Origin of the sequence: Vreelandella jeotgali Hwa, from assembly GCF_000334215.1 — a bacterium.
Lineage (GTDB): Bacteria > Pseudomonadota > Gammaproteobacteria > Pseudomonadales > Halomonadaceae > Vreelandella > Vreelandella jeotgali.
In genome coordinates, this window is sequence record NZ_AMQY01000008.1 from 1 (window position 1) to 54,853 (window position 54,853).

Here is a 54,853-nt window from a genome sequence, read left to right on the forward strand (position 1 = left end):
AAGGCACGGTTGCTTGTTGCCAAAGCGCACGAGCGGGTGGTTAATGCCCGCAAGGATTTCCAGCACAAACTGTCTCGGCAGATCGTTGACGACAACCAAGCGGTGATCGTCGAGACACTGAAAGTCCAAAACATGATGAAAAATGCCAGGCTCGCCAGGCACATTGGCGATGCGTCCTGGCATGCCTTGATCGAAAAGTTGGCATACAAGGCAGAGGAAAAGGGAAAGCACCTGGTCAAAATTGACCAATGGTTTGCCAGTTCCAAAACCTGTCACGCATGCCAGCACAAAATGGATATGATGCCGCTACATCTCCGGTCGTGGGCGTGCCCCACCTGTCATACACGCCATGATCGGGATATTAACGCCGCGCTGAACATCAAGCATCAAGGTATCCAGCAGTTAAAGACGGCAGGGCTGTCCGTCTCTGCCCACTGAGGCTCGCGTAAAGCCGGCACATGGTCGGTAGCAGCCGTTGAAGTGGGAAGCCCCGTCCGTGGCGCGTTAGCGCTTGGGGCGGGGAGCAGTCACCGGCTATTCACAGTTGAGCCATAGGTTGTCCCCGATGTTATCCACAGCTGTTTTTCGCCAGGCGACGCTTCTACTAGCGGTTTGATGGGGTTGTGTCAATGAGGCAGCATGCCGCGCTTTTTCGCCCCTGGGGCGTGAGAGCCCCGTGTGACCCGCGTTTCCGCCGAGGGTCGGCAAGCGCACCGCACAGCGGAGAAGCCGAAGGCCAGCGGAGGCGGCACGCGTCTCGCAGCGGGGTGATGGGCGTGCGCAAGAGGTTATCAACAAAAAGTCACGGCGATAACAAGTTGTGGATAAGTTGGTTTTCAGCGGCTGTCATTCAGCAAGGGGTCATCCCTGATCCTTGAGCCGCTCTTGATCAATGAGCCGTTAACCATCACAAGTCGCCAACCATCAATAGCTTGCAAGGAGACGCCATGTTCAGCCCTGTAACGCTGGCCGGTGTGGTAGCCGGTGGTGCCCTGGGCGGGGCACTACGCGCTTATGCCACCCGCGCCGGTGCGCGCCACCTGGGCGCGCAGCTGCCCTGGGGGACGCTGGCGGCCAACTACCTGGCCGCGCTGGCGCTGGGCGCGTTGACCGCTGCTGCTGCCTTGAACCATACGTCCGGGCTGCTGCTGGCCTTTGTAGCGACCGGAGCGCTGGGCGGGTTGTCCACGGTGTCGTCGCTGGCCCAGCAGACTCTGGGGCTTTGGCAGGAGGCGCGGCAGGCTGCCGCCGCGGTGTATCTCGGCCTCAGCGTGAGCGGCGGCGCGGCGCTTGCGGCACTAGGCTATTGGCTGGCCGGCGGGGTGGCGGGATGAGCAAGCTGCGTTTTTATCTGGCCGTGGCCGCCGGCAGCGGCCTGGGTGCCGGGGCGCGCTACCTGGTGGCGCTGGCAGCGGCCGGCGTGGTTGGCTCGGCCTTTTGGCTGCCCACGCTGGCTATCAACTTCGCCGGTGCGGCGCTGATAACCGGCTACTCGACCCGTGCGGCGCAAGACCCCGACGGCCGGCTGGCACGCTGGCACGGCTTCTGGACCACCGGGTTTTGCGGCGGCTTTACCACGTTCTCGCTGTTCAGCGTTGAGGCGGTCATGCTGTGGCAGCGTGGGCAGCCGGTGCTGGCGGTCGGCTATATAGCGCTGAGTGTGATCGGCTGGATGGTGGCCGCGCGCTTCGGGCAGCGGCTTGCGACCCTGATGCCTGGCGCCTCCGAAAAAAAACCATAACACAAGGATTCTGCATGTCGGACTCGTTGAAAGTGCTGGTGCTGCACGGCCCCAACCTGAACCTGCTGGGGACCCGCCAGCCCGATATCTATGGCCGTGAGACCCTGGCGGACATCAACGCCGCGTTGACGCGCCGCGCCGACGCGGCGGGCGTGACGCTTGACCACCAGCAAAGCAACCACGAGGGTGAGCTGATCGACGCCATTCAGGCGGCGCGCACCGACGGCACGGCCGCCATCATCATCAACCCCGCCGCCTATACGCATACTTCGGTGGCGATTCTTGACGCGCTCAATGCCTTCGACGGCACGGTGATCGAGGTGCATCTATCCAATGTCCACAAGCGCGAGGCGTTCCGCCAGCATTCCTATGTGTCATTGCGCGCCGACGGAGTGATCGCGGGGCTGGGCAGTCAGGGCTACCACGCGGCGCTGGACGCCGTGGTGGCCGCCCGGGCAGGTTAACCACCGCGCAGCGCGGCGGTATCGTTCAACGCGTGGCGCAGCTGGCCGGCCAGGCTGTCCAGCGAGGGGATGTCCTCGCCGGGCGGCAGGTTGGCCAGTGCCTGGGTGATGCCGTCGGGGTCGCGATGGAGCCGGCGCAGTGCTCCCAGCAGCTGCCGGGCGGCGCGCTGCTCCACATCGTTAAGCCTGGCGTCCTGCAATAACGTGCGCAGATGAATCACGCTGTCGGCCAGGTTCAATATCCCCAGCGTACCGGCGTGGCTGGCGCCGCCGGCTGCCTGCGCCCGGCCCACGTGGAGCATCAGGCGCAGCAGGCGGCGATACATGCGGCCGTGCCAGCGTGCATCGGGCGGCTGGCCGTCCGACCGGCCGCACAGGCGTTCGATATCGCGCAGCATCAATCGCGCCAGGTGGGCGGCGCGGCGCGTCGGGTCCCGGGGCAGCAGCCGATAGGCAAGCGCCACCAGGGCGATGCTGGCAATCAGCGAGCCGGCGTCCAGCAATACGCTGCCGGGTAGCGTCGGGGCGTCGATGAACGGCTGGCTGGCGAGCATGAAGCACATGTTGCCATCCAGTGCGGGGATGCCGGTTTTGCTGCTGGCCCGGGCCAGACCACCGAACAGCATGAAGGGCGCCAGCAGCAGCACGATATCGCCGAGCCCCTCGGCGTGCGGCATCAATCCGATGCGGAACGCCGCGGCCAGGCTGACCCCGACGATGATGCCCTGCAACATGCGCGGTGCCAGTAACTGCGGCATGTCCATGCTCGACAGCACCATGGTGAAGGTGCAAAGCCCCATCGCCGGCAGCCAGGCGTTGCTCCAGCCCGAATAGCCCACCAGCAGCCCGGCGAGCAGAGTGACCACGCCACCCGCAGCGCCGGCAATCAGCGCCGAGGGGATGTCCCGGCGCGTGGGCAGGGTGATCGGGTCCGGCAGGTGGCGCCGGGCGCTGCGCTGTTCTCGCCAGGCGTGTCCTGCGGTTTCCGCCTGTGCCAGCTGGCCGAGCAGCCGCGCCAGCCGGGGAGAGAAGATCTCGGCCTGTTGGGCGGCGTCGTGCAGTGCGTCGCTGGCGCTACCTTGCCGGGCGGGCTGGTCGAGCTGCCGGGCAGCGCGGTTCAGGGCGTCGCCGAGCGCCTTCGGCATGGGTTGCCGAGCATCCAGGCGGGCCATGGCCAGCAGGCTCAAGGTGGCGGCGACAAAGCCGCCGCTGACCAGCGCTCCCGACGAGCGCCGCAGCGGTCCGGCATGATCGGGGTCGAGCTGCTGCTCCAGCCGGGTCAGCGTCAGCAGCAGCTCGTTGTCGGCCGGTGGCGCATCGCCTTGGGGGGAGTCCTGGAAATCGTTTCGCGCCAGCTGTCGGAGGGCGTCGCCGCTGAGACCGCGCACGCGATCGAGCAGTTCGCGCCGGGGCGGGGCCGGCAGCAGAACCATGCCCATGGCCATGACGCAGATAACGCCGATCAGCGTGCAGATGACGCGCGCCAGGGCGATGGCAGCGCCGCCGGTGCCGGCGGCCAGGCTGGGCAGCAGCACCACGCTGGCGGTAAGCCCGGCCATGAGCGCGGCATAGCCGAATGCGGCTCGAGTCAGGTGGGTCAACGCTGCACAGCCGCCGGCCCAGGCGGCCAGCAGCATCAGCGCCAGCGGCAGGGGCAGAGGTGCTGCCAGCAGGGCAAAGCCCACGGCGGCACCCGCCAGCGTGCCGACCAGGCGGTAAACGCCGCGCTCCAGCAGCAGCCCGCGCGAGGGCTGAGCCACGATCCAGACCGCCATCGGCGCCCAGAAAGCGTTGGGCAGATGGAACAGCGAGGCAATGGCAAAGGAAGTCAACGCCATGGCGGCGGTACTGGCGCCAAACACGGCGGTTTTGCGGCTCAGGCCCAGCGCCCGGGCAGCACGCGGCATGACAGATAGGGTCATATCAATGAAAGCAGGACGGGTGACGTAAAAAAGGGCGCCGTTAGGCGCCCTGATGATGACGATAGTAGCCATGTTATCACGGCACGGCCGCTATCAGGCGCTCTTCCTGTGTTTGCCCCGGTTCTTGCCTTTGGCGGCGTCGTCCGCCTGGTCGCTGTCAGGCTGGGGCAGCGACGGCAGCGACTTGGCCAGCATTTCCACGCTGTGTCGGTAGTAGAGCTGGCTCTTGTTGTGCTCGCCCAGGCTGGCATAGAGCCGCGCCAGCTCGGCGCAGACCACGCCGTTGGGGCGCTGACGCTGACTGGCCTCGAAGTATTCCTGCGCTTTGGTCCAGGCGCCGGTGCGCAGCGACAGCCGCCCGCAGGCCAGCAGCAGCTCGGGGTCGTTGGGCCGCTCCTTGAGCCAGCCTTCGGCCTTGGCCAGCTGGCGGCGGGTGTCCACGTTGAGCATGCCGTAGCGCTTCACCAGCCGCGCATCCCAGTGGTAATCCAGCGAATGGCTGAGCAGGCGTTCGGCGATGGTATTTTCATCGGCCTGGATCAGCGCTTCGGCGTAGAGCACGATCAGCTCGGTGTTGGCCCGGAGGTAGTCGGGCATGTCGGCCCAGAGGCTGCGCACGCGTTCGATATCGCCGGGGTTTTTAGCCTCGAAGATAATCAGCTCGCGGTAGGCGCGGGTTTCCAGCTGTTCGCGCTCGGCAGCGGAGATCAGCTTCTGCGCGGCCAGACGCGGAATCAGGCGGCGCAGGCCGTCCCAGTCGTTGACGCTCAGGTGCACCTGCTTGAGCAGCTTGAGCACCTGGGGATGATTGGCGAGCTTCTTGTCCAGGCGGTTGAGGATGGCCAGCGCCTCTTCGGGCTGCTGGCGGTCGATCATCAGCTGTGCCTGCATCAGGCCGATGGCGGCATCGGCGCCGTCGGTGGACAGCTGCGCCTGGTTCAGATGCCGTTGCGACTGGTCATAGCGCCCCTGGTAGTGCGCCGCGAGCGCCGCCGAGAGGTGGTTGACCAGCGGCGTGCTGGAGTCGTCGGCCGAGTGGGCGAGGGTTTTCTCGGCTTTTTTCCAGCGACCTTCGGTGAGCGAGACCAGCCCGCGCACGGTACGCTTCATGGCCCGGCGGTTGCGCGCCCGGCCGTTCCAGCGGCGAAAGCGGCCTACCGGGCGCAGCAGGCCGGTCAGCAGGCGCAGGACGAAGTGCAGCACGACAAAGGCGACAAACAGCAGCACCAGGCCAAACCAGAACGAGGTTTGCACCGAGGTATCGCCCACGCGCACCAGCCAGTAGCCGGGCACCGACATCATCAGATGCCCGAACAGCGCGCCGAGCGCGAGCCCGGCAACGATCAGTAATACGAGCTTTCTCATGCCCCACCTCCGCTTTCGCGGCGCGCTTCAAACCGCTTGTCGATAAACTCGGCCAGCGCCTGCTGAGAGCCGCTGATATCAGGCAGCTCGGGCTTGATGGAGGTCTGCTTGAGCTCTTCCAGACGGCTGATCACGCCCTGGGTATCGGGGCGGTCGGTATCGTAATAGCCGTTGATGAGTTCCAGCGCGTCGTCGATGCTGCCCTCGAAAAGGGTCTGTTCCTGCTTGAGCAGCGCCAGCTGGGCCTGTTCCATCATCAGCCGCAGGCTTTGCCCCAGGTAGGCTTCCTGCTCGGGCGTGACCAGCGTTTCCAGGCCTTCATCATGCTGACGGACAACCACCAGGTCCTTGAGCTCCTCGCCGAAGCGGGCGAGCTGACGCGGGAAGGGCCCCTCGGGCGCTTCGTCCATGTCCGATTCGGCTTTTTGCGCTTCGACATCCTGGTCGAGGTGCAGGCTGCGGATGCGTTCCTGCTGGGCATCCAGCGCCAGGTAAAGCCCGGTGCGGTCCACGTTGGGCACGGCGTCCAGGCGGGAAATTTCGTCGGCAATCCGACGGCGTACCGGGGTCAGCGCCGGGTTGTCGGCGTCTTCCAGACGCTGGTCGGCCGAATTCAGCAGCGCCGCGGCGCCCTGAACGTCGCCTTCAAACTGCAGGCGCTGGTTGGCCAGCCGCAGCAGGTAAGCGGCCTCGGCGTGGAGCCAGTCGCGCTCGTCGGTGTCCTGTTCCTGCGAGAGCTGGGTGAGCACCTTATCGAGGGTCTTGTCCATGCTCTGGCGGTAGTCGGAAAACTCGCTACGCAGCGATCCCAGGGTGTTGTCGAGCTTCTGGCTGCGCTTCTTCTCGCCGCTTTCCAGGCGCGAGGCCAGGTCGTCAACGCGCTGCTTCGAGGCGCTGCCCACGGCTTCTTCCGCTACCGAATCGAGGCGCTGCTGCTGGCTTTGCAGCCGCTGCCAGCCCTGCCAGGCAAGAAACGCCAGCGCGGCCGCGACGATCAACACCAGCAGGATAGCCAGCAGTCCGGCCTTGCTGCCGCCCGCCGCTTTGGCGTTTTGCGGCGGCTGACCGCCACCGCCGCCGCCGGTGTTGCGACTATCGTTGCGGTTATTGTCGCCGGGCTTTTTATCCTCGGGCTTTGGGTCGCCGGAATCCTTGTTGCTGGAGTTTTTGTTGCCAGTGTTTTTATGGCCGGAGTCTTTGTTGCCAGAGCTTTTATCGCCGGGCCTGGGGTCATTGCCCGCTTTCTGACGGTCCGCCTTGTCGTCGGCCTTTTTGTCTTGGTCTTTTTGCGTCTGGACCTTTTGGGCATTGTGCCTGTTGTTGCCCTTGCCTTTGCCACCCTTGTGGCGGGCCTTGTTCGATGGCGCGTCGGACGCGGCCGCGGTGTCATCGGGCGTGGTGCCTTGCGTGACGTCGTTGCGCTTGGCGTCGTCCGCCTTGGGCGCCTCGTCCTGATCATGGGAGTGTTGGTTCATGTGTCACTAGCCTTTGTTAAATTCCTTGATCGACATCGGCGCCCGGTGGAGAGCCAACGCGCGCGAGCGCGGCGGTCAGGGCGGGCGGTGTAGCCCCTGACGCCACGATGGTGGCCGTAAAGCCCAGCGTGCCAGCCAGTGTAGCCAATCGTTGGCTGGAAACGATTAGCGGTTGGTGCAAGGCGGCCAGGTCGCACCATTTTGCCAGATGTTGCAGCATTTCGCCGCTGGTGACGATCAACGCCCGGTAACGGCCGTGGTGAAGCCGCTCGCGCGATGCCCGGGGCGGCGGCTGGTATTCGCGGCGGTAGATTTCGCTGCGGGTGACCCGGGCGCCGCGTTCCTGCAGGGTTTGGGTCATCAGCAGACGGCCGCCTTCGCCGGCGACCAGCAGGATCCTTTCCGGCATGCCGTGGCCGCTGCCGCCCGGGTGACGCAGCGAGGGTAGCGTCAGCAATGCCTCGGTGGTGTCCTCGGCGGCGTCTTCCGGTGGCGTGCGTACGCGCACGCCAAGCCGCTGGTGCAGCACCTCGGCGGTGGCCATGCCGACGCTGTAATAGGCGATCCCCACGGGCAGCTGCGGCCAGTAGCGGTCCAGGGCATCGGCCAGGCAGTGGGCGGCAAAGGGGCTGACCACGATGATTTTGGCGTACTGGTCGATATCCATCCAGCAGCTGCGCTGTTCGGGCGTCTCGGTGAGCGGTATGAGCTGCATGACCGGCAGCTTCTCGACCGCGTGGCCGCTGTGGCGCAGGGCATCGGCGAGCGCATCACCGCGCTCGCCGGGACGGGTGACCAGTACCGGCTGCATGCCTACTGGCGGCCGTAAACGTCGGCGAGAATGTCGCCGGCGCCCTGGTCGAGCAGCTCGTCAGCGATGCGAATGCCCAGCGCCTCGGGCTCGTGCATGGAGCCCCTGCCTTCGGCGCGCAGCACTTCGGTGCCTTCCGGGTTGCCCACCAGGCCGCGCAGCCAGAGGGTTTCGTTATCCCGGTCGAGGATTGCATGGCCGCCGATGGGGACCTGGCAGCCGCCTTCCAGGCGGGTGTTCATGGCGCGTTCGGCGCGGACCCGGGTGGCGGTGTCGGCATCGTCGAGCGGTGTGAGCAGGCCAATCATTTCCGGATCGTGCAGGCGGCATTCGATGCCCAGCGCTCCCTGGCCGCAGGCGGGCAGAGAAACTTCCGGCGGCAGCGCCCTGGTGATGCGGTCCTCAAGCCCCAGGCGCTTGAGGCCCGAGGTGGCGAGAATGATGGCGTCAAATTCGCCGTCGTCGAGCTTGCCCAGGCGCGTCTGGACGTTGCCGCGCAGGTTGAGAATCTCCAGATCCGGCCGCGCTTCGCGCAGCTGCAGCCCCCGGCGCAGGCTGGCGGTGCCCACTTTGGCGCCTTCGGGCAGGTCGTCCACGTCCCGGTAGTGGTTGGAAACGAAGGCGTCGGTGGGGTCGGAGCCGTCGAGAATCACCGACAGCCCCAGCCCCTCGGGGAAGCTCATGGGCACGTCCTTCATCGAGTGCACGGCAATGTCGGCGCGGCCGTCGAGCATGGCTTCTTCCAGCTCCTTGACGAACAGCCCCTTGCCGCCAATCTTGGCCAGCGGCGTATCGATGATCTTGTCGCCCTTGGTGGAAATGGCCACCAGCTCGACGTCCAGCTCGGGGTGGGTGGTCATCAAGCGCTCACGCACATGCTCGGCCTGCCACATGGCCAGTTGGCTTTTGCGCGTGGCGATACGCAACTTGTTAAAGGATGGCACGTTATTCTCCCCAGGGTCGCTAAACGACCGTATAAAAGACAATGGAACCCATCATAAAGCACCTGAGCAGCCAGGAAAAATCGCGCCCCGGGGCGTGCCGCAGGCCCCGGCGACTCTGGTACACTTTTGCCCATCGGTACATTCTGCTTTTTATCTTCGCATAACATCCTTGACCTTGTGCCATGCGCCCGGCGTTTTGTCGCATGGCGGCGTTACCCGCGTCCGGGCCTGCGATGCCAACTGCATACCTGAGGGACTTTTGCCATGAGCCAAGCCACCAACCAGTCCTGGGGCGGCCGCTTCAGCGAGCCAACCGATGCCTTTGTCGAGCGCTTTACCGCGTCCGTTGACTTTGATCAGCGCCTGGCGCAGCAGGACATCCAGGGCTCCATTGCCCATGCGACCATGCTGGCGCGGATTGGCGTTCTGAGTCGCGATGAGTGCGATACCATCGTCAACGGGCTTAACGACATTCGCGGCGAGATCGAGCGCGGCGAGTTTGACTGGTCGGTGCCGCTGGAAGACGTGCACATGAACATCGAGGCGCGCCTGACGGAAAAGATCGGGGTGACCGGCAAAAAGCTGCACACCGGGCGCTCGCGCAACGACCAGGTGGCCACCGATATCCGCCTCTTCCTGCGCGACGCCGTGGACGCCGTGGAAGCCGAGCTGATCCGCCTGCGCGAGGGCATGGTAGCGCTGGCAGCGCGAGAGGCGGATACCATCATGCCGGGCTTTACCCACCTGCAAACCGCCCAGCCGGTGACGTTTGGCCATCATCTGCTGGCGTGGCAGGAAATGCTCGCCCGGGATCACGACCGCCTGCTGGATTGCCGCCGGCGGATGAACGTGCTGCCGCTGGGCGCGGCGGCGCTGGCGGGCACCACCTATCCCATTGACCGCCATGTCACGTCCGATCTGCTGGGCTTTGACCGCCCGGCGGAGAACTCGCTGGACGCGGTAAGCGATCGCGATTTCGCCATCGAATTCACCGGCTTCGCCAGCCTCCTGCTGATGCACATGTCGCGGATGAGCGAGGAGCTGGTGCTGTGGAGTAGCGCGCAGTTTGACTTCATCGACCTGCCCGACCGCTTCTGCACCGGGTCGTCGATCATGCCACAGAAGAAAAACCCCGATGTGCCCGAGCTGGTGCGCGGCAAGACCGGGCGGGTCTACGGCCACCTGATGAGTCTGCTGACGCTGATGAAGTCCCAGCCGCTGGCCTACAACAAGGATAACCAGGAAGACAAGGAGCCGCTGTTCGATACCGTGACCACGGTGCTCGACAGCCTCAAGGCCTTTGCCGACATGGTGCCGGCCATCGAGCCCAAAAAGGCCCACATGTTCGAGGCCGCGCGCCAGGGCTTCTCCACGGCGACGGACCTGGCCGACTACCTGGTGCGCAAGGGGCTGGCCTTCCGCGACGCCCACGATGTGGTCGGCCAGTCGGTGGCCTACGGCCTGCAGCAGGAAAAGGACCTCTCCGAGATGACGCTCGACGAGCTCCAGCGCTTTTCCGGCGCGATCGAGCCGGATGTCTTTGATGTGCTGACGCTGGAAGGTTCTGTCGCCGCGCGCAATCATATCGGTGGCACCGCGCCCGACCAGGTGCGCGCGGCGGCCGGCCGGGCGCAGGCGACGCTGGCCGATATCCGGGCCAATACATGAGGCAGCGCCGGCGAAACCTGATCGCAATGCTGCTGGCCGGGCTGTTGCTCGCCGGTCTGCTGGCCGGCTGCGGTCAGAAAGGGCCGCTTTATCACCCGGATGCCGACCGCACAGCCGAGCAGACCGACACCGGCGGCTGAATGCGGCCGCCGGGCGCCGTTACACAACACGCCGGCCGCCAGCGGCCGGTGCCAATGAGGAACGCATGGATTTTTTCAACCACCGCGACGGCGAGCTGTTTGCCGAGGAGGTGCCGCTGACGCGTATTGCCGCGGATGTCGGTACGCCCTGCTACGTCTATTCCCGGGCCACGTTCGAGCGTCACTTCCGCGCCTATAGCGAGGCGCTGGGCGAGCATCCGCACCTGATCTGCTATGCCGTCAAGGCCAACGCCAACCTGGCCGTGCTGGGGCTGCTGGCGCGCCTTGGCGCGGGCTTCGATATTGTTTCCGTGGGCGAGCTGGAGCGCGTGCTCGCTGCCGGCGGCGACCCGGCGCGGGTGGTGTTTTCCGGGGTGGCCAAGCAGGCCGGCGAGCTCCGGCGGGCGCTGGAAGTGGGTATCAAGTGCTTCAACGTCGAATCCCGCGCGGAGCTCGAACGGCTCGACGCCGTCGCGGGGGAGCTGGGCGTCGTGGCGCCGGTATCCCTGCGGGTCAATCCCGACGTCGACGCGGGCACCCACCCGTATATTTCCACCGGGCTCAAGGACAACAAGTTCGGCATTGCCATCGACGATGCGCTGGATGTCTACGCCCTGGCGGCCGAGCTGCCAAACCTCGGCGTGGTCGGGCTGGACTGTCACATCGGCTCGCAGCTGACCGAAACCGCGCCGTTTCTCGACGCTTTGGAGCGCCTGCTCGCGCTAATGGACAAGCTGCGCGAACGCGGCGTGACCATCCAGCATCTGGATCTGGGCGGCGGCCTGGGCGTGCCCTACCGCGACGAAACGCCGCCGCACCCGTTTGATTATGCCCGACAGCTGCTGGCGCGCCTGTCGCGCTGGGAAGGCGCGGAAGATCTGACGCTGCTGTTTGAACCCGGGCGCTCGATTGCCGCCAACGCCGGCGTGCTGCTGACCCGGGTCGAGTTCCTGAAACCCGGTGAGAGCAAGAACTTTGCCATCGTCGACGCGGCGATGAACGACTTGATTCGCCCCGCGCTGTATCAGGCGTGGCAGGCCATCTTGCCGGTGGATACCCGGCAGGCGCGTGAGGCGGCGGTGTACGATGTGGTCGGCCCGGTGTGCGAGACCGGCGACTTTCTGGGTGAGGGGCGCGAACTGGCGATTGCCGCCGGCGATCTGCTGGCCGTGCGTTCCGCCGGCGCCTACGGCTTTGTCATGGCCTCGAATTACAACAGCCGCCCGCGTCCGCCGGAAGTTATGGTCGATGGCGACAGCTGCCACCTGGTGCGCCGGCGCGAAACCGTCGCCGACCTCTGGGCCGGCGAAGCGCTGCTGCCCGATGACCGGGCCCGTTCGGGAGCGCAGCGCTGATGCTTTTGCACTTCACCAAGATGCACGGTCTGGGCAACGACTTCATGATGATCGACCGGGTCAGCCAGCGGGTGCACGTGCACGCCGACCAGGTGCGCGCCCTGGCCGATCGCCGTCTGGGGGTCGGCTTTGACCAGCTGCTGGTGGTCGAGCCGCCCCGGGACCCGGACATGGATTTTCGCTACCGCATCTACAACGCCGACGGCGGCGAGGTGGAAAACTGCGGCAACGGCGCGCGCTGTTTTGCCCGTTTTGTCCGCGACCAGCGGTTGACCCACAAGCGCAACATCCGCGTGGAAACCGCCGGCGGGCCGCTGACGCTGACGGTTCAGCACGACGGCCAGGTGCGCGTGGACATGGGGCGGCCGCGCTTTACGCCCTCGGCGCTGCCGTTTGACGCCGAAGGCGACCGCCCGCTGCACGAGCTGGACCTGGGCGACGAGACCCTGGCCATCGGCGTGGTCTCAATGGGCAACCCCCACGCGGTGCTGCAGGTAGAAGAGGTGCAACAGGCGCCGGTGGAGCGGCTGGGGCCGCTGATCGAAGCGCACCCGCGTTTTGCCCACCAGGTCAATGCCGGCTTTATGGAAGTGGTTTCGCCCGGCCATATTCGCCTGCGGGTCTTCGAGCGCGGCAGCGGCGAGACCCTGGCCTGCGGCACCGGCGCCTGTGCCGCCGTGGCCACGGGTATCCGCCAGGGGTTGTTGAAAAACCCGGTCAGGGTTTCACTGCCCGGCGGCGAGCTGACCATCGAATGGCCCGGCCCCGAAGCGCCGCTGGTGATGGTCGGCCCGGCCGAGCGCGTGTTTGACGGCCGTGTGGCGCTCGGGCGCTGAGTCGGCACCGAACCCAACGCTCAAGGAGAATGGCGATGACCGAGGCCCCCGAACCCCGCAAGACTCTCGATCCCGATCAGGTGGCGTTCTGGCTGGCGCGCCATCCCGACTTTTTTGTCGGCCGCGAAGGGCTGCTGCAACAGCTGAAAGTGCCGCATCCGCATACCGAGGGGGCGGTATCGCTGCTGGAACGGCTGGTGCTGGATCTGCGCAGCCGCGCCGAAATGGCCGAAAGCCATCTGGATCACCTGCTGGGCACCGCCCGCCACAGCGAAGCCCAGTACCGCAAGCTGCGCGATACGCTGCTGGCGCTGCTGGAAGCGCCCGATCGTGACGCCCTGGCGCAGGCGCTGGCCACGCAGATGAGCGAGCGGTTTGCGACACCCGCGGTTGCGCTGTGGTGCGCGCCGGAGCTCAGCAATGACGAGGCCGCGCCGCCCCAGCCGCCGCGCCAGGTACTCGGCCACCACGCCGGCGCACGCCTGGCCGCGCTGCTGGACGGGCGCACCAGCCGCTGCGCCAAACTGGGCCTGAGCGACTGGAAGACCCTGCTGCCCCATGTGCCGGTGCCGACCAGGCCCGGTTCCTGCGCGGTGACGCGGCTGGTCGCGGGAGAGTCGCCGGGCTACCTGCTGCTGGCCAGCACCGATCCCGATCAGTACCGCGCCAGCATGGATACCCAGTTCACCGAGTATCTGGGCGACGTCGTAGCCCGGCTATTGCTGCGGCTGGCGCCCCATGCGTAAGAGTCGCGCCGGCCTGGCTGAACAGGTGGCGGCGTTTCTGGCCGCGCTGGGGCAGCACGCCAGCTCCGCCACCGTGGCCGCCTATCGTCGCGACCTGGCGGCCTTCGAGGCTTTTGCCGCCCGCCGGGACGTTGACGACGTCGGCGATATCGACACCCTGCTGGCTCGGGGGTTTTTATCCGCCGAGCGCAGCCGCGGGCTGGCCCCGCGCAGCCTGGCCCGCCGCCGCGCGGCGCTGTCGCGGTTCTGCGACGAAGCCGTGGCCGCCGGTCGGCTGGCCGACAACCCGGTGGCGCCGCTGCGCACTCCCAAACAGCCCGATCACCTGCCGCGCCCGGTGGATATCGATGTGCTGTCGCGCTTTCTGGATACGCCCCATGACGATACCCCGCTGGCGCGGCGCGACCAGGCCATGCTGGAAATGTTCTATACCGCCGGCCTGCGCCTGGCCGAACTCGCCTCGCTGGATGTGAATGACGTCCGGGCCGGCCGGGTGCGGGTCATCGGCAAGGGCGGCAAGCCACGCCAGCTGCCGGTGGGCCGTCGTGCAATCGATGCCCTGGCGGCCTGGCACAAGGTACGCGGCGGGCTGGCCGACCGGCACACCACGGCGCTGTTTGTCGGCCGGCGCGGCGCCCGCCTGGGGCATCGGGCGATTCAAAAACGCCTGGCGAAGCTGGCGCTGGAACGCGGGCTGCCCGAGCACCTGCACCCGCACCGGCTGCGCCATTCCTTTGCCAGCCATCTGCTCGAATCCAGCCAGGATTTGCGCGCGGTGCAGGAGCTGCTGGGCCACGCCAACCTGTCGACCACCCAGGTCTATACCCGGCTGGACTGGCAGCATCTGGCCGACAGCTACGATGCCGCCCACCCCCGCGCTCGGCGCCGCGAAACGGAGTAAGCGTCATGCACCGGCTGCACGCCATCACCTTCGACCTGGACGACACGCTGTGGGACAACGACGGCGTCATGGAGCTCACCGAACACGGCCACTACCGCTGGCTACACGCGGCGCTGGCGGCCCACTATGCGCCGGAGCAAACGTCGCGGCTGCTGGAACTGGGCCATGCCGACGGCCTGGCCGACTACGTCGAGCGCCGCCTGCGTCTGGCCCGGGAAGTGCCCGAGCGCCGGGGGGATTTTACCTGGCTGCGCCTGCGCGCCCTGGAAGAACAGCTGCAGGCTGTCGGCTTTAACCGCGCGGAGGCCGTGGTCTGGGCCGAGGCGGCGATGGAAGAGTTTCACCGCCTGCGCCTGAACGTAACGCCCCACCCGGAGGCCGACTCGCTACTCGCAACGCTGGGGCAGCGCTACCGTCTGGCGGCGATTACCAACGGCAATATCCAGCTGGCGCGCCAGCCGCTGGCGCACCACTTCCCCGTGGCCATCGCCGCCGGCGAGCTTTTTACCCCCAAGCCCGATCCCCGCGCGTTTCTCACGACGCTTGAGCGCCTTGACGCCGCTCCGCAGCGCGCCATGCACGTCGGCGATTCCTGGGCGGAAGATATCCTCCCCGCTAACTGGCTGGGCATGCACGCCGCCTGGGTGTCGAGCGAGCACGACCGGCCGCTGCCCGCCGGCGTTCAGCGCATCGCCCACGTCAGAGAGCTGCCCGAGCTGCTTGAGTGGCTGGAGCGCCGGCGTTAGCACGTTGCGTTAACGCGGCGATCTCACAGTTGATGATGTTCCCGGCTCACATGCGCAAACGAATGCCTTGAGGTGTCACGGCGGGTTGTCAGCGCCCGCTGAATCGCCCGGCAGCGCCTCGCGGAAGTAGTCGCGAATGCGGTCGTGGGTGCGCGCGTACCAGGTTTCGTCCTTGGTAATGGCGTGTTTGGCATTCAGCGGGTGGGTGGGAATGTGCAGGCGCATGTCCACGCCGCTGTCGGGGTGGTTGCTGACCTGGCGGGTCGCCGAGCGGCGCGACGGGCCGTAGGGAATGATCTGGGCGAAGGCGGTCTGGCGCTCGGTGGCGGTGGCAAAGCCAATGAACCGGCGGGCGCTTTCGGCCTGCTCGGCGCCCCTGGGTATCACCCAGGTTTCGTGTTCCTGTACCTGGCCGTCCCAGAGAATCTCGATGGGCAGGTCGCGGTCGACCATGGCGTCAAAGAAGCGCCCGTTATACCCCGAGGCCATGACTACCTTGTTTTCCGCCAGCAGACGGACCGGAGCGTCGCCGCCTTCCCACCATTGCAGGTCTTCGAGGTTTTTGAGGCGTTTCAGCGCCAGCGACAGCCCGCGGCGCGTGCTCAGCAGGCGGTAGATTTCCTGTTCGGGGACGCCGTAGGAAAGCAGCGCCCACTCCAGGTTGACCGCCGGGTCGCGCTGCAGCGCGCGGGGGCCGGGAAAGCGCTGCTGATCGAACAGGTCGGCGATCTCGGTCGGCCGCTGCCCGGGAAAAGCGTCGCGGCGGTAGGCGACGACGGTGGCGAACACCGAGTGGGTGATGGCGCAGCGGCTCAGGGCGCCGTCGATAAAGTCGCGTTTGGCCGGCGTGCCCTGCGGCGAGGGCGTGAGGATCTCCGCCGACAGCGGCTGCAGTAGGCCGTCGGCGCAGCCGGTTCGGGCGCGGCTGCGGCGCATGTCGATGACGTCCCAGGGCACATCGCCGCGGTTCACGGCCTGGCGCAGCTGCGCCAGCGAGCCGTTATAGCGATGCACCCTGACGGGAATGCCGGTGGCCTGGGTAAAGGGCTCGAACAGCGCGCGGCGCTGGGCCTCGACGTAGGTGCCGCCCCAGCTGAGAACATCCAGCGGCGCGGCGGTATCGTCGCTCGCCTGAGTCAGCGCCGGCGGGGCGGCGAGCAGTACGGTCGCCAGCCCCAGAGTCAGGAGGCGCCGTGCGCATGTTGTCGGTCGCTTAGCCTGTGCCATGCTCCTCCCGCTGCAGTGCTTCGCTGTGCTGGATGTAGGCGCGCGTGATGCTCGCCTCGTACACCACGCCGAGAAAGGTATCGCTGGCCTCGTCGACCACCACAATGGCCTCGCCGGATACGTCCTGGGGGTGCTGCATGGCGTCCCACACCGAGGCGTCGGGGCCGAGCACCGGCCGTGGCGTGTCGCGGCATTCGTTGACGCGGAAGTGGCCCTGGCCCTTGCCGCGCATGACCTCCAGGTCGGCCAGGGTCACGCTGCCGCGATAGCGGCGCCGGCTGTCGATCCGGTAGGCTTCGCCGTGGCCCCCGGCGCTCAGCGCCGCGATGGCCTGATCAACGCTGTCGTGCGGGCTCAGCGTCACGCCGTCTTCGCTCAGCAGGTGCTCGAGGCGGGCGCTTTGCAGCAGCGCGCGGCTGCGCCCGGCAGACAGGTCGAGCCCGCGCCGGGCGAGCTGGGTATCGAACAGCGAGCGGCCGAACAGCTGTGCGGCGATGGGGCTGGCGAGAATAACGCTGGCCAGCGCGGCGGTGGTCAGCGCATAGCTGCCGGTGAGCTCAAAAACAATCAGCAGCGTGGTCAACGGCGCGCCGATCACCGGCGCGGTCACCGCGACCATGCCGCATACCGCGTAGAAGACAAAGGTATCGCCGGCCAGACCGGCCTGAGTGGCCAGGGTGCCGCACAGCGCGCCGAACAGCGTGCCAATTACCAGCGCCGGGCTGAAGACGCCGCCGCCAAAGCCCATGCCGATGCACATCGCCGTGGCGGCGAGTTTGAGCACCAGCACGATAACCAGGTCCAGGCTGCTGAACGCGCCCTGGATGGTGGCAAAGCGCAGCGTTTCCTGGCCCATGCCGAGGATATCCGGCACCCACAGTGCTACCAGCCCCAGTGCTGCCCCCGCTGCCGCCGGGCGCAGCGAAGGGCGTAGCGGCAGCTTGGCGGCGCGGCGGCCGACGGCGAGAATCGCGTGCATATAGGCGCCGGCGACCAGCGCCCCCAGGCCGCCGATAACGATAAACCCGACGAACTCCCAGGGGGTCGGCACGGCGGTGTCGGTAACGTGAAAAAGCGCGCCGCGCGACAGCGCCTGGGTGGCAATGATGTGGCTGGCGATAGCCGCGGCGGCCACCGGGGCAAAGGCGCGCAGGGCGTAGTGGCGCAGCACGACCTCGTGGGCGAAGACGATGCCGGCCAGCGGCGCGTGAAAGGCGGCGGCAATGGCCGCGGCCACGCCGCAGGCGATGGCGACGTTATCGTCGGAGCGCCCCAGGCGCAGCAGCCTGGCGCCCAGCGAGCCCAGGCTGGCGCCCATGTGCACCAGCGGGCCGTACTGGCCCACCGACGCGCCGCTACCCAGCGAGATCAGGCCGGAAAGCGCCGAAAGCACGCCGGCGCGCGCCGGCAGTCGGCCCCGCCGCGTTTGCACGGCGGCGATCAGCTCGGCGGGGGTGTGCGGGCGGCGCTCGCGGATGGCGCGGTGCAGCTGGCCCACCGCCAGGCCGCCCAGGGTGGGCACCAATACCGTGGCGATGGCCAGCGCCTCCGGGTGAGCGAACATCATGCGCCCACGCGGCGAGACCAGCAGCAGGTCGTTAAGCCAGACCACCGCGCTGACAAACCCCACCGCGGCCAGCGCCGCCAGGCTGCCGGTCAGCGCGCCCAGCAGCACCAGCGCGAGAAAGCGCAGCATGCCGCGCGCTCCCCGGGGTGGCTGTTCGTCCTGTCTGCCCAGTTGCCGGGCAGACGCTGTATCCGGCTGCTCCGCGCTGGCCACCACGCTACCTCGGCCCGATGAATTGGCCCCGGTACCGGGGCGCCGCCCTTCTATCTGTAGGGCGAAAGCGCCCGAAGAACAAGCCCCGGGCGACGACGCGGTGGCTATTCGTCTTCCGCGTCCGGGGCGTCAAGCCACTGGTTAAGTCGCTGCGAGAGCGTCTCCAGGCCGTCCTTTTTCAGTGCCGAGAACAGCTGCACGGTAACCAGGTCTTCCCATTCAACCAGCTGGTGGCGGACTTTCTGCAGCGAGGCCTTGCCCGGGCCCTTTTTCAGCTTGTCGGCCTTGGTCAGCAGGATGTGTACCGGCAGGTCGCGTTCGTCGGCAAAGCCCAGCAGCAGCTGATCGAACTCGGTGAGCGGGTGGCGTACGTCCATCATCAGCACCAGCCCGCGCAGACTTTGGCGCTGATACAGGTAGTCGGATAAATGCGCCTGCCACTTGCGCTTGACCGACTCGGGCACCTTGGCATAGCCGTAGCCGGGCAGGTCGACCAGCCGCAGGGCGTCGTCGCCCATCAGGTTGAAGCTGTTGATCAGCTGGGTGCGCCCCGGGGTACGCGAGGTGCGCGCCAGCGCTTTTTGCCGAGTCAGCGCGTTGATCGCGCTGGACTTGCCGGCATTGGAACGCCCGGCAAAGGCGACTTCCGCGCCGGTGTCGTCCGGGCATTGCGCCAGCCCCGGGGCGCTTTTCATGAAGCGTGCGGTGGCGTAGTTCAGCGTCCTGGGGGCTTGCGTTGCGGGCATGGCATTTATCCTGACAAAAGGCGAGCGGCGGGCGACGGAGTCTCGCGTCGATGGGTCTCGACATGACGGCCGACAATCTTGCGGCGAATTAGCCCAAAAGCAGTGGGCTCGTGCATTCCCGCAGCCTGGGGGATTCGTTATACTCAGACGGGTTTATACCTGCGACCCGGGGCGCGCGTCCAGCATTATGCTGTCACCCACGCGACAGCCGTATAACAACCCGACGACTCTGGCGTAGCGGCCAGGCAGGGCAGTGCCCGGGTGTGCAACCGTCGCCAATCAACGGGACCCGACAAGGGGATAGTGGAATCGCAATGAGACAGTTACTGGCAAGTCTGGCAATCATCATCGGGGCCGTGGGCACGGCCCAGGCACAGTCCAACGATCCGGCCGCCAACGCCGATGCGGCGGCAGGCGCGGAAATGGCCAAGCCGTGCGCGGCCTGCCACGGGGACACCGGGATCAGCCAAATGGGCATGTTTCCCAACCTCGCCGGCCAGCAGGAATCGTATCTGGCCAAGCAGATCATGAACATTCGCGACGGGGATCGCGTCGTCGCGCAGATGGCCGGCCAGGTCGATAACTTTTCCGATCAGGATGCCTGGGACGTGGCGGCTCACTTCGCCGAGCAAACGCCCAACAAGGGGCAGGCCGACGACGCCGACGAGGAAATGCTGGAGCGCGGCAAGACGCTGTATACCGCCGGTGATCTGAGTGAAGGCATCCCGGCCTGCGCCGCCTGCCACACGCCCACCGGCGAAGGCATCGGCAGCGCGGTGTATCCGGCGCTGTCCGGCCAGCACCCGGAGTACGTGGCGTCCACGCTGAGCGATTTTTCCGCCGGCGAGCGCTCCAACGACCCCGGCGCGGTCATGCGCGACATCGCCGACAAGCTGCGCGAAAGCGACATGAAAGCCGTTGCCAACTACGTGCATGGCCTGCATTAAGCGCCGGGTCATGTGACATGATTCAGGCGTCGCCCGGCGCGTGGGAGACGACGCGCCGGGCGACGCCTGACCGCCTTTCTGGAGCAATCCATGTTGAAATCCGTCATTGTAGCGCTGGCCGGGCTGGGCCTGTCGGCTGCGGTTAGCGCGCAGACCCTGACCGAAGGTGAAGATTACAAGCGCCTCGAGACCCCGGTACAAACGCAGGTGGACGACGGCCGGATCGAGGTCACCGAGGTGTTCTGGTTCGGTTGCCCGCATTGCTATCGCCTGCAGCCGCTGGTCAGCGACTGGTACGAAACGCTGCCCGACGACGTTGCGGTCGTGCACATGCCGGCCACCATGGGCGGCGCCTGGAACATCCACGCCGGCGCGTTTTACGCTGCGCAGGAGCTGGGTATCGAAGAGGAGCTGCACGACGATTTCTTTGATGCCATCCACAAGCAGGATCGCTCGCTGACCGATACCGACAAGCTGGCGACCTTCTTCGCCAATTACGGCGTCAGCGAAGAAGCGGCCCGCGAAGCGCTGGACTCCTTCGGGGTGAAGTCCCGGGTGAATCAGGCGCATGCGCGCCTGCGCAATATGCGTCTGAAAGGCGTGCCGGCGCTGGTCGTCGACGGTCGCTATGTGGTGACGCCGCAAAGTGCCGGCAGCCTGGCCAACATGCCCGAGATTGCCGATACCCTCGTCGAGCGCGTGCGGTCCGCCGATTCTGCAGACGATTCTTCAGGCAATGCCTCCTCGGACAATGACGCGGAATAAGCCGGTTTGGCCGCAGCGGCAGCGCCGCCGGAGTGCGCGGCCATGAGTTCTTTCATGAGTTCTTTCATGAGTTCTTTGGAAGCCGGCACTGCGGAGGTCGGTCCCCGGGATATCGGCGCTTTGGATGCTAAAACGCCGGATGACGAACCCTCGGAGGCCGAGGCGTCCGCGTCGCTGCTGAGCAGCGGCCACCTGCGGCTGCTGACGTTTAATCTACAGGTCGGCATTCAGACGTCGGCGTACCACCATTACCTCACACGCGGCTGGCAGCATCTGCTGCCGCATCCGCACCGCATCCGCCGGCTGGCGCTGATCAGCCGGGTGCTCAGCCGCTACGACGTGGTGGGGCTTCAGGAAGCCGACGGTGGCAGCTTTCGCTCCGGGCGTATCAACCAGGTGGAATATCTGGCCTCCCGGGCGGGGTTTGCCCATTACTACCAGCAGCTCAACCGCAACCTCGGGCGCGTGGCGCAGCACAGCAACGGCCTGCTGTCGCGTCTGGCGCCCGATGCCGTGGAGGAACACCGGCTGCCCGGGATGCTGCCTGGGCGCGGCGCGATTCACGCGCGTTTGGGTGACGGGCCGGACGCGCTGCATATCTTCGTGGCGCACATGGCGCTGAGCGAGCGCGGACGCCATCGCCAGTTCGACTACCTGAGCGAGATCATCAAGCCGCTGCGCCATGTAGTGGTCATGGGCGACCTGAACACCACCCCCGACCGGATTCACGCCCACGAGCGGTTTCGTACGTCGCTCGACCTGCATCCGGTTGCGCCGCTGTTGAGCTACCCGGCCTGGCAGCCGCGCCGGGCGCTGGACCATATTCTGGTATCGCGCAGCCTGGAAGCCGCCAACGTGCAGGTATTGAAGCGCCTGTTTTCCGACCACCTGCCCGTGGCGGTGGACCTGCCGCTGCCGTTGGCGTGTCTGGATGCCATACGCAATACCCGGCTGTAGGCGGCGCGCCGCTGCGGCCGGCTGCGTCACAATACAACAAGACAACGAGGCACCATCATGCCCACCCCCCTGTCTCCCCCTTCGCTGCCGCCCTGGCTTGGCGTGCTGGATCGGGCCTCGCAGCGCCTGGGCCACGCGCTGTCCTGGCTGATGCTGGCCATGCTGCTGATCGAGTTTGCCGTGGTGGTGCTGCGTTACGCGCTGGGTATCAACAGCACCTTCATGCAGGAATTGGTGATGTACATGCACGCTACGCTGTTCATGCTGGCGGCGGGCTATACCCTGCGCGAAAACGGCCATGTGCGGGTGGATATTATCTACCGCAAGCTCTCGGCGCGGCGTCAGGCGCTGATCAACATGCTGGGCATCGTCTTTTTGCTGGCGCCGGTCATGGTGTTCATCATCGCCACCAGCGCGGGCTATGTGGCGGCGTCGTGGAAGATTCTCGAAGGCTCGTCCAATTACGGCGGCATTCCCGGCGTGTTCGTGTTGAAAACGCTGATGCCGGTGTTTGCCGGGTTGATGCTGGTACAGGGCGGGGTCGAATTCGTCCGCAGCGGGTATATTCTCGCCGGACGCGTCGATGCCGACGATGGCGATGATTCCCATCCCGAGGAGGGCCTGTGATGCTGGAGCTGATGCCGCTGGTACTGTTCCTCGCCGTCTGTGCCGTTCTCATGCTGGGCTTTCCCGTGGCGCTGTCGCTCTCGGGGACTGCGCTGGCGTTTGCCGGGTTGGGACTGGGGCTCCAGACGCTGGGGATTGATGCCAACTTCAACCCCGGGTATCTGGCGGCGTATCCCAATCGCCTCTACGGCATCATGACCAACACGACCCTGCTGGCCGTGCCGCTGTTCGTGTTGATGGGCGTGCTGCTGGAGAAGTCCCGCGTGGCCGAAACCCTGCTTGACGCCATGGCGCTGGTGTTCGGCTCGCGCAGCGGCGGGCTGGGCATTGCGGTGACGCTGGTGGGCATGCTGATGGCGGCGTCCACCGGGATCGTCGGCGCCACCGTGGTGACCATGGGGCTGATGTCGCTGCCGACCATGCTCAAGCGCGGGTATTCGCCTGCGCTTGCCACCGGCACGATTTGTGCGACCGGTACCCTGGGCCAGATTATTCCGCCCTCCATCGCGCTGGTACTGCTGGGCGATGTGCTGTCGTCGGCCTACCAGCAGGCGCAGCTGTCCATGGGCGTGTTCAGCCCCCAAACCGTGTCCGTCGGCGACCTGTTCATGGGGGCGCTGGTGCCGGGCGTGACGCTGGTGGCGCTGTACATGCTCTACGTGGCGTTTACTGCCTGGCGCAACCCCGACGCCGCGCCGCCGGTGCCCCGGGAGGTGCTGACCGAGGAGCTGGGCCATAACGGCGGGCTGACATCGTTGCTGCTCAAGGGTCTGGTGCCGCCGATTCTGCTGATTGTGGTGGTGCTGGGCTCGATTCTCGCGGGCATCGCCACGCCCACCGAGGCTTCCGCCGTGGGCGCCTTCGGGGCGCTGGTGCTGGCGCTGGTCTATCGCCGGCTGAACCTGGCGACGCTGCGGGAGGTGCTGCGCTCCACCACGCGTGTGACCAGCATGGTGTTTCTGATCCTGATCGGCGCGGCGCTGTTTTCGCTGGTCTTTCGCGCCTACGGCGGGGAGGAAATGGTCACCGACCTGTTCGAGCACATGCCCGGCGGCGTGGTTGGCGCGACGCTGATTGTCATGCTGGTGATCTTTCTGCTGGGCTTTATTCTCGACTTTATCGAGATCACCTTCGTGGTGGTGCCGATTGTGGGGCCGATCCTGCTGACCATGGGGCTGGACCCGATCTGGCTGGGCATCATGATTGCGATCAACCTCCAGACTTCATTTCTGACCCCGCCGTTCGGTTTCGCGCTGTTTTACCTGCGCGGGGTAGCGCCGGCCTCGGTCACCACGGCGTCGATCTATCGCGGGGTGGCGCCCTTTATCGCCATTCAGCTGATCATGCTGGGGCTGCTGGCCGTGTTTCCGCAGCTGGCGACCTGGCTGCCGGCGCAGTTTGATTGATCGCTGGCCGGCCCGCATGACCGCCTTGCGTGCAAATGACAAATTACAATCTACATAGCGTACAAGGAAAAGAGGGAGAACCATGTCCAACGCTGCCTCCATTCGTCGCGTGCTGACCATCGCCGGTTCGGATCCGTCCGGCGGTGCCGGGATGCAGGCCGACCTGAAAACCTTCTCCGCGTTGGGCTGCTACGGCACCAGCGTGATCACCGCGCTTACCGCGCAAAACACCCAGGGCGTGCGCGGCGTCGAGCCGGTATCACCCGGTTTTATCGCCGAGCAGCTGGATGCGGTGCTGGATGACATCGCGCTTGACGCGGTGAAGATCGGCATGGTGGCCAGCCGCGAGGTGGCCGAAGTGATTGCCGCGGCGTTTCGCCAGCGCCGGCCGCGCTGGATTATCCTCGACCCGGTGATGGTGGCCAAGAGCGGCGATGTGCTGGTGGACGACGCCGGTATTGCCGCGGTGCGCGACGTGCTGTTACCGCTGGCCGATATGATCACCCCCAACATGCCCGAGGCCGCGGTGCTGCTGGACGCCGACACGCCGGCCACCGCGGCTGACATGGAGGCGCTGATGCCGCCGTTGACCCGGCTGGGCGCGCCCCGGGTGCTGCTCAAGGGCGGGCACATGAGAGGCGACGAGTGCCCCGACCTGCTTGCGACCCCGGAGCGTCAGGAATGGCTCACCGCTCCGCGGGTGGTGACGCAGAATCTTCACGGCACCGGCTGTTCGCTGTCGTCGGCCATCGCCGCAACGCTGTCCAGGCTGCCCGGGGGCTTCTCGGATGCCGACGTGGTAGCGGCCATCAGAGAGGCCAGAGAGTGGCTACAGGTCGCGCTTGAAGCCGGCAAACGGCTGGACGTGGGCGAGGAATGCGGCCCGGTACACCATTTTCACGCCTGGTGGTAAGCCCGGGCAGTCAGTGGGGTAGGTAGTTAATGGGATAGGTAGTTAATACAGTCGGTAGTTAATGAAGCAGGTAGTTAATAGAGTCGGTGGTTAATAGAGTATGGCGATATGAAAGCATTGATTCAGCGCGTGCAGAGCGCCAGCGTCGAGATTGACGACGCCGCCGGCAGTTGCACTGCGGGCGCCATCGACGGCGGTCTGCTGGCGCTGATCGGCGTGGAAAAGGGCGACGACGAGAAAAGCGCCGACAAGCTGTTGCACAAGCTGCTGCATTATCGGGTATTCGCCGATCCCGAGGGCAAAATGAACCATAACGTCCAGCAGGCCGGCGGCGGGCTCCTGCTGGTGTCTCAGTTCACCCTGGCGGCGGACACGCGCAAGGGGCTGCGCCCGAGCTTTTCCAGCGCCGCCCCGCCCGCCGACGGCGAGCGGCTGTTCAACTACCTGGTGGAACAGGCGCGCCGCCATCCGCTACCCGTGGCCACCGGCGAGTTCGGCGCGGACATGCAGGTCGCGCTGGTCAACGACGGCCCGGTGACCTTTCTCCTCGAAAGCTGATCTCTTCTCAATCTGACCTCTTCGCAAGCTGGCGCGGCGCCGAGTCAGGCGTCGCTGGCTTCCAGCGCTTCTGCGGCTTCCAGCCATTCCTGCTCGGCGTCGTTGAGCCGGGTTTGGGCGTCGGCCTGCTGCGCCAGCGTTCGGTCGAGCTCGGCCTTGCGCGCGGCGTCGGTGTACAGCTCGGGGTCGGCCAGGGTGTCTTCCAGCGCCTTGAGCGCCTTCTGCTGTTTTTCCATGGTCTTTTCCGCGCGGTCGCGCTGCTTTTTCAGCGGGCGCAGCTTTTCGCGCGCCTCGGCAGCGGCTTTGCGCGCGGTCTTGCGCTCTTCGGCGGTGGCGGGCTGGCTTTCGGCCGGCGCAGCGGGCTCGGCGGCTACCGGTTCGGAAGGCGCGCCCCGGCTTTTGCGCTTGTTTTCCCGGCGCTGGGTATCCAGGCGGTTCTTGAGCCAGACGTGATAATCGTCAAGGTCGCCGTCGAAGGGCTCGACCCGGTGATCGGCGACCACCCAGAAGTCATCCACGCTGGCGCGCAGCAGGTGGCGGTCGTGAGACACGATGATCACCGTGCCGTCAAAGCCGGCAATCGCCTGGGTCAGTGCCTCGCGCATCTCCAGGTCCAGGTGGTTGGTGGGCTCGTCGAGCAGCAGCAGGTTGGGCTTTTGCCAGGCAATCAGCGCCAGCGCCAGCCGCGCCTTTTCGCCGCCGGAAAAGTTGGCCACCGTGGCAAAGGCGTCGTCGCCCTTGAAACCGAAGCCGCCGATAAAGTTGCGGATGGCCTGATCGCTGGCGGTGGGAGAAAGCCGCTGTACGTGGACAAAGGGCGAGGAGGTGGTATCCAGCCCTTCCAGCTGATGCTGGGCGAAGTAGCCGATGGACAGGTGCTCGCCGGGTATACGTTCGCCGCCCAACAGCTCCAGCTCGCCGGTGAGCGATTTGATCAGCGTGGACTTGCCCGCGCCGTTGGGGCCCAGCAGGCCGATACGACTGCCGGGCAGCAGCGTCAGGTTGACGTTGTCCAGCTGGACGTTTTCGCCAGCGTCCGAGGGATAGCCCATCCGCGCCTGATCGATCACCAGCAGCGGGTGCGAAGTCTTGTCCGCGGCGGGCAGGGTGAAATGGAAGGGGGAATCGACGTGGGCCACGGCGATGTCTTCCATGCGTTCGAGCATTTTCACCCGGCTCTGCGCCTGGCGGGCCTTGGTGGCCTTGGCCTTGAAGCGGGTGATAAAGCGTTCGATCTCTTCCCGCCGTGCCTGCTGCTTGGCGGCTTCGGCCTGCTGCAGCGCGAGCTTTTCGGCGCGGGTATGCTCAAAACGCGAATAGTTGCCGCGATACAGCTCGACGGTCTGGTGGTGCATGTGGACGATGTGGTCGCACACGGCGTCGAGAAAGTCGCGGTCGTGGGAGATCAGCAGGAGCATCCCGGGGTAGCGCTTGAGCCACTGTTCCAGCCACAGCAGGGCGTCCAGGTCCAGGTGGTTGGTGGGCTCGTCGAGCAGCAGCAGGTCGGAGGGCATGAACAGCGTGCGCGCCAGGTTGACGCGCATTCGCCAGCCGCCGGAGAAATCCGCCAGTGGCCGGTCCAGGTCGGTCTGCATGAATCCCAGCCCCACCAGCAGCTGGGCGGCGCGGGGCTCGGCGGTGTAGCCGTCCAGGGTGTCGATCAGCCCGTGCAGCTCGGCTTCGCGGTGAGCGTCGTCGGCTTCCCGGGCGGCGGCCAGGTCGGCCTCGGCCTGGCGCAGGGCGTGGTCGCCGTCGAGCACGTAATCCAGAATCGAGCGGTCCAGCGCCTGAATTTCCTGATCCATGTGGGCAATACGCTGCCCGCCGCTGATGGTGACTTCCCCCTGATCCGCGCCGATCTCGCCCAGCAGCATCTTGAACAGGCTCGACTTGCCCGTGCCGTTGGTGCCGATAATGCCGGCCTTGATGCCGTCGTGCAGCATCAGGTCGGCGTTATCCAAAAGCGTTTGCGTACCGCGTTGCAGGGCAACCTGGCGCAGTGCAATCATGCATTCTCCCTGGAAGTTGAACTGAGTGTCGAACCGTCGCTATAGACGGTTTTATAGACTGCTTTTGTAGACAGGCGCTATGGAAAGGCTCCCGGAGACCACCGTTGATGAAGGAAACGGGCCGATGCGCGATTCTACCCGATTGTCAGCCCTTGAGCAGAATCCCCTGTGGGATTTTGCCGTGGATTTTTACGCTCGTTCCGGCGTGTCGTCGCGCCTTTTGCGCCTGCAGGACGACGCCGGGCTGGATGTCTGTGTATTGCTGTGGCGCCTGTGGCTGAAGCGCCACGGCCTGGCGCCGACCGAGTTGGCCGAGCATCAGCTGGATGATGTGCTGGCATGGCAGCGCGACTATACCGTTCCGTTGCGCTGCCGGCGCCGCCGGCTCAAGCCAGCTGCTCCGCAGGATGCGGCCCTGGCTCAGCTGCGCCGAACGCTGAAGGAGGCCGAACTGCAGGCCGAAAAAATTGCCCTGCAGCGTCTGGAGGCGCTGTCGTGGCAGGCAGGTGGCGTCACCCGGATCGACGCCGACGAGCCTGCCCACTCGGTGCTTGCCGGCGGTCGGGCCAACGGTCTGCCCGCCTGGCAGCAGCGTAGCCTGGCCGAGCTGGTTGCCCGGTCGGAGTCAATGCTGCGTTGAAGCACCTGTCAGGGTACGCTACCGTTAAAGTCGTAGGGCAGCCAACAATACCCAAACGGCGCCAGGCCAGACGTGGCTTCTGCCATCCACCGATCCTGGCGTAACGCCGCCGCGTTTTGGCAGCAAGCCATAAGGTAACTCTGATATGACTGACAAGCCTTCAACCGGACAGCCGCCGAAAAGCGGTCTGCTGCGGGCGCTCAGCGCGCTTGACATGGCGCTTGGTGCGATCGAGAAATGGATTATTACCGCCAGTATCCTGGGCATGGCGCTGCTCATGAGCACCCATGTGGTCAGCAACCTGGTGTTCCAGACGGGGATTCCCGGTACTTACGAAGTCACCGAAATGATGATCGTGGTGATCACCTTTGTGGGGGTGAGCTATGCGGCGCGTCACGCGCGTCACATCAGCATGTCGGCCATTTACGAGCAGCTCGGGGGCCGGTTGCGCAAGGGATTGCTGATTCTGATCTGCATCGGCAGCGCGGCGCTGATGTTCTATTTTGCCTATAAATCGGTGGGCTATGTGGTCACGATCTTCGATCGCGGGCGCACCAGCTCATCGCTGCATATTCCCCTGTGGATCGTTTACACCGCGCTTCCCGTCGGGTTTACCCTGGCCGGCGTGCAGTACGTGCTGACCGCCGTGCGCAACATCGTCAGCCGGGATATCTATCGCAACTTCAGGGAAAAGGAGTCGTTTTCCGATGTACCCGCAGACGAATAGGGGTGTCCCTCGACGCAGCGGGCAACGGCCCGGGCGTTATTTCGACACCGATTCGATAACAACAACTCGATAACAACGACTCCATAACAACACTGAGGACAAGCGCATGTTAGCCGGACTCGGGATAATAATGCTGGTGTTGCTGCTGCTGGGCTTCCCCATGATGGTGCCGCTCGCCGCAGGAACGCTGTACATGATGTTCACCGACATGACCTTTTTCGGCCCGGATCAGGCGGTGAGCTGGATGATCAACGGGGTGGGCAGCTGGGTATTGGCGGCGGTGCCCATGTTTATCTTTGCCGCCGATATTCTGACCAAGGGGCATACGGCCAACCGTCTGCTCGACGTGGTCGATGCCTTTACCCGCCACATTCGCGGCGGCCTGCCGATTACCACGGCGGCGTCCTGCGCGCTGTTCGGCGCGGTCTCGGGGTCCACCCAGGCGACCGTGGTGGCCATGGGCGGCCCCATGCGCCCGCGCCTGTTGGCCAAGGGCTATACCGACAGCTTCACCCTGGCGCTGATTATCAACGCCAGCGATATCGCGCTGCTGATTCCGCCGAGCATCGGCTTCATCATCTACGGCGTGGTGATGAAGGAATCCATCGGCGATCTCTTCCTGGCCGGTATTCTGCCCGGCGTGATGATCCTCATGCTGTTTGCTGCCTATTGCTATATCGATGCGCGACTCAAGGGCATCGAGCCGGAAACGCGCACTACCTGGCGCGAGCGTTTTCAGGCCATCCGCAAGGTGATCCTGCCGATGGGCTTTCCGGTGCTGGTGGTCGGCGGTATCTACGGCGGCTTTTTCAGCGCGGTGGAAGCCTCGGCCGTGGCCGTGGCCTATGCGCTGATGCTGGAGGTCATCATTTACCGTCAGGTCTCGGTGCGTGACCTGGCCGGGCTGGCGCTGTCCACCGGCATGATCACGGCCGTGGTCTTCATCCTGGTGGCCATCGGCGCGGCGTTCTCCCAGGCGTTGGGCACCGCCGGAGTACCCGAGCAGGTGTTGGGGCCGCTGATCGAAGGCATCGGCGACAATCAGCTGCTGGCGCTGATGCTGATCGCTGCCGCCTTCTTTGTGGGCTGCATGTTCGTCGACCCCATCGTGGTGATCCTGATTCTGGTGCCGATCTTCAAGCCGCTGATCATGGCCACGGGGCTGGACCCGATCCATGTCGGCGTGATTGTCACCCTCCAGGCTGCCATCGGCTCGGCCACGCCGCCGTTCGGCTGCGATATCTTTACCGCGATTGCGGTATTCCGCCGGCCCTATATGGACGTGATTCGCGGCACGCCGCCGTTTATTGCGATCATGCTGCTGGCCACGATACTGCTGATTCTCTTCCCGCAGATTTCGCTGCTGCTGCCTTCGTTGGGGAGTAACTGACCCGTCAGCCGTTAAGCCTCGGGGGTTCTCCGGGAATCAGCTTCCATCAGGATCAGGCGTCGGAAAAACCGGCGCCTGATTTTTTTCGTCGGCGCCAGGGCGTCCACACTCGGTTGCCAACCGCCAACCGCCAACCGCCAACCGCCAACCGCCAACCGCCAACCGCCAACCGCCAACCGCCAACCGCCAACCGCCAACCGCCAACCGCCAACCGCCTATCATTACCCGGCAATCCTCAACCGCCGGCCATGAAAAAAGCCGAGCGGGGATTCCGCTCGGCTTTCCGTTGTTGGCTGCCCGACGCTTGAGAGCGCGGCGTGCCGTGACGGTTTAGTCTTCTTCGGCCTTGTCGAAGGCGGAGAGCAGCGCTTCGAGGGCATCGCCGCCGCGCTCGCCAACGTCATCCACGAAGCTTTCGCGGACCGGCTTGGCCAGCTCGCGGAATTCGGCACGCTGCTTGTCGTTCAGCTCGATGATGTTGATGTCGCTCTTGGACTTGATGGTATCCAGACGCTCGGAGTTGAACTGATCCTGGATGTCGTAGCCCGTTTCCACCAGCTCGTCGGTGACTTCGTCGAGCATGTCCTGCTGACTGTCGCTGAGGCTGTCGTACCAGCTCTCGTTGGCCATGAGCGTGGCCACGAACTGAGCCTGCTTGGCGAAAATCATGTAATCCTGGACTTCGTAGAAGCCCATTTCCTCGTGGGCAAAGACCGGCTGGATGTTGCCTTCGGCCTGACCCTGCTGCAGCGCGCTGTAAAGCTCGCCGTAGGCGATGGAGATGGGCGAGGCGCCGTAGGCCTTGTAGCCTTCGCGCAGCAGGCTGTTGTCCATCACACGGATCTGCAGGTTTTCCATGTCTTCCGGGTCGCGGACTTCCTGGTTGGAGGTCCAGACCTGATAGCCTTCGGCCAGCTCGGCAACCGGCACCAGGTCACGCTCGCGGAACGCCTTCTGCCAGGCGTCGCTCTTGAGGAATTCGTCGGAGTTCAGCACCTGCGCCGTTTCCAGCTGGTCCGGCGGCATAACGAAGTTCAGGCTGAGCAGCTGGCTTTCCGGTACGGTACCGCCCAGCGCGCCCGAGCCAAAACCGAGCGGAATGGAGCCGCTCTGTACGGCGTCATACAGTGCTGAATACGTGGAACCCCAGGTGCCGTAAGGCAGCAGCTCGACGCTGATGTCGCCGTCGGACTTCTCTTCCACCAGCTTCTTGAATTCCTCGGCGTAGCCGTGCTGCACGCTGCCTTCGATTTCTTCCAGACCGAAGCGCCAGGTTTCCGCGTTGGCCGTTGCGGCTGCGGTCATCAGGCCACAGGCGGTAATACCCACTACCAGTTTGTTCAGTTTCATTATGCTCTCCTTCCTTTTTTATAGTGACATACTTAGAGAAGAGGAATCCCGGCGTCATGTCAAGGTTGAAACCCCGGCTATTATCCCGTAGGCCGGCTGCCCGGATGCGTGCCGGCGCCTGCCCTGTTAAGGTGTCGAAATGCCCGCAAAACGGGGCAGCAGCGGTTGCCCGACGGCCCTGCCGGATGACAGGGTGCTGCGTTGGCGCGGGGCGCGACCCTGGCCGCCTGTTGATTTGCTGTTTGACTCCACAACGCTGTTTGATTCCATAACAAGGTCCATCCATGAAAACACTGCTGACTACCGTTTCGCTCGCTGCCCTGGTGGCGGCCCCGCTGGCGCTGGCAGCGCCGGAAACCGACGAAGAGCGTCTGGCCTACAGCCTTGGCGTTACCCTGGGCGAAAGCATGCACGACGATATCGATGACCTGGATATCGACACTTTCACCAGCGGCATGCGCGATGTATTCAACGACAACGACCTGGCCCTGAGCGAGGATGAAGTCGCCAGTGCGCTGGCCGCCTTCCAGAAGGACGCCATGGAAACGCGGCAGAAAGAAGCCGCCGAAGTCGCCACGGAAAACAAAAAGCAGGGCGAGACCTTTCTGGCCGACAACGCCGAGCGCGACGCGGTCACCGTGACCGATTCCGGGCTGCAATACGAAGTGCTCGAATCCGGCGACGGCCAGACACCGGGGCCGGAAGATACCGTCAAGGTGGACTACGAAGGCAAGCTGCTGGACGGCACCGTGTTTGACAGCTCCATCGAGCGCGGCGAACCGGTCAGCTTCCAGGTCAACCAGGTGATCAAGGGCTGGCAGGAAGCGCTGGAGCTGATGAGCGTGGGCGACAAGTGGAAGCTGTATATTCCCGCGGATCTGGCCTACGGCGAGCGCGGCCAGGGCCCCATCGGCCCCAACGAGGTGCTGACGTTCAGCGTTGAACTGCTGGATGTCGAGTAACGCCGCGCGGCGTGCCGGCTGGCAACGCGCCGGGTATGTCGTCGCGCTGAGCCTGACGCTGCCGTCGGCGGTCATGGCGGCAGACCCCGAGCCTCCCGCGCCGGCATTGCCGGCACTGGGCACGGCCGAGGCCAGCGCCGTGGGCCTCGGCGGTGGCGGCTACATGGCCACCCAGCTGGCGGTGGCCTGGCCCGAGCGCTTTCACGGCCTGGGCGTGCTCGGCGCCGGCCCCTGGGCCTGCGCCCAGGGCAAGCTGTCGCTGGCGCTCAACCAGTGCATGATGGTGCGCCGCGGTGAGCCCTCGCTTGATGAGCTGGACGATCGCCGCGCCGACTATCAGTCTCGCAATCAGGTCGGCGCCGATGCCGACCTTGAGCAGCTGCGCGCCTACGTCTGGCACGGCCAGCAGGACGACGTCATGGCCCCGGTGCTGGGCGACCTGCTGGCCGAACAGCTCGACCGCTGGCTGGCCGACGGCGAGCAGCAGCTCAAGGTAGCGCGTGATGCCGAGGCCGGCCACGGCTGGCCGCAGGACGGCGAGCGCGTGGCCGGCAGCATGATGGACTGGCTGTATCCTGCCCGCGATGCAGATGACGCGCCGTCGGCCGGCGGCGAGCTGCGCGAGTTTGACCAGAGCGACTTCGAGGCCCGGGGGCTGGCCGATACCGGCTACGTCTACGTGCCCGAGGCCTGCACCGCCGGCGGCTGCGGCGCTACCCTGGCGCTTCACGGCTGTCGGGTGAACGAGGCGTCGTCGGATGATCAAGCGTCGCCGGGCGAGGGGTTCATGCGTGACAACGGCCTGAATGCCTGGGCCGATACCCACGCTGAAGTGGTGCTGTACCCGCAGGTGGAAAGCTCCATGGCCAATCCCAAAGGCTGTTGGGACTGGTGGGGTTTTGCCGAAAGCTCCTGGCAGCTGTATCCGCTGCACGATACCCGCAACGGCACCCAGGCCAGCGCCCTGATGGACATGCTCGACCGCCTGCAGACGGCGCCCGCCGAGCGTTAGCCCTCGGCGTCAGCTTCTGGCCACGTCAAAATCAAACCAGCTGCCGATGCGCCCGTCGGGCGTATTCAGGATAACCCGGGCACGCCAGGGCATGACCTCACGGGTGCAGGCGTTGACGTGCCCCTGGCCGGAAAAATGGCCGCTGGTGCCCGCCTCCAGCGTGAAACGGTGACGCCCCATGTCCATGTCGCGGCCGATAAAGTCCACCGTGGCTTCCCGGGCATCCAGATCCTTGACGTCGACCTCCAGCGGCAGCGGTTCACGCGCCTCGATGCGTCCTCCGGTATCCACCTTCAGCGCTACTCTGCCGCGGTCGCCAAGCCGCGCGGAGCAGCTCTGGCGGTGTAGATTGCACGCCTGGTCAGGCGGGTACCAGGTCACGTCGTCGCGACTGCTGAGCCAGTGTGAGACGGCATAGCCGCCAAACAACACTAGGGCGATGCCGGTCATCAGGATCAGCCCCTTGAGCGCGGGGCGCGGTGTGCTGGCGGTGGAGTGCGGCGTTTTGTTCATGGCTGCTTCAACGTGGCGGACCCCCGGGCGGTATGCGGGTTTGATGGAAAAATCAGGGATGGACAGAACCGCCGGAACGGCGGCGTCAATAACCTCATGGTAGCAGTTGTGGCACCCGCTCCCCTGTGCCGGGATGTCGCAGGGACAGGGCATGCCCGGCACCATGCACCCGGACGATACGGGCGGAGAAACCGATGACAAGCATTATCGATGCGCTGGGGCCGCTGTTTGCCCTGATTGGGCTGGGCGCGGTTCTGGGCGCTGTGCGTTTCATGCCGGCGGGGTTCTGGCCGCAGCTGGAGCGGCTGGTGTATTTCGTGCTGTTTCCCGCGATGCTGGTGTCCACGCTGGCCACGGCGGATATCAGCCAGGTCCCCGTGGGGCGCCTGGCGGTGGTGTTGCTGGGCAGCATGGCCGGTTTTGCGCTGCTGCTGTGGCGGCTGCGCCACTGGCTGGGGCTCGAGGCCGCGGCGTTTACCTCGGTGTTTCAGGGCGCGCTGCGTTTCAATACCTACGTGGGGGTGGCCGGCGCCGCCGCGCTGCACGCCGGTCAGGGCACGACCGTGGCAGCGGTGGCCGTGGCGCTGATGGTACCCACGGTGAACGTGATCTGCGTAACCGGGTTTGTCGCCGCGGGCACCCTGGGGCGCGCCGGGGTGCGGCAGAGCGTGCTGGCGTTGATCCGTAACCCGCTGATACTTGCCTGCCTGCTGGGCGCGGGGCTGAACCTCTCGGGCCTGGGCTTGCCGGGGTGGAGCGAAGGCACCGTCACCCTGGTCGGGCGCGCCGCGCTGCCTCTGGGGCTGTTGGCCGTGGGCGTGGCGTTGCGGCTGTCGGCGCTGTTGCGCCTGAGCCGGGGCGTGGTGACGGCGGCGGGGGTCAAGCTGGTGCTGATGCCCGGCCTGGCGCTGGCGCTGGCCTGGGCGCTGCAGCTGGACCCGGTGAGCCGCGATGTGGTGCTGCTGTTTGCCGCCCTGCCCACGGCCACTTCGGCGTATATTCTGGCGCGACAGCTGGGCGGCGATGCCGAGATGATGGCCGCGATTATTACCGGGCAGACGCTGCTCGCCATGCTGACTCTGCCGCTGTGGCTACAGCTGGCGGCCTGACGCCGGCAGGATAAAAAAGATTCGCATTCATGTTGACGCATTGAATGAGAATGATTATATTAAATGTGCGGCGTTTGATGAGACGCCGCGCCACGGCAGCAACCGCCAGTTAACTGCCATGGTTTCTCCCTCTCATTGCCAGGCGAGACGCTAGCCTGGATTGCTAGTCACGGTTTGATTGCCGCTTCCACCTGGGAGCGGCTTTTTTTTGGTTGATCCCCTGGCGTTATCGCGCCCCGGGCTGGTGACGCTCGGGCGACAGACGCCCGGCCGTCAATCGGTGCGGCGGTAGATCAGGTCGCTGACACCGTGGCCGAGCTGTTCGCCGCGCTGCTCGAATTTGGTCAGCGGGCGAAACGCCGGGCGCGGGACATAAGGCGCGGTGTCGGCGTTGGCAGTGTTGGCAAAGCCGGGGGCGGCGTCCATGATGTCGGCCATCCATTCGGCGTAGCTTTCCCAGTCGGTCGCCAGGTGAAAGCATCCGCCGGGCGCCAGGCGCGTGCGTACCAGCTCGACAAACGCCGGCTGCACGATGCGGCGCTTGTGGTGCTTTTTCTTGGTCCAGGGGTCGGGGAAGAACAGCTGCAGGGTCGTCAGGCTGTTTGCCGGCAGGCACTGTTCCAGCACCGCCAGAGCGTCTTCGCGGTAAACCCGCAGGTTGGTCAGGCCGCGCTTGTCGGCCTCGTCGAGCAGCTTGCCCACGCCCGGCGCGTGCACTTCGATGCCGATAAAATCGGTCTCCGGGTGGGTTTCGGCCTGCTCGACCAGCGAATGGCCCATGCCGAAGCCGATTTCGACGACGCGCGGCGCACGGCGGCCGAACAGCGCGTCCAGATCCTGGCGGCCGTCGGCGATGGTCAGCCCCAGCCGGGGCCAGACGTTGTCCAGGCCTCGAGTCTGCGCCTGGGTCATGCGTCCGGCGCGAATCACGTAGCTTTTGATGCCCGGGCGGTGCAGCGGTGCGTCGGCGCTTTCCATGCCGGTGGGTGCTGCGTCGGTGGAAGGTTCTGTGTCGAAAGAGCTTTCTGTGTCGGGAGAGCGTGTGTCAGTCATGGGGCGGCAAGCATCCGTTAGCCGTTGATACGGCCGGCAAGGGGTGAAGACGGCGACGCGCTCTGACGGCGCGGCATGCGCCCGGCGATAAACGCATTGCGACCGGCGCGCACCGCCTGCTGCATGGCCCTGGCCATGCGCACTGGATCATCGGCGTGGGCGATGGCGGAGTTGAGCAGTACGCCGTCGCAGCCCAGCTCCATGGCCATGGCGGCGTCGGAGGCGGTGCCGATACCCGCGTCGACGAGCACCGGGACGCGGCTCTGTTCCACGATCAGGCGCACGTTGTACGGGTTCTGGATTCCCTGGCCCGAGCCGATCAGCGAGCCCAGCGGCATGATCGCCGCGCAGCCCATGGCCTCGAGCTCCCGGGCAACGATGGGGTCGTCGCTGGTATAGACCATGACGTCGAAGCCGTCGTCGAGCAGCGTCTGCGCCGCCTTGAGCGTTTCGGTGACGTTGGGGTACAGCGTGTTCTCGTCGCCCAGCACTTCGAGCTTGACCAGACTGTGGCCGTCCAGCAGTTCGCGGGCCAGCCGGCAGGTGCGCACGGCGTCTTTGGCGCTGTAGCAGCCGGCAGTGTTGGGCAGCAGGGTATAGTGCTCGGGTGATACGGTGTCGAGCAGGCCAGGTTCCCCCGCCGCCTCGCCCAGATGGGTGCGGCGCACGGCAAAGGTGACGATGTTGGCCTCGCTCTCGCGGATCGCGGCGCCGGCCTGGGCAAAATCGCGGTATTTACCCGTGCCGATCAGCAGGCGAGAATCAAACTCGCGACCGGCAACGGTCAGCGGTGTATCCGGGTGTGATGTCATGGCGTTTCCTTGTGGTTGTGCGCCGGCCGTGGGATGCCCCGGAGGTTGAGCAGGTTACCCACCGCCGATGGCGTGGACGATTTCGACTTGATCGCCGTCGGCCAGCGGCGTTTCCGCCAGCCGGCTGCGGGGCACGATTTCCTCGTTGATCTCAACGGCAATTCGCTGCCCGCCGAGGCCCAGCTGCTCGACTAGGTCGGCAGCGCTGGTATCGGGCGCCAGGGCACGGGATTCTCCGTTGAGCTGAATGGCCGCCTCTGTCGTGGCCGTCATTGCGGTCATGTCCTACCTCTTCAGTCAGTGTGGCAAGCGCGCGGCGGACAAGCGGGTGCCCGCCGCGTTCAACCAAGGTAGCACGATTATAACGATTTTCGTGTGCGCCGGCAGCCGCTCTCCATGCAGCTCCGGCCAGCGGCGAGCAATAGTGCTAGCCACAAGACGTGTTATACGACGAGTCACTAGAAGGAGCGTTATATGGCGTCAGGCAAGGTTGTAACATCCGCCAGGGTCGCCTGGGGTGGCGTCGCGCTTTCCGGCGCGATGACCGTGATGCTGGGCGCCTACGCCGCCCACGGCATGGCCGAACCGGCGGCCGGGCTGGTCAACACCGGCGTGCGCTACCAGATGTGGCACACCCTGGCGCTTTTGGCGCTGCTGATGCGCCCGTCAGCGCTGCCCATGCGCACGCGGCCGGTGATGGTGCTCTGGACGCTGGGTATGACGGCATTCAGCGGCTCGCTCTATGCCATGGCGTTTACCGGCCTGGCGGCGGGCCTGATTACCCCGCTGGGCGGCCTGCTGCTGATGGCGGGCTGGTTGGCGCTGGGGGTAACGGCGTGGCGCGCCGGCGCTCGCCGCCAGGCGTAACAACCCGGAAAAAAGCCCCCTCAGGGCATACCGTAAGGGGGCTGGCCGGCGGCCGGGGCGGCGTTACTGCGCCCTGGCCTTTTCCACCCGGCGCCACTCGTGGAGCAGCGGTTCGGTGTAGCCCGACGGCTGTTCCAGCCCCTTGAAGATCAGGTCGGACGCTGCCCGGAATGCGGTGGACTCGTCAAAATGCGAGCTCATCGGCGTGTAGTCGGGGTCGCCGGCGTTCTGCTCGTCGACCATGCGCGCCATGCGCTTGAGCGTGTCCTGCACCTGGGCGGCATTGACGATGCCGTGGTGCAGCCAGTTGGCAATGTGCTGGCTGGAAATGCGCAGCGTGGCGCGGTCTTCCATCAGGCCCACGTTATGGATGTCCGGCACCTTGGACACGCCCACGCCGTGCTCGACCCAGCGCACCACGTAGCCGAGGATGCCCTGGCAGTTGTTGTCCAGCTCCTGCTGGACCTCTTCCGCGCTCCAGTCGGCGTTCTCCGCCACGGGGACGGTGAGCAGGTCGTCGAGCATGTCGGGTTCGCCGTGGTCTTCCAGCTCGCGCTGCACATCGGCCACCCTGACCTGATGATAGTGCAGGGCGTGCAGCGTCGCGGCGGTGGGCGACGGCACCCAGGCGGTGTTGGCACCGGCTTTGGGATGGCCGATTTTCTGTTCCAGCATGTCGTGCATCAGCTCGGGCATGGCCCACATGCCCTTGCCGATCTGGGCGCGGCCGCGCAGCCCGCAGGCCAGGCCGATCTGGACGTTGCTCTTCTCGTAGGCGTTGATCCAGGCCGTGCTCTTCATGTCGCCCTTGCGCACCACCGGGCCGGCTTCCATCGCGGTGTGCATTTCATCGCCGGTCCGGTCGAGGAAGCCGGTGTTGATGAATACCACCCGCGAGCGGGCCGCGTTGATGCACGCCTTGAGGTTGGCACTGGTGCGGCGCTCTTCGTCCATGACGCCCATTTTCAGGGTATCGCGCGCCAGGCCGAGGATGTCCTCGACGCGGCCGAAAAGCTCGCTGGCAAAGGCGACTTCGTCGGGGCCGTGCATCTTGGGCTTGACGATGTACACCGAGCCGGTGCGCGAGTTGCGCGGCTGATCGGCGGACTTTTTCAAGTCGTGGATGGCAATCAGCGAAGTGACCGCGGCGTCGAGAATGCCTTCGGGCACCTCGTTGCCGTTGTCGTCGAGCACCGCCGGCGTGGTCATCAGGTGGCCGACGTTGCGGATAAACATCAGCGAGCGGCCCTGCAGGGTCAGGGTATTACCCTCGGTGGTCTGCCAGGTGCGGTCGTCGCGCAGCGTCCGGGTGAACGACTTGTCCCCCTTGGCGACGGTTTCCTGGAGATCGCCCTTCATCAGGCCGAGCCAGTTCCGGTAAACGCCGACCTTGTCTTCGGCATCCACGGCGGCGATGGAGTCTTCGCAGTCCATGATGGTCGAGATAGCGGCTTCGACCACCACGTCGCTGACGCGCGCCGGGTCGGTTTTGCCGATGAAATGCTCGCCGTCGATCCGGATCTCGATGTGCAGGCCGTTGTTGGCCAGCAGGATCGAGTCCGGGTCAGCGGTGCTGCCGTCAAAGCCCACCAGCCTGGCGGCATCCTGCAGGCCGGTTTCGCGGCCGCCCGCCAGGCTGACCACCAGATGGCCGTCGCGGATGGCGTAGTTGACCGCGTCGCGATGGGAGCCGGTGGCCAGCGGGGCGGCGCGGTCGAGCACGCCGCGCGCGTAGGCAATCACCTTGTTGGCGCGGGTGAAGTTGAACTCGCGGGTGATGCCGGCGCCGTCCTCCTCGGAGATGGCGTCGGTGCCGTAAAGCGCGTCGTAAAGGCTGCCCCAGCGGGCGTTGGCGGCGTTCAGCGCGTAGCGGCCGTTGTTGACCGGCACTACCAGCTGCGGCCCCGCCTGAGTGGACAGCTCCTTGTCGACGTCGGCGGTTGTGGTCGTCACCGTGTCGGGAACGTCGGTCAGGTAGCCGATGTCGTTGAGAAAGCGGCGATAGGCCGGCATGTCCTTGACGGGGCCGGGATTGTCGCGGTGCCAGGCCTCCAGCTGTTGCTGCAGCGAGTCGCGCCGGGCAAGCAGCTCACGGTTGCGCGGCGCCAGATCGTTGAACAGCGCATCAACGCCGGCCCAGAAGGCGTCCTGGTCAACGCCGGTACCCGGCAGCGCCTGCTCGTTGATGAAGCGATCAAGGTCGGCCGACACCTGTAAACGGTGGCGCGTGATACGCTCGCTCATGGAAACTCTCCCTTGGAATGCCCGTGGCGCATCCGGCTGTCGGATGCCGACCACGACCATAGTGAATACAGCTGCTGAAAGCACGCCGATAGGCGTGCGGAGGGCAGCGCTGACGCTGATGGCGACAGTATAATTTGCGGAAAATAGTTCCACAAATGTGCACTTATGTAAATAGGGCGACCCTGACGCCGCCGTCATGGCCGACTAAATGATGATAATTTACGCCGCCGGCTGCGAACGGATCAATTGTTTCCGTCTATCCCACCAGGCGGTCGCAAAGGGCTCTTTCACGGAACGGTCGCCTTAACAGGAGATGCTGAATGGATGAATTCGCGCCGCTGCGGGAGGCGTTCAGCGGCACGGCGGAGGTTTCCCCGTTGCCGCTGCGGACGGCGCGCGACGAGACGCGCGCGCTGATGCCCTATCTCGACCGTTACGCGCTGACGCCGCTATGGCAGGGGCGGGACGTCGACCAGGTGTATGCCGGCTTTATCGCCAGCGGCGCGTTTTCGCTCTGGTGCCAGGTGTGGGCGCCGCCGGCCCCGGTGGGCACGGTCTTTGTGGTTCACGGCTATTTTGACCACCTGGGGCTTTATCGCCACTTGCTGGCCATGCTGCTGGCGCGGGGCTGGCAGGTGGTGCTGTGGGACCTGCCCGGCCACGGGCTGTCCAGCGGCGAGCGCGCGGCGATCGACGACTTTGCCACTTACGGCGACTGCCTGCACGACATTCAGGCCGCGCTGAGTGCCCGGCGGCTGACCCCCGCGCCCTGGGTGGGTATCGGCCAGAGCACCGGGGCGTCGATACTCGCCACGGATGCGCTCTGCCGGCCGGCCGCTGCGCCCTGGGTCGGATTGGCGCTGCTGGCGCCGCTGGTGCGTCCCTGCCGCTGGCGCCAGACCGGCCCGCTGCAGCGGCTGGCGGCTCCCTTTGTCAAAACCTTTCCCCGGCCGGGTCGGCACAACTCAACCGACCGCGCCTTTGTCGACTTTCTTCACCACCGTGACCCCTTGCAGCCGCGCCGCCTCAACCTGGGGTGGGTAAGCGCCATGCGCCGCTGGATGCCGCAGCTGCTGGCCGCGGCCCCGAGTACGCTGCCGGTGCTGCTGATGCAGGGCGAGCAGGACCGCACCGTGGACTGGCGCTACAACCTCGCGGTGTTGACGGACAAGTTTCCCCGGGCGCATGTCTACCGTCAGCCGGATGCGCGCCACCATCTGGTCAACGAGGCGCCGCCGATCCGCGAGGCGCTGCTGGCCGAATTGGGGAGGTTCCTCGACGGTCTGGCGGTTCAGGCAGCCTCTCGGGCGTGAACCTGCCGGCCGCCGGCCCAGGTGGCGTAGACGCTGCGGTCGTCGCCCAGCATCATCAGCGCAAACAGCGTCTCGGCGAGGGTGTTGCAGCGGGCGGTACGCCGCGCCAGCAGCGGCGTGGCCGCCGGGTCGAGTACCACGATATCGGCCTCGCCGCCTTTCCTGATTTGGCCGATGTGCTCGTCCAGATGCAGCGACCGGGCGTTGCCCAGGGTCAGCCGGTAAAAGCCCTGCCAGGCGGTAAGCGGCTGGCCCAGCAGCTGGCCGACCTGATAGGCCCCCTTCAGCGTGGCCAGTCCCGACAGGTCGGTGCCGCCGCCCACATCGCTGGCGAGGCTGGTGGCCATGCCTACGTCCTTGCAGGCCTCGCGGTCGAACAGGCCGCTGCCCAGAAACAGATTCGAGGTGGGGCAAAAGGCGATGCTCGCCCCGGCGTCGGCCAGGCGGTGGCGCATGCCCTGATCCAGATGAATGCCGTGGGCAAAGGTGCTGCGCGGCCCCACCAGCCCGTAGCGCTCGTAAACGTTCAGGTAGTCGCGGCTGTCGGGGAACAGATCGGATACCCAGGCAACTTCGCCTTCGTTTTCCGACAGATGCGTCTGTAGATGTACGTCCGGGGCGTTGCGTAGCAGCGCACCGGTGGCCTCCAGCTGTTCCGGGGTGGAGGTAGGGGCAAAGCGCGGGGTCAGGCTGTAGCCCAGCCGGCCCTTGCCGTGCCAGTCGGCGATCAGCCGCTCGCTGTCGGCCAGCCCGCCCAGGGTGTCGTCGGTAAGATCATCCGGGCCGTTGCGGTCCATCAGTACCTTGCCCGCGAGCATGCGCAGCCCGCGGCGGTTGGCAGCAGTAAAGAAGGCGTCCACCGAGCCCGGGTGCGAGGTGCAGAACACCTGGGCGGTGGTGGTGCCCACCCGCAGCGTTTCATCCAGAAACGCCTCGGCCACGGCGTCGGCGTGGGCGCGGTCGCCGAAGCGGCACTCCTCGGGGAAGGTGTAGTCGTTGAGCCAGTCGAGCAGCTGGCGTCCGTAGGAGGCCATGATGTCGAGCTGCGAATAGTGCACGTGGCTGTCGATAAAGCCCGGCATCATCAGCTTGCCGGAATAATCGACGACCTCGATGCCGGCGGGCAGGTGCGGGGCCAGCTCGGCGTAGTCGCCCACGGCGTGGATATGGCCGTCGATGATCCACACCGCGCCGTCTTCCAGATGGTGCACGCTGCCCGGCGCGGGAGCGTTGCCGTCTCCCGGGTCGTCGGCAAAGCTTAAAAGCGGGCCGCGCAGCACGCGGGTGTCGGTCGTCAGGTCAGTCATTGTGGGGTCTCCATTGGTGCCAGGGACTGGCGTACGCGTCTTAAGCGCGCTTTTGTTGAGGGCTCGATTTTTGCGAGCTCTGTTTTTGGGGGCTGGGGGCCACCGGATAAAACGCGGCGCGCAGGATTTCCGGGGCGACGCCGCGATGGTCACGGTGCTCGGCGGCAGGTTTCAGCGTCAGCAGCTCGGCGCTCACCGCCAGGGCGATTTCATAGGGCAGCTTGCCTTTGGCGCCGGCAACGCCGATGGGGCAGCGGACCACGGCCAGCGCTTCGTCGCTGTGGCCGGCATCCTTCAGCCGTCGGCGGAAGCTCGCCCACTTGGAGCGCGAGCCGATTAACCCGATAGAGGCGCAGTCGCCGCGCTTGAGCAGCGCATCGACAATGGCGCGGTCTTCACCGTGGTCCTGGGTCATCACCAGCGCGTGGCAGCCCGCCGGAAGCTCGCTTATGGCCGTGGCCACGTCGGGCTCGCCGTCGGCTCCGGGCATGATGCGCAGGCGGCGCTGGCGCTCGTTGCTCGGAGTGTTGGATGAAGCTTCGGGGAAGGCGTCTTCGCGGCTGTCCAGCCAGTGCAGGCGCCAGGGCAGCGGGGCGATGAGGGCGGCCAGCTCGCGGCTGACGTTGCCGGCGCCAAACAGCGCCACCTGCATCTCGGCGCCGGCGTACAGCTCCAGCATCACGTGCACGTAGCCGCCGCAGCACTGGCCGCTGCGCCCGCCCAGCGGGAAGGCTTCCAGCCGCGTGCCGCTTTCGCCCGTGGCCAGCGCTTCCCGCGCGGTATCCATCACCTGCCACTCGAAGTTGCCGCCGCCCAGGGTGTCGTAAATGGTGTCTGCGGTGATCACCATTTTGCAGCCCGGCTCCCGGGGCGTGGAGCCGGCGGCCCCCACCACGCTTGCCAGCGCGTGGGGGCGGGCTTCGCGCTGCAGGCGGTCAAGCGCGGAATGCCAGCGCTCGGAAGCGGTCATGACGTGCCTCCTGTGCCTTTTTGGCGCAGCGCCTCGGCGGCCAGCAGCACGCGCTCGGGCGTGGCGGGGGTGTCCAGCACCGGGCAGTAGCGGTAGTCCACCAGGCTTGCCAGGGCGTCGCGCAGCGCCGACCACACCGAAATCCCCAGCATAAACGGCGGCTCGCCCACGGCCTTGGAGCGGTAGATGCTGGCCTGGGAGTTGGGGTGGCCTTCCATCAGCTTGACGTTGAACGTCTCCGGCGCATCGCCAAAGGCGGGGATTTTATAGGTCGAAGGCCCAAGCGTGGTCAGCTGGCCGTTGTCGTTCCACTTGAGCTCTTCGCTGGTCATCCAGCCCATACCCTGAATAAAGCCGCCTTCGACCTGGCCGATATCGATTGCCGGATTCAGCGAGTCGCCCACGTCGTGGAGGATATCCACGCGGCTGACACGGTACTCGCCGGAGAGCGTATCCACTTCTACCTCGGATACCGCCGCGCCGTGGGCGTAGTAGTAGAAGGGCCGGCCGCGGCCGGTGGCGCGGTCGTAGTGGATCAGCGGCGTGGCGTAAAAGCCCTTTTCGGACAGCGACACGCGGCCGAAGTAAGCCGCCTGAACCAGCTCGCCCCAGGCGATGCGGTGCTCGTCCTCGTTGATGCCGGCGACCAGCTCGCCGTTTTCCAGCCGCATGGTTTCGCGGTCCAGCCCGCCGGCGTCGGCGTCAAAGTGGTCGGTAGCAAAATCAAACAGGCGCTCGCGCAGCTTGGCAGCGGCGTCCCTGGCGGCCATGCCGTTCAAGTCTGCGCCGCTGGAGGCGGCGGTGGGCGAGGTGTTGGGCACTTTATCGGTGCGGGTGGCGGTAATGCGCACCTTCTCCAGATCCAGCCCCAGCTCGCGCGCCACCACCTGGCAAATCTTGGTGTGCAGGCCCTGGCCCATCTCGGTGCCGCCGTGGTTGATCATCACGCTGCCGTCGGTGTAGACGTGCAACAGCGCGCCGGCCTGGTTCAAATGCTGGGCGGTGAACGAGATGCCGAACTTCACCGGCGTCAGCGCAAGCCCGCGCTTGATGATGGGGCTTTCGGCGTTGAAGCGGGTGATGGCCTGGCGGCGGTTCCAGTAGTCGCTGCTTTCTTCCAGCTGGCTGATGACGTCGTGCAGCAGCGGAATCTGCTCAACGCGCTGGCCGTAGTGGGTGACGTTGCGCGGGGTGCCGTCGGGATCGGCGTCGCGGTAGAGGTTGCGCTTGCGCACGATGAGCGGGTCTGCGCCCACGTAGCGGGCGATGTCGTCCATGGCGCGTTCGATGATCATCACGCCCTGGGGGCCGCCAAAGCCGCGAAATGCGGTGTTCGACGCGGTGTGGGTCCTGGCGCGCTTGCCGGTGACTCGGGCGCGGCCCAGCGAGTAGGCGTTGTCGGCGTGGAACATGGCGCGGTCGACCACCGCTTCGGACAGGTCCGGCGAATAGCCGCAGTCGCCGATGATATCGATATCGCCGCCGGTGAGCACGCCGCGCTCATCAAAGCCCAGCTTGTAGGCGTTGTGGAAGGGGTGGCGCTTGCCGGTGCCGCGAGTGTCGTCGGCCCGGGGCAGGCGTACCTTGGCCGCACGCCCGGTGCGCCGGGCGATAATCGCGGCAATGCACGCCCAGGGCGAGGCCTGGGTTTCCTTGCCGCCAAAGCCGCCGCCCATGCGCCGGTTGGAGACCGTCACCGCGTGAAACGGGATGCCCAGCACTTCGGCCACCAGCTTCTGGGTTTCGCTGGGGTGCTGGTTGGAGGTGTGCACCAGCACGCCCTCGTCTTCGGTGGGCTCTACCAGACAGGCCTGGCCTTCCAGGTAAAAGTGCTCCTGACCGCCGATAAACTGGGTGGCCTCGAGCACGTGGGGCGAGCCTTTCAGGGCCTCCCGCCAGTCGCCGCGCTCGTGAACGTGGGTGGGGCGGACCAGCTCCTCGCGCTCGGCAGCGGCCACCGGGTCGAGGCTTGCCGGCTGCTCGTCGATTTCCACGATCGCCGCCTTCACCGCCTGACGGGCAATTTTGTAGCTTTCGGCGGCCACGGCAAACAGGGTCTGGCCGGCGTAGCTGATCTCGTCAAAGGCAAAGATCGGGTCGCCGCCGAACACCGGGCCGATATCGGTATGGCCGGGCACATCGTTCAGGCTGATAACGTCGACCACGCCGGGCAGCGCGCGGGCTTTTTCCAGATCCAGGCGGGTTACGCGCCCGTGGGCGACCGGCGACTGGCCGACCATCACGTCCAGGGTGCGCCTGGGCGTGGGCAAATCGTCGATGTAGGCCGCGCGTCCGGTGACGTGTTTCACGGCACTTTCGTGGGGACGAGCGCTGCCCGCACCGCCCTGGCGACGGCCGGGTTCACGCGTGGGATCGAGTTCAGTGAGCGTACGCATGGAGAGTCACCTGATTCGCGGGGGTGGAAGCCTTGTTGTTGTTAGCGTCGTTGTTATTAGCGCTGTCGCTGGCGGCATTGAGTATCAGGCACAGCCGTTCGAGCAGGTTGCCGGCGGCAAGCGAGCGATATTCGGCGCTGCCGCGCATATCGGCCATGGGCGTCAGCTCACGGGCCAGTGCAGCGCGGGCCTGATCGAAAGCCGCAGCGTCGGCACGGCTGCCCTCCAGAGCCGCTTCGGCCTCGGGTGCACGGCGGGGGATCGCCGCCATGCCGCCAAAGGCCAAATGCACATCGCGCATCACGCCGTCTTCCATGCGCCAGGCGAACGCGCCCAGCACCGCGGAAATATCGTCTTCGCGACGCTTGGAGAGCTTCCACACCTTGAGGTTATGATCCGCCGCCGGGCGCGGGAGAAATACCGCGGCGATAAACTCGTCGGCCTCCATGGCGGTCTTCTTGTAGTCGAGGAAGAAGTCTTCCAGCGGCATTTCCCGGCTGCCGCGCGGGCCGTCCAGCCGCAGACGGGCATCCAGCGCCAGAAGCGTCGGCGGGGTGTCGCCGATGGGCGAGGCGTTGGCGATGTTGCCGCCAAGGGTGGCGCGATTGCGGATCTGGGACGAGGCAAAGCGGTGCATCAGGTGCTCAAACGCCGGGTAGTGCTCGGCGAGCAGCGGCATCAGCGCAGACAGCGACATTGAAGCGCCGATCCACCAGCCGGCGTCCGTTTCGTTGACCTCGGTCAGCTCGGCCACCCGGCGCACATCAATAACGTCAACCAGGTCCTTTACCTGCTGGGTGGTCTCCAGCCACAGATCGGTGCCGCCGGCCACCAGCCGCGCGCCCGGGCGCTTGCCCTTGAGCTCGCGCAGCTCGGCGATGGTGTGGGGGATGGCGTAGCCTTCGGCCTGCTCGGTGCTGGCGGGGGCGGCTTGCCTGCCCGCGTTCTTGTCCCCCAGGTCCTGGGCCAGCTCGGCGACGTTTTTGCCCAGCGACGCGTCCGCGGCCCAGGCAGGCGTGGCCCTGGGATGGTCCTGCATGGAGAGCGCGGCGTCGCGGATCGGCCGGTAGCCGGTGCAGCGGCAGAGGTTACCGCCCAGCGCCTGCTCCAGCTGCGTTTGATCCAGCGGTGCCAGGCGCTGGCCGGTGCTTGCCTGCTGCTGGCGGTCTTCATAAAGCGTAAACAGCGACATGACGATACCCGGCGTGCAAAAGCCGCACTGGCTGCCGTGGCATTCCACCATGGCCGCCTGGGCCGGGTGCAGCTGTTCGCCGTCGGCAATGCCTTCCACGGTGACCAGGTGGCAGCCGTTAAGCTGGTGGGCAGGCGTGACGCAGGCGTTGGCGCTTTGGTAGCGGATCTCGCCGCCGGCGTCGGCCTCGCCGATGGCCACGGTGCAGGCGCCGCAGTCGCCGGAGGCGCAGCCTTCCTTGGTGCCGGTCCGGCCGAGCCGCTGGCGCAGAAGCTCCAGCGCGCTGGTATCGGCGCTCACGCCACTCAGGCGCTGGCGCTCGCCGTTGAGATAGAAGTCAATCATGGTCGGCTCCGATTGTCTTTGTCTTTGTCTTTGAAACGATAACCGTGATCGTTATTGCCGCCGCTATAGCGTTGGACCATTGCAGGTGGTGCCGGGGATTTTTAATTCTTGACCATTCGGTCAGTTTTATCAAGTCGTTTTCCGGCCCGCTGTTGTGGTAAAAAGACGGGTCAAAAGGAATAAACAGAGGCAAAACAGGGATAACACCGCCGCGACGGAGCCAGCCGGTGTGAGCCGCAGCGTGACCACTCCCGAGCCTTGAAGCGGCGTGTCGAATAAAGCGAGAGCCCATGGCCAACTCCACCACCGAACAGGAAGCCGGCGCCATTCGCCGGCGCAACGAGCGGGCGATTCTGCAGGCCGCCGAGGGGGCCTTTGCGTGCCACGGCTATCGCGGCGCCAGCCTCCAGGACATCGCCCGCCGGGCCGGACTGCCCAAATCCAACGTGCTGTATTACATGGGCAGCAAGCGCCGGCTCTACGTGCGCCTGCTGGAGCGGATGATGTCGCGCTGGAACGCGATTCTGGACAATATCTCCCCGGACGATGACCCGGTCGAGGTCATTTCCGCCTTTATCCGCGCCAAGATTCGCCTGTCCCGCAGCCACCCCGAGGGCTCGCGGCTGTTCGCCAGCGAGATCCTCGGCGGCGCGCCGTTTTTGCAGGAATACCTGCAGGGGGATCTGCGCGACTGGGTGGAAAGCCGTGCCGTCGTGCTGCGCCAGTGGGCCGAACGCGGGCTGATCGACCCGGTGAATCCGGTCTGGCTGATTTTCCTGATCTGGTCGTCGACCCAGCACTACGCCGATTTTGAAACCCAGGTGCTGGGGATTACCGGCCGGCAGTCGCTGGACGACGATGATCTGGAAGACATCACGCAGTTTCTTATCCAGGTGGTGGTCAAGGGCTGCGGTATTCGGCGCCCGGCCGCCGGGGCAACGCCGCCTGACAGCTGACAGGCGGAGCTTATCGTGACGTCAGGTGGTCAGCAGCATGACCACCGACAGCGCGGCGGTGATCCACATCGCCGGCTTGATCTCGTTGAAGCGCCCGGTGAGCACCTTGATCAGCACGAAGCTGATAAAGCCGAAGGCAATCCCCAGAGTGATCGAGTAGGTCAGCGGCATCAGAATGATCGCCAGAAACGCCGGGAAGGCCTGGTCGAAGTGTTCCCAGTCGATCTTGCTGATCGGCGCCATCATGAACAGCCCCACCATGACCAGCGCCGGCGCGGTGGCAATGCCCGGCACCAGCGAGAGCAGCGGCGAGAGGAACAGAAACGGCAGGAAGAGCACCGCAATCACCAGCGCCACCAGCCCGGTGCGCCCGCCCTGGGCCACGCCGGCGCCGGATTCGATGAAGGTCTGGGCGGCGCTGGTGCCCAGCGGCGCGGCGATCATCGAGGAGAAGGCGTCCACGGTCATCGAGCGCTGGAGGTTGCGCGGGTTGCCGTCTTCGTCCTTGAGGTCGGCGGACTCGGCCAGCGCCATGAAGCACGACATGGCATCGAAGAAGTTGGTAAACAGCATCACGAAGATGAACGGCAGGTAGCCCACTTTCAGCGCGCCCATGATGTCGACCTTCATCACCGCGCTGAAATCCGGCCAGGCGGCGAGCCCGGTCCAGGCGACGGTGATTTCATCGCCCCACAGCCGGCCCATGGGCGCGGCGGCCAGGGTGGTCAGCGCGATGCCCATCACCAGCGCCCCGTTGAAGCGCAGGATGACGAAAACGGCGGTGGCGATCAGCCCCAGAAAGAAGGTCGCCAGCTGGGCATCCATATTACCGAGGGTCACCACCGTGGCATCGCTGCCGACGATAAAGCCGGCGTTCTGCAGCCCCACGAAGGTAATGAACAGCCCGATGCCGCAGGTAATCGCGTAGCGCAGCGATAGCGGGATGGCCTCGATCACGGCCTTGCGCACGTTGAACAGCGCGAGAATGGCGAAGATCACCCCGGACCAGAACACGCAGCCCAGCGCGACTTCCCAGCTGAGCCCCGCGCCCAGCACCAGGGTGTAGGTGAACAGTGCGTTCATGCCCATGCCCGGCGCGACCAGGATGGGGTTGCGGGCATAGAGCGCCATCGCCAGGCTGCCCAGAAAGCTGATAACCACGGTCGCCGACAGCGCGGCGGAGAAGGGAATCCCGGCATCGCTGAGCACCGCCGGGTTGACCACGATGATATACATGCCGGCCAGAAAGGTGGCGAGGCCGGCGAGAATTTCGGTTTTGACGCTGGAGCCGCGCTGGGAGACGTTGAAAAAACGGTCCAGAAGCGACAGGCGGCGCGTGGCAGCCGCGCCGTTTTCATCGGCGGAGCGAGCAGTCGTCTCGTGCATACCCATACCTTGTTTGTTGTTGTGGCTGGTCGTTGTAACTGGTTGTTGTGACTGGTCGTTGTGACCGAGGTCAGCCTCTGGTGAGGCTCCGGCTATTTCCTGACCTTTCGGTCAAGTCACGGCTCAAGACTAGCCACCCGACCACCCCCGGTCAATACGTCGCGGGATGATAGCAAGGCAGAGCAAGTGAGGCGTTCAGCCGTCCTTCAGCAGGCGGTCGAGCTGGCGGTAGCCGATGGCTTCGACGAAGTGCGGTTGGGTGGGCCGGGCGGCGCCTTCGAGGTCGGCCAGGGTCAGCGCCACGCGCAGTACGCGGTGGTAGGCCCGGGCAGAGAGCTTGAGTTTTTCCAGCACGTTGGCCAGCCAGGCGCGTTCGTCATCGTCCAGCGCGCAGGCGGCTTCCAGCGCCCGGCCGCCGAGCTGGCTGTTGAGCGCGCCGCGCTGCGCCTGGCGTTCCCGGGCGGCCATGACGCGCTGGCGCACGTCGGCGGACGATTCGCCCCGGGTGCGGGCGGTGAGCTGCTCCGGCGGCAGGGCGGGCACTTCCACCTGGAGGTCGATGCGGTCCAGCAGCGGGCCGGAGAGCCGCGCCTGGTAGCGCTGAATCTGGCTGGCGGTGCACTGGCAGCGGCTGCGGGGGTCCCCCAGGTGCCCGCAGGGGCAGGGGTTCATTGCCGAAACAAGCTGAAAACTGGCCGGATACCGGCGTTCGTGGCTGGCCCGGGCCAGGTGGATTTCTCCGGTTTCCAGCGGTTGTCGCAGCACTTCCAGCACCTGGCGGGAAAATTCCGGCAGCTCGTCGAGAAACAGCACGCCGTGGTGGGCCAGCGAGATTTCGCCAGGGCGGGGTTTTGAGCCACCGCCCACCAGCGCGGCGGCGCTGGCGCTGTGGTGGGGTTGGCGAAAGGGCCGTTGGCCCCAGTGTTTTTCCAGCGGCAGCCCGCACACCGAGCGCACCGCGGCTACGGCCAGCGCATCGTCGTCGGAAAGCGGCGGCAGAATGCCGGGCAGGCGGCTGGCGAGCATGGTCTTGCCGGTGCCCGGTGGGCCGGCGAATAAAAGGTTATGGCCGCCGGCGGCGGCGATTTCCAGCGCCCTGCGCGCCTGTTGCTGGCCGCGTACGTCGGCAAGGTCGGCCAGGGGCTCGGTGGCTTCGGGCGGTTTGGGTAGCCGATGCGGCGTAATGCGTTCCTGATCCAGCAGGTGGGCCACGATCTCCCACAGCGAGTCGGCGGGCAGCACGGTCAGGTCCTGCCCGGCGAGCGCAGCTTCGTCGGCGCACGTCCGAGGGACAATCAGCTGATGGCCGGCGGCCCGGGTCGCCAGTGCCAGCGGCAAGACGCCGGGCACCGCGCGCAGCTGGCCGTCCAGCGCCAGCTCGCCGGCGCATTCCATGCCTTCCAGCGACTCCACCGGCAGCTGGCCGGACGCGGCGAGAATACCCAGTGCGATGGGCAGATCAAAGCGCCCGCCTTCCTTGGGCAGGTCGGCCGGGGCCAGGTTCAGGGTGATCCGCCGGGTATTGGGAAAATCAAAGCCGGCGTTGACCAGCGCGCTGCGTACGCGCTCGCGGCTTTCCTTCACCGCGGCTTCGGGCAGGCCCACCAGGGTGAGCCCCGGCAGGCCGTTGGCCAGATGCACTTCCACCTGCACCGGCGGGGCCTCGAGCCCCAACCCGGCGCGGGTGGCAACAATGGCAAGCGTCATGGCGTTCCCTCGCGTTTGACGTATGTGGCGGCGTTTGCCTTGTGCCGGGCTTAGCTTTGGCGGTCGTCGCCTGCGGCCGGGCCGTCGTCGGCTCGGGGGAAGGTATCCTCGGCCCCGGCGTTGTCGGTGTGTCCGGCCTGGCGGTCGCCGTCGGGATTGACCTCGGCCTCCAGGGTGGCGACCTGGCTTTCCAGCGCTTCCACTCGTGCCCGGGTGCGCTGGAGAACATCCATGAGGATATCGAAGTCTTCCCGGGAGACCAGCTCCAGGCGGTCAAAGGCCCCGCGGACGGCCTGTTGCACGCCCTTGTGGATGTCTTCCGGCGCCTGGGAGGCGTTTTGCAGGCGGTCGCCGATTTGCTGGGCAAGCTGGCTGATGCGGTCTTGAGCGGCCATGACGTTCTCCTTGATGGCTCAATAGCAGGGGTATATCCGTCAGGATACGCACCCCGGCGCGGTTACGCATACAGAAAACACCGCCGAGACGGCGCAGCGGCGTTTTTTCTTCGGGCCCGGTGGCAGTGTATGCTTGGGCGTAATTCGCAACGGCGCCGCCGGTGCCCGTTCTTCACTCTTTATGCCGCATTCCCGGTACAGCCCTGTGGATGCCGCATTACGCTATAAGGAAGCCGCCATGAAATTGATTTCTGCGATTATCAAGCCGTTCAAGCTTGATGACGTGCGCGAATCACTCTCCGATATCGGTGTGCAGGGCATTACCGTGACCGAGGTCAAGGGCTTTGGCCGTCAGAAAGGGCACACCGAGCTGTACCGGGGAGCCGAGTACGTGGTGGACTTTCTGCCCAAGGTGAAGATGGAAGTGGCCGTGGATGACGACATGGCCGAGCCGGTTATCGAGGCCGTCACCCAGGTTGCCAACACCGGCAAGATCGGCGACGGCAAGATTTTTGTCATGCCGCTGGAGCAGGTTATCCGTATTCGCACCGGCGAAACCGGCAAGGACGCGGTATAAGCGCTGTGCATAACCGTTGATGCATACCCTGCCACGCCCCGATGTACCTCACCGTGGCGATCCAGCCTGGCGAGTTACGGTGGCGGGGGTTTCACCGTTCCACGAAGGCGCGCTCGATAACGTAGTCGCCGGGCTCGCCCATGCGCGGCGAGATCCGGAAGCCGAGTTCATCCAGCAGGGCGCTGGTGTCGTCGAGCATCGCCGGGCTGCCGCAGATCATGGCGCGATCCTGCGCCGGATCGATGGGCGGCAGGCCGGTATCGGCGGTGAGCTTGCCGCTTTTGATGTGGTCGGTCAGCCGCCCCTGGGTGTGGAAATCTTCCCGGGTCACGGTGGGGTAGTAGACCAGCTTCTCGCGGATTTCCTCGCCGAGATATTCGTGCGCGGGCAGATCCTGGCGGATGAAATCGGCGTAGGCCAGCTCGGAGACGTAGCGCACGCCGTGCACCAGCACGACCTTGTCGTACTGGTCGTAAACGTCCGGGTCCTGGATCAGGCTCATGAAGGGCGCCATGCCGGTGCCGGTGGAGAGCAGATAGAGGTTGCGGCCGGGCAGCAGGTCGTCGGTGACCAGGGTGCCGGTGGGCTTGCGGCCAACCAGGATGCTGTCGCCGACTTCCAGGTGTTGCAGACGCGACGTCAGCGGGCCGTCCTGTACCTTGATGCTGAAGAACTCCAGGTGCTCGGCATAGTGCGGGCTGGCAACCGAATAGGCGCGCACCAGCGGCTTGCCGTCCACCTCCAGGCCGATCATGACAAACTGGCCGGACTTGAAACGCAGGCTTTGCTCGCGGGTGGTACGAAAGCTGAACAGCGTATCGTTCCAGTGGTGAACGCTTAGCACGTCGGCCTTGGCGAACTTGCTCATTGAGGCTCCTTTTAACCGTTATACGTTTTGACCGTTATACGTTGGAAGCGGTATTCCCTGACCGCTACCGGTTGGGCCGGATGGATGTTTAACCGATATTCATGCCGAACGCCGCATCACCCGGCCGCGATGCGGCGTTTGGCCACAACATTCGGCCGCCAGACCGGCCGAAGGATTATCGACCGGCCGGCGTTATCCGCCTACTTTATCATTGACGGCGCTCGCTGCGGGGCGGGAGCGACAGATTAGCGCGGCGCGTCAAGCGCGGGGGCCTGACCGCTGCCGGATTCGCGGCGCGAGAGCCGGAAGTGGCCGATAACCCGGGTGAGATGGTCGGCCTGTTCCTGCAGCTGCTCGGCGGCGGTGCTGGACTCTTCGACCATGGCGGCGTTTTCCTGGGTCATGCGGTCGAGGTCGGCCACGGCCACGTTGACCTGGCCGATGCCGTCACTCTGCTCGCCGGTGGCCGAGGTGATTTCGCCCAGCACATCGGTCACCCGGGTCACCTGGGCGACGATGTCGTTCATGGTTTCGGCGGCGCCCTGAACCAGTTGGGTACCGTTCTGCACCTTGTCCCGTGACTCCTCGTTGAGTGCCTTGATTTCGTGCGCGGCGTCGGTGCTGCGCTGGGCCAGCTTGCGCACTTCCTCGGCGACCACGGCGAAGCCGCGACCCTGCTCGCCGGCCCGGGCGGCTTCCACCGAGGCGTTGAGCGCCAGCAGGTTGGTCTGGAAGGCGATGCTGTCCATCAGCGTGACGATGTCGCCGATCTTGTTCGACGAGGTGGCGATTTCCTCCATGGTATCGGCCACCCGAGCGGCCGACTCGCCGCCGCGCTCGGCCACTTCGGTGGCGGACTTGGCGAGCTGATTGGCTTCACGCGAAGACGCCGCGGTATGTTCCACGGTCGAGGTGATTTCCTCCATCGAGGCCGAGGTTTCCTGGAGGCTCGAGGCCGTGCTTTCGGTGCGCCGCGACAGATCATGGCCGCCCTTGGCGATTTCCGAGGCGGCGGTGTTCACGGCCTCGCTGCCGGTGCGTACTTCGATCAGCACGTCTTCCATACGCGACACGAAGCGGTTGAACGCGGCCGCAATCTGGGTCACTTCGTCGTGGCCTTCTTCCGGCAGACGCCGGGTGAGATCGCCTTCGCCCGATGCCACGCTGTTCATGGCGTTGCGCGCGGAATGCAGGCGTCGCAGCATCAGCTTGAGCAGGAAGCTGAGTACCAGAGCAGTCAGCACGGCCACCACAATCAGCGTGATGGTGGTCGTGCCGGCAATGGCGCGAAGCCCGGCGGTGGCTTCGTGTTCATCCAGCGCGACGACCAGCTCCCAGCCGCTCTGGCCGCCGACGTTGCGGCCCAGCAGGCGTTTTTCGCTGCCCTGCAGTGCCATTGTCATGGGCGTGTCCGCTCCGGCCAGCTTTGCCAGCATGTCCGCCGTCAGCCGGTCGTTGAGGCGTGAGGCGGGGGCCAGCGTCAGATCCTCGTCGTGGTGGGCAATCAGGCTGCCGTCAGCGGCGGTGAGAAAGGCAAAGCTGGACGGCGTGGGGGCAATGCTGTCGACGATATCGATCACCGCGGTAACGGTTACGTCGCCGCCGACCACGCCGATCAGCTGATTGTCGCGGTAATACGGGTGGGCAAAGGTGACCACCAGATCCCCGGTCTGCTCGTCGACGTAGGGTTTGGTGACAATGCTGTCCTTCTCA

The 54,853-nt window shown here is 65.8% G+C and carries 53 protein-coding genes (1 of these 53 cut by a window edge); 28 read left to right on the forward strand and 25 right to left on the reverse strand.

From position 1 onward, the window contains the following. The 4 genes from C793_RS13345 to aroQ form a co-directional block, all read left to right on the forward strand. Positions 1-438 (forward strand): RNA-guided endonuclease InsQ/TnpB family protein (locus C793_RS13345; RefSeq protein WP_017429232.1); only part of this gene is annotated, 438 nt, incomplete at its 5' end. Between the two features lie 509 nt (positions 439-947). Continuing rightward, positions 948-1,334, forward strand: coding sequence for a CrcB family protein (locus C793_RS0101790; protein WP_017429233.1), 387 nt, complete (start codon positions 948-950; stop codon positions 1,332-1,334). Then, a complete protein-coding gene (locus C793_RS0101795) occupies positions 1,331-1,741 on the forward strand; it encodes a fluoride efflux transporter FluC (protein ID WP_017429234.1) in 411 nt (136 codons plus the stop codon). The genes C793_RS0101790 and C793_RS0101795 overlap by 4 nt, the downstream gene beginning before the upstream one ends. A gap of 14 nt (positions 1,742-1,755) precedes the next feature. Beyond that, positions 1,756-2,205 carry a type II 3-dehydroquinate dehydratase gene (gene aroQ, locus C793_RS0101800; RefSeq protein ID WP_017429235.1) on the forward strand — a complete coding sequence of 150 codons (450 nt, stop codon included), beginning with the start codon at positions 1,756-1,758 and terminating at the stop codon, positions 2,203-2,205. Here the strand turns inward: aroQ and C793_RS0101805 are convergent. The 5 genes from C793_RS0101805 to hemC all read right to left on the reverse strand — a co-directional run bounded on the left by C793_RS0101805 (position 2,202) and on the right by hemC (position 8,722). Continuing rightward, positions 2,202-4,112: an FUSC family protein gene (locus C793_RS0101805; protein WP_169330543.1), complete on the reverse strand. Its 1,911-nt coding sequence runs from the start codon at positions 4,110-4,112 to the stop codon at positions 2,202-2,204. The two genes, aroQ and C793_RS0101805, sit on opposite strands and share 4 nt — an antisense overlap. A 108-nt stretch (positions 4,113-4,220) precedes the next feature. Then, the gene (locus tag C793_RS0101810) at positions 4,221-5,492 is read right to left on the reverse strand and encodes a heme biosynthesis HemY N-terminal domain-containing protein (RefSeq protein WP_017429237.1); all 1,272 of its coding nucleotides are present in this window, start codon (positions 5,490-5,492) and stop codon (positions 4,221-4,223) included. Beyond that, positions 5,489-6,967: a uroporphyrinogen-III C-methyltransferase gene (locus tag C793_RS13350; RefSeq protein ID WP_017429238.1), complete on the reverse strand. Its 1,479-nt coding sequence runs from the start codon at positions 6,965-6,967 to the stop codon at positions 5,489-5,491. Before C793_RS13350 ends, C793_RS0101810 begins: the two co-directional genes overlap by 4 nt. A gap of 16 nt (positions 6,968-6,983) precedes the next feature. Then, on the reverse strand, positions 6,984-7,778 hold the full coding sequence (locus C793_RS0101820; RefSeq protein WP_017429239.1) for a uroporphyrinogen-III synthase: 795 nt from the start codon (positions 7,776-7,778) through the stop codon (positions 6,984-6,986). A 2-nt stretch (positions 7,779-7,780) separates the two neighbouring features. Then, positions 7,781-8,722, reverse strand: a complete 942-nt coding sequence (gene hemC, locus C793_RS0101825) for a hydroxymethylbilane synthase (protein ID WP_017429240.1) — start codon at positions 8,720-8,722, stop codon at positions 7,781-7,783. A gap of 264 nt (positions 8,723-8,986) precedes the next feature. Between hemC and argH the strand changes: the two genes are divergently transcribed. From argH to C793_RS0101860, 7 genes are all read left to right on the forward strand, one after another. Next, positions 8,987-10,390 (forward strand): argininosuccinate lyase, encoded by a 1,404-nt coding sequence (gene argH, locus C793_RS0101830; protein WP_017429241.1) that lies wholly within the window; start codon positions 8,987-8,989, stop codon positions 10,388-10,390. Next, entirely contained in the window at positions 10,387-10,530 is a 144-nt protein-coding gene (gene lptM / locus C793_RS14225) for an LPS translocon maturation chaperone LptM (RefSeq protein WP_026106046.1), read from the forward strand. The genes argH and lptM overlap by 4 nt, the downstream gene beginning before the upstream one ends. A 65-nt stretch (positions 10,531-10,595) precedes the next feature. Continuing rightward, the gene (lysA, locus tag C793_RS0101840) at positions 10,596-11,885 is read left to right on the forward strand and encodes a diaminopimelate decarboxylase (RefSeq protein ID WP_017429243.1); all 1,290 of its coding nucleotides are present in this window, start codon (positions 10,596-10,598) and stop codon (positions 11,883-11,885) included. Beyond that, a complete protein-coding gene (gene dapF / locus C793_RS0101845; RefSeq protein ID WP_017429244.1) occupies positions 11,885-12,721 on the forward strand; it encodes a diaminopimelate epimerase in 837 nt (278 codons plus the stop codon). Before lysA ends, dapF begins: the two co-directional genes overlap by 1 nt. A gap of 35 nt (positions 12,722-12,756) precedes the next feature. Further along, positions 12,757-13,467 carry a DUF484 family protein gene (locus C793_RS0101850; RefSeq protein ID WP_017429245.1) on the forward strand — a complete coding sequence of 237 codons (711 nt, stop codon included), beginning with the start codon at positions 12,757-12,759 and terminating at the stop codon, positions 13,465-13,467. Continuing rightward, positions 13,460-14,368 (forward strand): tyrosine recombinase XerC, encoded by a 909-nt coding sequence (locus C793_RS0101855; protein ID WP_017429246.1) that lies wholly within the window; start codon positions 13,460-13,462, stop codon positions 14,366-14,368. The genes C793_RS0101850 and C793_RS0101855 overlap by 8 nt, the downstream gene beginning before the upstream one ends. Positions 14,369-14,373: 5 nt before the next feature. Next, positions 14,374-15,114, forward strand: a complete 741-nt coding sequence (locus tag C793_RS0101860) for an HAD family hydrolase (RefSeq protein WP_017429247.1) — start codon at positions 14,374-14,376, stop codon at positions 15,112-15,114. Between the two features lie 75 nt (positions 15,115-15,189). Here C793_RS0101860 and C793_RS0101865 read toward each other — a convergent pair whose 3' ends face one another. The 3 genes from C793_RS0101865 to yihA form a co-directional block, all read right to left on the reverse strand. Further along, complete coding sequence (locus C793_RS0101865; protein WP_017429248.1) at positions 15,190-16,341, reverse strand: extracellular solute-binding protein; 1,152 nt, start codon at positions 16,339-16,341, stop codon at positions 15,190-15,192. Continuing rightward, a complete protein-coding gene (locus C793_RS0101870; RefSeq protein WP_017429249.1) occupies positions 16,328-18,037 on the reverse strand; it encodes a chloride channel protein in 1,710 nt (569 codons plus the stop codon). The genes C793_RS0101865 and C793_RS0101870 overlap by 14 nt, the downstream gene beginning before the upstream one ends. A gap of 188 nt (positions 18,038-18,225) precedes the next feature. Further along, positions 18,226-18,867 (reverse strand): ribosome biogenesis GTP-binding protein YihA/YsxC, encoded by a 642-nt coding sequence (yihA, locus tag C793_RS0101875; RefSeq protein ID WP_017429250.1) that lies wholly within the window; start codon positions 18,865-18,867, stop codon positions 18,226-18,228. 314 nt (positions 18,868-19,181) lie between these two features. Between yihA and C793_RS0101880 the strand changes: the two genes are divergently transcribed. The 7 genes from C793_RS0101880 to dtd all read left to right on the forward strand — a co-directional run bounded on the left by C793_RS0101880 (position 19,182) and on the right by dtd (position 25,040). Next, entirely contained in the window at positions 19,182-19,814 is a 633-nt protein-coding gene (locus tag C793_RS0101880) for a c-type cytochrome (protein ID WP_017429251.1), read from the forward strand. 90 nt (positions 19,815-19,904) lie between these two features. Beyond that, positions 19,905-20,579, forward strand: coding sequence for a thiol:disulfide interchange protein DsbA/DsbL (locus tag C793_RS13355; protein ID WP_017429252.1), 675 nt, complete (start codon positions 19,905-19,907; stop codon positions 20,577-20,579). A 66-nt stretch (positions 20,580-20,645) separates the two neighbouring features. Further along, complete coding sequence (locus C793_RS0101890; RefSeq protein ID WP_017429253.1) at positions 20,646-21,536, forward strand: endonuclease/exonuclease/phosphatase family protein; 891 nt, start codon at positions 20,646-20,648, stop codon at positions 21,534-21,536. Positions 21,537-21,593: 57 nt separating this feature from the next. Continuing rightward, positions 21,594-22,163, forward strand: coding sequence for a TRAP transporter small permease subunit (locus tag C793_RS0101895; RefSeq protein ID WP_017429254.1), 570 nt, complete (start codon positions 21,594-21,596; stop codon positions 22,161-22,163). Beyond that, a complete protein-coding gene (locus C793_RS0101900) occupies positions 22,163-23,569 on the forward strand; it encodes a TRAP transporter large permease (protein ID WP_017429255.1) in 1,407 nt (468 codons plus the stop codon). The genes C793_RS0101895 and C793_RS0101900 overlap by 1 nt, the downstream gene beginning before the upstream one ends. An 82-nt stretch (positions 23,570-23,651) precedes the next feature. Next, positions 23,652-24,482 carry a bifunctional hydroxymethylpyrimidine kinase/phosphomethylpyrimidine kinase gene (gene thiD / locus C793_RS0101905; protein ID WP_017429256.1) on the forward strand — a complete coding sequence of 277 codons (831 nt, stop codon included), beginning with the start codon at positions 23,652-23,654 and terminating at the stop codon, positions 24,480-24,482. Between the two features lie 108 nt (positions 24,483-24,590). Continuing rightward, a complete protein-coding gene (gene dtd / locus C793_RS0101910; RefSeq protein ID WP_017429257.1) occupies positions 24,591-25,040 on the forward strand; it encodes a D-aminoacyl-tRNA deacylase in 450 nt (149 codons plus the stop codon). A 44-nt stretch (positions 25,041-25,084) separates the two neighbouring features. On the opposite strand, the gene C793_RS0101915 is transcribed toward dtd, so the two are convergent. Further along, positions 25,085-27,049: an ATP-binding cassette domain-containing protein gene (locus C793_RS0101915; protein WP_017429259.1), complete on the reverse strand. Its 1,965-nt coding sequence runs from the start codon at positions 27,047-27,049 to the stop codon at positions 25,085-25,087. A gap of 124 nt (positions 27,050-27,173) precedes the next feature. Here C793_RS0101915 and C793_RS13360 point away from each other — a divergent pair, with 124 nt between their 5' ends. The 3 genes from C793_RS13360 (at position 27,174) to C793_RS0101930 (ending at position 29,806) form a co-directional block, all read left to right on the forward strand. Further along, the gene (locus tag C793_RS13360; protein WP_017429260.1) at positions 27,174-27,689 is read left to right on the forward strand and encodes a TIGR02444 family protein; all 516 of its coding nucleotides are present in this window, start codon (positions 27,174-27,176) and stop codon (positions 27,687-27,689) included. 145 nt (positions 27,690-27,834) lie between these two features. Continuing rightward, on the forward strand, positions 27,835-28,416 hold the full coding sequence (locus C793_RS0101925; protein ID WP_017429261.1) for a TRAP transporter small permease: 582 nt from the start codon (positions 27,835-27,837) through the stop codon (positions 28,414-28,416). Positions 28,417-28,522: 106 nt separating this feature from the next. Continuing rightward, positions 28,523-29,806: a TRAP transporter large permease gene (locus C793_RS0101930; protein WP_026106047.1), complete on the forward strand. Its 1,284-nt coding sequence runs from the start codon at positions 28,523-28,525 to the stop codon at positions 29,804-29,806. 330 nt (positions 29,807-30,136) lie between these two features. Here the strand turns inward: C793_RS0101930 and dctP are convergent, their stop codons facing one another. Continuing rightward, positions 30,137-31,156 (reverse strand): TRAP transporter substrate-binding protein DctP, encoded by a 1,020-nt coding sequence (gene dctP, locus C793_RS0101935; protein WP_017429263.1) that lies wholly within the window; start codon positions 31,154-31,156, stop codon positions 30,137-30,139. A 284-nt stretch (positions 31,157-31,440) separates the two neighbouring features. Here dctP and bamJ point away from each other — a divergent pair, with 284 nt between their 5' ends. Both bamJ and C793_RS0101945 read left to right on the forward strand, forming a co-directional pair. Beyond that, positions 31,441-32,118, forward strand: coding sequence for a BamJ family beta-barrel-assembly machinery protein (gene bamJ / locus C793_RS0101940; protein ID WP_017429264.1), 678 nt, complete (start codon positions 31,441-31,443; stop codon positions 32,116-32,118). Then, positions 32,108-33,130: an alpha/beta hydrolase family protein gene (locus C793_RS0101945; RefSeq protein ID WP_017429265.1), complete on the forward strand. Its 1,023-nt coding sequence runs from the start codon at positions 32,108-32,110 to the stop codon at positions 33,128-33,130. The genes bamJ and C793_RS0101945 overlap by 11 nt, the downstream gene beginning before the upstream one ends. A 9-nt stretch (positions 33,131-33,139) precedes the next feature. Here C793_RS0101945 and C793_RS0101950 read toward each other — a convergent pair whose 3' ends face one another. Continuing rightward, on the reverse strand, positions 33,140-33,643 hold the full coding sequence (locus C793_RS0101950) for a hypothetical protein (RefSeq protein WP_051038322.1): 504 nt from the start codon (positions 33,641-33,643) through the stop codon (positions 33,140-33,142). 194 nt (positions 33,644-33,837) lie between these two features. Here C793_RS0101950 and C793_RS0101955 point away from each other — a divergent pair, with 194 nt between their 5' ends. After that, a complete protein-coding gene (locus C793_RS0101955; protein WP_017429267.1) occupies positions 33,838-34,752 on the forward strand; it encodes an AEC family transporter in 915 nt (304 codons plus the stop codon). Between the two features lie 273 nt (positions 34,753-35,025). Here C793_RS0101955 and trmB read toward each other — a convergent pair whose 3' ends face one another. Genes trmB through thiS form a run of 3 tightly spaced genes read right to left on the reverse strand, consistent with a single transcriptional unit; the run spans position 35,026 to position 36,899 of the window. Further along, positions 35,026-35,805, reverse strand: a complete 780-nt coding sequence (trmB, locus tag C793_RS0101960) for a tRNA (guanosine(46)-N7)-methyltransferase TrmB (RefSeq protein ID WP_026106049.1) — start codon at positions 35,803-35,805, stop codon at positions 35,026-35,028. A gap of 17 nt (positions 35,806-35,822) precedes the next feature. Beyond that, complete coding sequence (locus C793_RS0101965; protein WP_017429269.1) at positions 35,823-36,617, reverse strand: thiazole synthase; 795 nt, start codon at positions 36,615-36,617, stop codon at positions 35,823-35,825. Between the two features lie 54 nt (positions 36,618-36,671). Then, positions 36,672-36,899 (reverse strand): sulfur carrier protein ThiS, encoded by a 228-nt coding sequence (gene thiS, locus C793_RS0101970; RefSeq protein ID WP_017429270.1) that lies wholly within the window; start codon positions 36,897-36,899, stop codon positions 36,672-36,674. A 192-nt stretch (positions 36,900-37,091) separates the two neighbouring features. Between thiS and C793_RS0101975 the strand changes: the two genes are divergently transcribed. Beyond that, the gene (locus C793_RS0101975; protein ID WP_017429271.1) at positions 37,092-37,484 is read left to right on the forward strand and encodes a DUF423 domain-containing protein; all 393 of its coding nucleotides are present in this window, start codon (positions 37,092-37,094) and stop codon (positions 37,482-37,484) included. 63 nt (positions 37,485-37,547) lie between these two features. On the opposite strand, the gene C793_RS0101980 is transcribed toward C793_RS0101975, so the two are convergent. Further along, the gene (locus C793_RS0101980; protein ID WP_017429272.1) at positions 37,548-39,728 is read right to left on the reverse strand and encodes a malate synthase G; all 2,181 of its coding nucleotides are present in this window, start codon (positions 39,726-39,728) and stop codon (positions 37,548-37,550) included. Positions 39,729-40,048: 320 nt separating this feature from the next. On the opposite strand from C793_RS0101980, the gene C793_RS0101985 reads away from it, so the two are divergent. Beyond that, a complete protein-coding gene (locus tag C793_RS0101985; protein ID WP_017429273.1) occupies positions 40,049-41,041 on the forward strand; it encodes an alpha/beta hydrolase in 993 nt (330 codons plus the stop codon). Here C793_RS0101985 and guaD read toward each other — a convergent pair. Genes guaD through C793_RS14405 form a run of 5 tightly spaced genes read right to left on the reverse strand, consistent with a single transcriptional unit; the run spans position 41,020 to position 47,543 of the window. After that, positions 41,020-42,348 carry a guanine deaminase gene (gene guaD, locus C793_RS0101990; RefSeq protein ID WP_017429274.1) on the reverse strand — a complete coding sequence of 443 codons (1,329 nt, stop codon included), beginning with the start codon at positions 42,346-42,348 and terminating at the stop codon, positions 41,020-41,022. The genes C793_RS0101985 and guaD overlap by 22 nt on opposite strands. Before the next feature lie 40 nt (positions 42,349-42,388). Then, positions 42,389-43,318 carry a xanthine dehydrogenase accessory protein XdhC gene (xdhC, locus tag C793_RS0101995; protein ID WP_017429275.1) on the reverse strand — a complete coding sequence of 310 codons (930 nt, stop codon included), beginning with the start codon at positions 43,316-43,318 and terminating at the stop codon, positions 42,389-42,391. Then, the gene (gene xdhB, locus C793_RS0102000; RefSeq protein WP_017429276.1) at positions 43,315-45,714 is read right to left on the reverse strand and encodes a xanthine dehydrogenase molybdopterin binding subunit; all 2,400 of its coding nucleotides are present in this window, start codon (positions 45,712-45,714) and stop codon (positions 43,315-43,317) included. The genes xdhC and xdhB overlap by 4 nt, the downstream gene beginning before the upstream one ends. Next, positions 45,698-47,251 (reverse strand): xanthine dehydrogenase small subunit, encoded by a 1,554-nt coding sequence (gene xdhA, locus C793_RS0102005; RefSeq protein WP_017429277.1) that lies wholly within the window; start codon positions 47,249-47,251, stop codon positions 45,698-45,700. The genes xdhB and xdhA overlap by 17 nt, the downstream gene beginning before the upstream one ends. After that, entirely contained in the window at positions 47,244-47,543 is a 300-nt protein-coding gene (locus tag C793_RS14405) for a hypothetical protein (protein WP_156804846.1), read from the reverse strand. Before C793_RS14405 ends, xdhA begins: the two co-directional genes overlap by 8 nt. On the opposite strand from C793_RS14405, the gene C793_RS0102010 reads away from it, so the two are divergent. Next, entirely contained in the window at positions 47,542-48,207 is a 666-nt protein-coding gene (locus C793_RS0102010) for a TetR/AcrR family transcriptional regulator (protein ID WP_017429278.1), read from the forward strand. The two genes, C793_RS14405 and C793_RS0102010, sit on opposite strands and share 2 nt — an antisense overlap. 21 nt (positions 48,208-48,228) lie before the next feature. On the opposite strand, the gene C793_RS0102015 is transcribed toward C793_RS0102010, so the two are convergent. The 3 genes from C793_RS0102015 to C793_RS13365 form a co-directional block, all read right to left on the reverse strand. Beyond that, positions 48,229-49,593 carry an NCS2 family permease gene (locus tag C793_RS0102015; protein WP_017429279.1) on the reverse strand — a complete coding sequence of 455 codons (1,365 nt, stop codon included), beginning with the start codon at positions 49,591-49,593 and terminating at the stop codon, positions 48,229-48,231. Positions 49,594-49,788: 195 nt separating this feature from the next. Beyond that, on the reverse strand, positions 49,789-51,300 hold the full coding sequence (locus C793_RS0102020; protein WP_017429280.1) for a YifB family Mg chelatase-like AAA ATPase: 1,512 nt from the start codon (positions 51,298-51,300) through the stop codon (positions 49,789-49,791). 50 nt (positions 51,301-51,350) lie between these two features. Further along, positions 51,351-51,695 carry an accessory factor UbiK family protein gene (locus tag C793_RS13365; protein ID WP_017429281.1) on the reverse strand — a complete coding sequence of 115 codons (345 nt, stop codon included), beginning with the start codon at positions 51,693-51,695 and terminating at the stop codon, positions 51,351-51,353. Between the two features lie 238 nt (positions 51,696-51,933). On the opposite strand from C793_RS13365, the gene glnK reads away from it, so the two are divergent. Beyond that, positions 51,934-52,272 carry a P-II family nitrogen regulator gene (gene glnK / locus C793_RS0102030; RefSeq protein ID WP_017429282.1) on the forward strand — a complete coding sequence of 113 codons (339 nt, stop codon included), beginning with the start codon at positions 51,934-51,936 and terminating at the stop codon, positions 52,270-52,272. A 91-nt stretch (positions 52,273-52,363) separates the two neighbouring features. Here glnK and C793_RS0102035 read toward each other — a convergent pair whose 3' ends face one another. Both C793_RS0102035 and C793_RS0102040 read right to left on the reverse strand, forming a co-directional pair. Continuing rightward, complete coding sequence (locus C793_RS0102035; protein WP_017429283.1) at positions 52,364-53,140, reverse strand: ferredoxin--NADP reductase; 777 nt, start codon at positions 53,138-53,140, stop codon at positions 52,364-52,366. Between the two features lie 245 nt (positions 53,141-53,385). Beyond that, positions 53,386-54,853, reverse strand: the 3' portion of a protein-coding gene (locus tag C793_RS0102040) for a methyl-accepting chemotaxis protein (RefSeq protein ID WP_017429284.1). The gene runs 386 nt beyond the window's last position; 1,468 of the gene's 1,854 nt are visible here — the last part of the coding sequence; the start codon falls outside the window, past its right edge; it ends in the stop codon at positions 53,386-53,388.

What these genes read in the sequence shown, in the direction of transcription:
- C793_RS0101790 (WP_017429233.1), top strand. Translation starts at nt 948, where the DNA reads ATGTTCAGCCCTGTAACGCTGGCCGGTGTGGTAGCCGGTGGTGCCCTG.
- C793_RS0101795 (WP_017429234.1), top strand. Translation starts at nt 1,331, where the DNA reads ATGAGCAAGCTGCGTTTTTATCTGGCCGTGGCCGCCGGCAGCGGCCTG.
- aroQ (WP_017429235.1), top strand. Translation starts at nt 1,756, where the DNA reads ATGTCGGACTCGTTGAAAGTGCTGGTGCTGCACGGCCCCAACCTGAAC.
- C793_RS0101805 (WP_169330543.1), bottom strand. Translation starts at nt 4,112, where the DNA reads ATGCCGCGTGCTGCCCGGGCGCTGGGCCTGAGCCGCAAAACCGCCGTG.
- C793_RS0101810 (WP_017429237.1), bottom strand. Translation starts at nt 5,492, where the DNA reads ATGAGAAAGCTCGTATTACTGATCGTTGCCGGGCTCGCGCTCGGCGCG.
- C793_RS13350 (WP_017429238.1), bottom strand. Translation starts at nt 6,967, where the DNA reads ATGAACCAACACTCCCATGATCAGGACGAGGCGCCCAAGGCGGACGAC.
- C793_RS0101820 (WP_017429239.1), bottom strand. Translation starts at nt 7,778, where the DNA reads ATGCAGCCGGTACTGGTCACCCGTCCCGGCGAGCGCGGTGATGCGCTC.
- argH (WP_017429241.1), top strand. Translation starts at nt 8,987, where the DNA reads ATGAGCCAAGCCACCAACCAGTCCTGGGGCGGCCGCTTCAGCGAGCCA.
- lptM (WP_026106046.1), top strand. Translation starts at nt 10,387, where the DNA reads ATGAGGCAGCGCCGGCGAAACCTGATCGCAATGCTGCTGGCCGGGCTG.
- lysA (WP_017429243.1), top strand. Translation starts at nt 10,596, where the DNA reads ATGGATTTTTTCAACCACCGCGACGGCGAGCTGTTTGCCGAGGAGGTG.
- dapF (WP_017429244.1), top strand. Translation starts at nt 11,885, where the DNA reads ATGCTTTTGCACTTCACCAAGATGCACGGTCTGGGCAACGACTTCATG.
- C793_RS0101850 (WP_017429245.1), top strand. Translation starts at nt 12,757, where the DNA reads ATGACCGAGGCCCCCGAACCCCGCAAGACTCTCGATCCCGATCAGGTG.
- C793_RS0101855 (WP_017429246.1), top strand. Translation starts at nt 13,460, where the DNA reads ATGCGTAAGAGTCGCGCCGGCCTGGCTGAACAGGTGGCGGCGTTTCTG.
- C793_RS0101860 (WP_017429247.1), top strand. Translation starts at nt 14,374, where the DNA reads ATGCACCGGCTGCACGCCATCACCTTCGACCTGGACGACACGCTGTGG.
- C793_RS0101865 (WP_017429248.1), bottom strand. Translation starts at nt 16,341, where the DNA reads ATGGCACAGGCTAAGCGACCGACAACATGCGCACGGCGCCTCCTGACT.
- C793_RS0101870 (WP_017429249.1), bottom strand. Translation starts at nt 18,037, where the DNA reads ATGCTGCGCTTTCTCGCGCTGGTGCTGCTGGGCGCGCTGACCGGCAGC.
- yihA (WP_017429250.1), bottom strand. Translation starts at nt 18,867, where the DNA reads ATGCCCGCAACGCAAGCCCCCAGGACGCTGAACTACGCCACCGCACGC.
- C793_RS0101880 (WP_017429251.1), top strand. Translation starts at nt 19,182, where the DNA reads ATGAGACAGTTACTGGCAAGTCTGGCAATCATCATCGGGGCCGTGGGC.
- C793_RS13355 (WP_017429252.1), top strand. Translation starts at nt 19,905, where the DNA reads ATGTTGAAATCCGTCATTGTAGCGCTGGCCGGGCTGGGCCTGTCGGCT.
- C793_RS0101890 (WP_017429253.1), top strand. Translation starts at nt 20,646, where the DNA reads ATGAGTTCTTTGGAAGCCGGCACTGCGGAGGTCGGTCCCCGGGATATC.
- C793_RS0101895 (WP_017429254.1), top strand. Translation starts at nt 21,594, where the DNA reads ATGCCCACCCCCCTGTCTCCCCCTTCGCTGCCGCCCTGGCTTGGCGTG.
- C793_RS0101900 (WP_017429255.1), top strand. Translation starts at nt 22,163, where the DNA reads ATGCTGGAGCTGATGCCGCTGGTACTGTTCCTCGCCGTCTGTGCCGTT.
- thiD (WP_017429256.1), top strand. Translation starts at nt 23,652, where the DNA reads ATGTCCAACGCTGCCTCCATTCGTCGCGTGCTGACCATCGCCGGTTCG.
- dtd (WP_017429257.1), top strand. Translation starts at nt 24,591, where the DNA reads ATGAAAGCATTGATTCAGCGCGTGCAGAGCGCCAGCGTCGAGATTGAC.
- C793_RS0101915 (WP_017429259.1), bottom strand. Translation starts at nt 27,049, where the DNA reads ATGATTGCACTGCGCCAGGTTGCCCTGCAACGCGGTACGCAAACGCTT.
- C793_RS13360 (WP_017429260.1), top strand. Translation starts at nt 27,174, where the DNA reads ATGCGCGATTCTACCCGATTGTCAGCCCTTGAGCAGAATCCCCTGTGG.
- C793_RS0101925 (WP_017429261.1), top strand. Translation starts at nt 27,835, where the DNA reads ATGACTGACAAGCCTTCAACCGGACAGCCGCCGAAAAGCGGTCTGCTG.
- C793_RS0101930 (WP_026106047.1), top strand. Translation starts at nt 28,523, where the DNA reads ATGTTAGCCGGACTCGGGATAATAATGCTGGTGTTGCTGCTGCTGGGC.
- dctP (WP_017429263.1), bottom strand. Translation starts at nt 31,156, where the DNA reads ATGAAACTGAACAAACTGGTAGTGGGTATTACCGCCTGTGGCCTGATG.
- bamJ (WP_017429264.1), top strand. Translation starts at nt 31,441, where the DNA reads ATGAAAACACTGCTGACTACCGTTTCGCTCGCTGCCCTGGTGGCGGCC.
- C793_RS0101945 (WP_017429265.1), top strand. Translation starts at nt 32,108, where the DNA reads ATGTCGAGTAACGCCGCGCGGCGTGCCGGCTGGCAACGCGCCGGGTAT.
- C793_RS0101950 (WP_051038322.1), bottom strand. Translation starts at nt 33,643, where the DNA reads ATGAACAAAACGCCGCACTCCACCGCCAGCACACCGCGCCCCGCGCTC.
- C793_RS0101955 (WP_017429267.1), top strand. Translation starts at nt 33,838, where the DNA reads ATGACAAGCATTATCGATGCGCTGGGGCCGCTGTTTGCCCTGATTGGG.
- trmB (WP_026106049.1), bottom strand. Translation starts at nt 35,805, where the DNA reads ATGACTGACACACGCTCTCCCGACACAGAAAGCTCTTTCGACACAGAA.
- C793_RS0101965 (WP_017429269.1), bottom strand. Translation starts at nt 36,617, where the DNA reads ATGACATCACACCCGGATACACCGCTGACCGTTGCCGGTCGCGAGTTT.
- thiS (WP_017429270.1), bottom strand. Translation starts at nt 36,899, where the DNA reads ATGACCGCAATGACGGCCACGACAGAGGCGGCCATTCAGCTCAACGGA.
- C793_RS0101975 (WP_017429271.1), top strand. Translation starts at nt 37,092, where the DNA reads ATGGCGTCAGGCAAGGTTGTAACATCCGCCAGGGTCGCCTGGGGTGGC.
- C793_RS0101980 (WP_017429272.1), bottom strand. Translation starts at nt 39,728, where the DNA reads ATGAGCGAGCGTATCACGCGCCACCGTTTACAGGTGTCGGCCGACCTT.
- C793_RS0101985 (WP_017429273.1), top strand. Translation starts at nt 40,049, where the DNA reads ATGGATGAATTCGCGCCGCTGCGGGAGGCGTTCAGCGGCACGGCGGAG.
- guaD (WP_017429274.1), bottom strand. Translation starts at nt 42,348, where the DNA reads ATGACTGACCTGACGACCGACACCCGCGTGCTGCGCGGCCCGCTTTTA.
- xdhC (WP_017429275.1), bottom strand. Translation starts at nt 43,318, where the DNA reads ATGACCGCTTCCGAGCGCTGGCATTCCGCGCTTGACCGCCTGCAGCGC.
- xdhB (WP_017429276.1), bottom strand. Translation starts at nt 45,714, where the DNA reads ATGCGTACGCTCACTGAACTCGATCCCACGCGTGAACCCGGCCGTCGC.
- xdhA (WP_017429277.1), bottom strand. Translation starts at nt 47,251, where the DNA reads ATGATTGACTTCTATCTCAACGGCGAGCGCCAGCGCCTGAGTGGCGTG.
- C793_RS0102010 (WP_017429278.1), top strand. Translation starts at nt 47,542, where the DNA reads ATGGCCAACTCCACCACCGAACAGGAAGCCGGCGCCATTCGCCGGCGC.
- C793_RS14405 (WP_156804846.1), bottom strand. Translation starts at nt 47,543, where the DNA reads ATGGGCTCTCGCTTTATTCGACACGCCGCTTCAAGGCTCGGGAGTGGT.
- C793_RS0102015 (WP_017429279.1), bottom strand. Translation starts at nt 49,593, where the DNA reads ATGCACGAGACGACTGCTCGCTCCGCCGATGAAAACGGCGCGGCTGCC.
- C793_RS0102020 (WP_017429280.1), bottom strand. Translation starts at nt 51,300, where the DNA reads ATGACGCTTGCCATTGTTGCCACCCGCGCCGGGTTGGGGCTCGAGGCC.
- C793_RS13365 (WP_017429281.1), bottom strand. Translation starts at nt 51,695, where the DNA reads ATGGCCGCTCAAGACCGCATCAGCCAGCTTGCCCAGCAAATCGGCGAC.
- glnK (WP_017429282.1), top strand. Translation starts at nt 51,934, where the DNA reads ATGAAATTGATTTCTGCGATTATCAAGCCGTTCAAGCTTGATGACGTG.
- C793_RS0102035 (WP_017429283.1), bottom strand. Translation starts at nt 53,140, where the DNA reads ATGAGCAAGTTCGCCAAGGCCGACGTGCTAAGCGTTCACCACTGGAAC.